We start from the raw sequence: 57,671 nt of genomic DNA, 5'->3' as shown, positions 1-57,671 counted from the left end.
GACGATGGTGGCGACTGCCGCGCTGGCAGGCCTGATGGCGGTGCCGTTGCACGCGCAAACCCCGCAGGAACCGCTGGATCTGACGCCGTATCTCAGGAACGACCAGTTCGAGCGCATCAAGATTTCGCCCTCGGGTGCGTATTACGCCATCACCATGCCGTTGGAAGATCGCACCGTGTTGGGTGTGGTGCGGCGCGAAGACAAGGTGGCCACGGCCAAGGTGACCGGCGGCGCCAATAGCGTGGTGGACGATTTCTGGTGGGCCAACGACGACCGCATTGTGGTGTCGATGGCGCAGCGGCTGGGCTCGCGCGATGAGCCGATGGCCATCGGCCAATTGCATGCGATCGATGCCGATGGCAAGAACGGGCGGCTCTTGGCCAGCCCCTACGGCACCAACGATGAGATCAACGGTGCGCAGTTGAAGATGGAGCTGGATCCGGGCACTTTCATGCTGGACACCTTGCCGGGCGATCCACGCAATATCCTGGTGTCGTCGATTCCGTTCGTCGGCGACCCGAACATCCGCATCGACAAGCTGGACATCTACACGCGCCGGCGCAGCACGGTGGCCACTTCACCGGTGCGCCGCGCCAGCTTTGTCACCGACCGGCAGGGGCGCATCCGGTTTGCGCACGGGGCGGATGTGGAAAACGCCAGCAAGCTGTATTACCGCGACAACGACCAAGCGCCGTGGAAGTTGATCAACGACTCGGCCACCAGCCACCATCGCGAATTTCCGCTTGGCTTTTCTGCCGATGGCACGCAGGCCTATCTGGAAGTGGAGCAGGCCACCGGCACCGACGTGGTGGTGGCGTGGGACCCGGCTACCGGCAAGTCGACGCCGCTGTTGCACGACGACACCGTCGACCCCTACCGGATCCTGCAGGATCTGGACGGCACCACGCCGATCGGTGTGAGCTACATGAGCGATCGGGTACGCAACCGCTTCTTCGATGAGAAAGCGCCGACTGCGCGGTTGTATCGCAGTCTGGAAAAAGCCTTTGGCGACAATGCGGTGTACATCACCTCGGCCACCAGCGATGGCCGCTTCGTGCTCGCCTATGTGTGGAGCGATCGCAATAACGGCGACTACTATCTGTTCGATACGGCGAGCAAGCGTGCGGACCGTGTGTTCAGCCGCCGCGAATGGTTTCCGCCCGATGGCGTGCCGGCCAGCAAACAGGTGAGTTTCAAGGCGCGCGATGGCCTGCAGCTGCATGGCTATCTGACCCAGCCGTTGAACGCCGAGCCCGGCAAGCCGTTGCCGCTGATCGTGATGCCGCATGGTGGGCCGTTCGGTATCTTCGACAAGTGGGCGTTCGATGACGAGACCCAGCTGCTGGCTGCGGCCGGCTATGCGGTGCTGCGCGTCAACTATCGCGGTTCGGCCAATTACGGGCGTGCGTTCACGCAGGCCGGCGCCAAGGAATGGGGCGGGCGCATGCAGGACGACCTCACCGACGCCACGCATTGGGCGATCACGCAGGGCGTGGCCGATGCATCGCGCATCTGCATGTACGGCGCCAGCTATGGCGGCTATGCGGCGTTGATGGGCGTGGCCAGGGAGCCAGGCTTGTACCGCTGCGCTGCCGGCTACGTCGGCGTGTACGACCTGGACATCCTGGCGCGCGACAATTCCAGTCGCGCGCGCTGGGCCAAGAACTGGACCGGCGATTGGCTGGGCGCACGCGAGACCTTGGCGGCACGCTCGCCGGTGACCCTGGCGCGCCAGATCAAGGTGCCGGTGTTTCTGGCCGCAGGCGGCAAGGACGAGCGCGCGCCGGTGGCGCATACCGAACGCATGGAGCGCGCATTGAAAGTGGCCGGTGTGCCGGTGGAGTCCCTGTATTTTCCCAACGAAGGCCATGGCTTCTATACCGAAGCGCATCGGCGTGAGTACTACACGCGCTTGCTGGCGTTCTTGAACAAGCAATTGGGCGGCCGCACGGCGAAGTAAGCGCTTGGTGGTTGCATCCGGTTTTGTCCGGATGCAACGTGTGGCCGAGCAGCGTAGTGGTGGTGTGGTGGTGCGGGATGTTCAGGCGCCGGACAACGCTATGCCGGGTTGGCAATGTCGCCTGATATGCCTTGCGTATTTATCGGTAAGGCATCGCGGCCAGGGCCGCTCCTACGCGACAGGGTGCCTGCGTCAGCGTGCGCAGGTCGCCGGCGCCTGGTGCGGCGCCGGCGACCGTGCTGCCTGTGCGCCGCTCAGTTCTTGGGCATCGGCTTCATCTGATACGCCGCCGGCGGCGTGGCGCCGAGCAGGTACTGCACGAAATAATCCCAGCGGCGGCGTGTGACATACGGGGTGAGATCGCCATAGCCATGTTTGGCGTCGGGCAGCATCAGCATGTCGAAGTTCTTGTTGGCCTTGATCAGCGCATCGGCCACCAGCAAGGTGAGATACGGCGGCACGTTGTCGTCCAGGGTGCCGTGCACCAGCATCAGCCGGCCCTTGAGATTGGCGGCGCGGCCGGCGTTGGCCTGGTCCTCGTAGTTGGACGTGCCATCCTTGTTGACGATGTGTTCGCCGTGATACTTCTCGGCCCAGTCGTCTTCGTAGCCGCGGTTGTCGTGGTTGCCGCTCTCCGACCAGGCCACCTTGAACAGGTGCGGGTAGCGCAGCATCGCGGCGGTGGAGGCGTTGCCGCCGCCGGAGTGGCCCCAGATGCCGATGCGGCTGGTATCGAACCAGGTATAGCGCTGGCCTAGTTCTTTGATCGTGGCCACCTGGTCGGGCAAGGTGTTGTCGCCCATGTTGGCGTACCAGGTGTCGTGGAAGGTCTTGCTACGCCACGGCGTGCCCATGCCGTCGATGGCGATCACGATGAAGCCCAGCTCCGCCAACGATTGATTGTCGCCGTGGCCGGCAAGGAAACTGCGGCCACGTACCGAGCCGGTCTGCGGGCCGGGATAGATGTAATCGATCACCGGGTATTTGCGCGCCGGGTCGAAGTTGCTGGGCTTGAACATCAGCCCGTACAACGTGGTCTTGCCGTCGCGCGCCTTGACCGTGATCGGCTCCGGCGGCACCCAGCCGGCGGCCTTGAGGCGGGTGATGTCAGCAGTGGCGATCGTGCTGACAGTGCGTCCGTCGCCGGCATTGCGCAACAGCGTGACCGGCGGGGTGACTGAGGTGGAATAGGTATCGACGAAGCGTGCGCCATCGGGCGACAACGCAATGCTGTGATCGGCCACTTCGGGTGTGAGCAGCACCGGCTCACCACCGTCCAGGCTCACCTTCCACAGCTGCTGGTAGTACGGGTCCACGCCCGGCGTGCGGCCCACACCGACGAACCACGCGGTGCGCGTCACCGGGTCCACGCGCAACAACTCGGTGACGTTGCCTTCGCCGGTGGTGATCGCGCGCTTGGGTTTACCGGTGCCCAGATCGTAGAGATACAGCTGGCCCCAATCGCTGCGTTCGGAGAACCATATCGCCTCATTGCTGCCGGGCAGGTACGTCCAGTTGGCGGCGACCTGGCCGCTTTCGTAATAGGTCTTGGCGGTTTCGTCGAAGGCGGTGCGCACTTCGCCAGTGGCGACATCGGCGATGCGCAACCAGGTCTGCTTGTGGAAGCGCGAGGTGGACGCGAAGGCCAGCGTCTTGCCGTCCGGCGCCCACTTCACATCGTCCCACAGGCCCGGCGAGCAGCTCACGTCGTCGCACAGGGTGGAGCGGTGCTGATCCGGAGGCAGTTTCAGCCGCAGCACGCTGCGCGTGGGCACATCGATGACCACGCGCTCGATCATGGTCACGTCCTTGTCGCCGGCCAGCGGGTATTTCCACGACTGCAGTTCCGGATGCCCGAGCTTGGTGCTGACCAGATACATGTCGCCGGTCTTGCGCTGGTCCTGCTGGAAGGTGGCGATCTTGCGCGAGTCCGGCGACCAGGCAACGATGGCGTTGTCGCTGTGCTGCCAGCCGGCGTTGTCGGTGGCGTAGCCGAAATTCTCCACACCATCGCGGGTGAGCTGGGTTTCCTGGCCGCTGGCCAGATCGCGTACCCACAGGTTCCAGTTGCGGATGAAGGCTTCGCTGCGCTTGTCCGGCGACGGCACGCCCGGCTCTGCCTTGTCCTTCGCATAGAGCTTGCTGCAGCGCGCACGCGTGTCGCAGACCACGGCGGTATCGCGGACGTTGAGGCGGTAGCGGCCATCGGCGGTGCGCTTGACCACCGGTGCGAACGTGTCGGCCTTGAGCGGTTTGTCGCCGGTCTTGAGCAGCGTATTGAGCGAGCCGATCAGCGTGGACTGCTTGAACAGCGGCGCGGTCTTGCCGGTGGCGGTATCCAGCTGCAGCAGCCGGTTGCCGGTGGCATCGTGATCGACATAGACCACATGCGTGGCGTCCAGCCAGTCGATGCGCGTGGCGGCATGGTCGACCAGCGGCTGCGCCAGATAACTGGTGAGGCGCTCGGCGCGAGCGTAGTCGGCCTCGGTCACGCTGGGGACCTGCGCGCTGGCCAGCGCGGGCAGCGCGGCCAGCGCCAGGGCGGTGAGCAGGTGGCGCATCGGCAACGGTGTGAGCATGTGGACCTCGTCGGAAGGGGCGCGCGTCGATGCGGTCGACGCAGCACCCTGATGCTACCTGGGCCGGCGGTGCGTGTGCCTCTGCCATAGGTCGTGCCATGGCCGTAGACCAAGCCGTTGCGACAGGCGCAACGTGCGCCGACATACAGGGTGTGCCGCGCGCGAGGGCGTGCGGCTACTTGCCCATGCAGCGTTTCCAACGCTCGTTCACCCGCTGCGCGAACCAGGCGGTGGTGAGCGTGCGGGTGATCTTCGGGCTTTCCAGGGTGATACCCGGCAATACGGCGCGCGGCAACGGTTTGCCGGTGCTGCGCTCGGCCAGCGCGAACACCTGGCGATACAGGTCGGTGTCCTCGAAATCGGCCGTATCGCCGGCTTCCAGCGCACGGCGGAGTTGCCGGTCGCTCATCGCCAGCTGGCTGCCCAGGGCGCGCGCGGCGCGTTCGGTGCCGCCGGGAGCCTCCAGGCTGGCGCCGGGTGTGAGCAGATCGCCGTCCAGCGCGAGCGCGATGCCGCTGGCCTTGCTCAGTGCGGCCTGGAAGGCGGCATTGCGGCTGGCGTACCAACCGGCGTTGAAATCGGCGAAGCGGTACAGCAGCGCGTCGTAACTGGCCGGATACCCGAGCAGATGTCTGGTGCCGAACCACAGCCCGCCGCGACGGCTGAAGACTTCATGGCGCATCGAGTCGCCCGGTGGATACGGGTAGCGCTCGGCATGCTGCTCGGCAAACGCGATGCTCACCTGCATCGGCCCGGCGGTGTGCACCGGATTGAGCCCGTCGAACAGGCGCGCGCCCAACGGCACGCTGCCGGTGAAATCCTCGAAGATCTTGCTCAACTCCTGCTCGGTGCGCGCGCTCGCAATGCGCGTGGCATAGCTGCGGCCATCGTGGGAGTCGATGCGCAGGGCGGCGTCGACCATGAAGCCGGGAATGTGGTGCGCACTGGCGCGGCGGTCGATCTCTGCGCGTGAAATCTTGCCCAGGTTGGGAACGACAGGGTTGGCCTGATAGGTCGACTCCTGCTCGGTCACCGCCAGCACCGCGCAGATGTGCTCGGGGCTGGTGTCCAGCGCCTGCGAGGACAGCGCCACGTACACATCGTTGGCCCAGCCGGCGCGATCGGTGAGGGTGGCCGGCAGGCGCCGGGCGATATCGGCCTTGACCGCATCCGGAGAGCGCTGCGGCGCACGCGGGGCCTGGGTGGCGCAGGCCGCCAGCAAGGCGACGGCAAGCAACGTGAGCAGGCGGGGCAAGCAGGATGTCACGGCGTCTCCAGATCTCGGGCGGCGGCTGCCGTGCGGCAGTTTACGTCGCTGCCGGACAGGTGCCAGCACACACCGGCACACACCGGCACACACGGGATGCCTGCAGCTCGCTGCGTCGGTCGCTCCGATTCAAGCCAGGTGCGATCAGGCCGATAACGAGCTCGATCAGGAACGTCGCGATCACGGTGCCTGGCATGCCTGCCGGTCATCATTGCAGAGGTTGCTGCATCGATGTCGCGTTCAAGCAGACGCCGACCTCGCCCAATTCCACCGCTGTCCACCCATGGGAGTGCCTGAAATGCCGCAGCAACCAGCAAGCCCGGTTCGGGTCGGAGGTGACGCCGTGGTCACGGTCCCGGCGCGTTGTGCCTTGTCGCCTTCATGAGTCGCCGATGAGCCTCCTTGCGGCACGCTGGCAACGGGTCTTCGCGGGGATCGCATTACTGCTGAGCAGCGCGGTGGTGTGGGCGCAGCCGCAGCCGTGGAAGGCGATCGAATCGGCCGCAATCGACGACCCCAAGGCCGCGTTGCAGACCGCACAGACCTTTTTGCAGCAGGCGCGCAGCGATGGCGACGCCGACGCGCAATTCTGGGCCTTGCTGGCACAGGCGCGCATCCTGATCTCGCTGGAAGACAACGATCATCGCCAGCTGGTGCTCAGCCAGGCGCGCACCGTGTTGGAGCAATTGCATGGCAACGCCGCGCAGGCGCAGCTGTGGCTGGATACCGTGCAGGCACTGAGCGATGTGCGCGAGAATCCCAACCGCGGCATGGTGACGCGTCTGGAAGACCTGCGTCAGCGGGCGCGGGCATTGGGTCGCAACGATCTGCTGTGCGAAGTGGAAGCGGTCGACATGTGGAGCATGCCGGCCTCCAGCAGCAGCGATGAGGCATGGAAGGCGGCGCAGGCCAGCTACCAGTGTGCGGTGCGCGAGCACACCTTGAGCCTGGAGCTGGACGCGTTGACCCAGCTGGGGTCGCTGGCCAGCCGTGTCGGCGGGCGCATGGCAGAAGACAGCGAAGCCGAAGATTATCTGCAGCATGCCCTGACGCGCCTGCACGGCCAGCCGGCACGCTTCCAGCGCAGCCTGATCGAATACGAGTACGGCACGTCGCTGGCCGCGCAGCAACCCGAGGCCGCCTTGCTGCACTTCAAGCGCGCGCTGGCGCTCAGCCGTGAGCTCGGCGATCAGGCCGGCGTGGCCGCAGCACTGACCAGCGCCAGCGAAGCGCTGAGCGAAACCGGCGATGCGAATGCGGCATTGGCAATGGCACGCGAGGCGCTGCCACTGATGCAGAAACAAGGCAACGTTGGCCGTATCGCCGCGTGTCATGCGGTGTTGCTGCAGGCATTGACGGTGTTGAAGGCAGACAGTCTGGGGGCCGAGATCGTCGCGGCCAGGGCGGCGGACGACCCGAACCTGACCTTGAGCCGGCGTGCGCAACTGCTCGATGCCATTGCCCAGGCGCTGGCAGCGCAAGGCCGCCATGCCGAGGCATACCAGGAACTGCAACGCGCCAACACGCTGCGCGCGCAAAGCCTGGACCGCCAACGCGTCACCGTGATGCTGCGCTTGCAGGCGCGCGACGAAGATGCCCGCCGTGGCGCCGAAACCGCCGAGCTGCGCCGCCGCAGCGAGACCGCGCAACTGGCCTTGCAGGCGCGCGAAGCCGGCCAACGCACGCTATGGATCGCGCTGTGTGCGGCCTGCCTGCTGTTGCTGGGCGCCTTGGTGGTGCTGGCCTTCGGTGCGCGCCATCGCCGTCAGCTGTCGCGGCTGGCGATGCGCGACGAACTCACCGGCCTGCCCAATCGCCGCGCCATTCGCTCCGAGGCGCAACAGCAGATCGAGCAAGCGTTGCGCTCGCAGATCCCGTGCATGCTGGCGTTGATCGATCTGGATCACTTCAAGCTGATCAACGATGTGCACGGCCACGCCACCGGCGATGCGGTGCTCAAGGCGCTCGCCAGCGCCTCGAAGCTGGCCTTGCGCACGCAGGATCGCCTGGGCCGCCTGGGCGGCGAAGAATTCCTGCTGGTATTGCCGGGCTGCAACGCGGAAGAAATTCCTGCGCTGTTTGCGCGCCTGCGCAGCGCCGTGGCGGCCATCCAGATTCCCGGCCTGCCGGCAGACCAGCCGGTGCGGTTCTGCATGGGCGCGGTCAGCGTTACCGCCGCCACCGGCCTGGACGTGCTGCTGAGCCAGGCCGATCTTGCGTTGTATGCAGCCAAGACTGCAGGGCGCGATCAATGGGCGGTGTGCTGAACGTGCGTGCGTCGATCGCGTATTTGCGGATCGCGTTCTTTAAATCGCTGGGGTCTGCAGTCGCGCTGCAGCATCGAGCAACGATGCCGCTCTAAGCCGCATGACGTTTTTCATCGCAGTGCGTTGTGCATCTGCGTGTGAGTTGACCAGTGCAGTGAAGTGAAGCGAGAAGGCTCGATCGCGCCTTGCGGACCACGTATCACGGTCCGCAAGGCGCCACCGGCGATACCGTCGTGCTTACTGGCTGACTTCCTGCATCGGCACCTTGTGCTCCTTGGAATAGGCGCGCTGCGCGGTATTCAGGGCTTCGATATCGACATTGAGCTGGGCCGACACGGTTTCCAGGTCCTTGGCCAGCGGTGCCAGCTCGGTATTGGTGTAGCCGTTGGGCAGTGCAGCAAAGCGCTCCAGCGCGGCCATCATCGCGTCGGCGCTCTTGAGGTAGGCCGACAACTTGCCGTCCAGGTCCTTGGCGTTATCCGGCACGCCCGAGGCAACGGCGGCATTGGCCTGCGCATTGGCGGCAAGCGCCTTGCGTTGGCTGCCCAGCGCGGTCTTGTAGCTGTCCAGCGGCTTGTGCGCGATGGCATCGTTCACCAGGCTCTGCCCGCGATCGCCGGACACCCACGGGTCGATGATGGTCACCGCGCCATTCCAGACCGAGATGTTGTGCAACAGGTACTCGCTGGAGGAGAGCTTGGAGGCGCCGGTGGTGGTGCCGCCGCCGCAGGCAGCAAGCAGCAGACTGAGAGAGACAAGCAGGAGTGTGGTGAACGTCTTCAAAGCGAAAGATCCTTGAGGGAAGACTGTTGCCGCCGTTGCATGGCGTCACAGCAAAAAATCCAAGGAAGCGTCCAGACAATCCGCGTGGCAGTGCTGCCGGCCATCTTCCTTGAGACGAATGCAGCGTGGAGCGTTCCATGTCACTCGATCGAGTGCGCTGCGCGGCGATTATAGCGGCTGCGACCAGGCTGCACGTGCATAGCGTCGTGTTGCAGTTGAAGGCCGCGTCCTGTCTGCGCGCGATCACGCCGACAGGCGCCGATGCAAAGTGCCAGCGGTAAACTGCGTCGCACGATTGCAGAGAGGCCTGCTTGAAAAAACGTCCCAAATCACCACCACCACCGACGCCGGTACCTGCCAATTCCCGCATCGTCGACTGGCTTGTCCGCGGGGTGGTCCTCGTGATCGCGGTGGCCTGTTGCGGGCGGCTATGGTTGTTGCTGCAGGCGGTGATCAGCGGGCGCTATGTCAGCGTCGTTCGTGGTCGGCCGGCCAGGACGTTTTATGCCGAGACCGACCCGCAGCGCTACTGGATCTCGATCGGCTGGGATGGCCTGTTGACCACTGCCTTGTTGGTGGTGGTGGGTGTGTTTGCGTATCTCGCATGGAAGGATTACCGGCGCGATCGTGCCGAGGCCATGCGGCGCGGCAGACGCTGATGGCAGGTCACGCACACCGACCATCTCCACTGGCCCTTGCCCGCTCACCGTCGCGGGACCTTACGCGGCATGGATGCCGCGTAAGAGCTTACAAGGACGTACTTGCAGCGTGTCCCGCGATGGTGAGGGGGCAAGGGCCTTGCAGCCAGGCCGCAGATCAGCGGCTGCACACACCTGGCAGTTCTGTTCGCGACTCTTGAACAGACTTCACGGTGTCCCACGCTTGCGCGAAGGTTTGGCTGCGTTGCGCTTCGGCCAGGTGTCGTAGCTGTAGACGAACTCTTTCTGGTCGGCACCGCCTGTCGGGTCGCAATGCCAGGAGCTGGCGACGATGCCGGCTTCCAGCACATCGTCGACCTCACGCACGGACTGCGATTCGAAGGCGCAGATCGCCCCGTAGAGTTTGACGTCCCAGTCCGGGCTTGCCGTTTGATGGGCATGCTGCACCAGCACAATGTCGCTGCCCTGGAAGTGGTGCACCTGTGCGCTGCGGTCGCGCGCGATGCTGAAATAGCACGGCGCACCGATGCCTAGGGGAAACACTTCGTCGTCGCGCAGCACTGCGCATTTTCCAGCGTGCTCGCCCAAGCGAATCGTGCGCCCGGCCAGTGTGGCGGTGGTGACAGGGTTGGAGAGCGTGACTTCAGACATGGGCTGCGCGGGCGGTGTCTGTGCCTGCGATTGCGTCTGTGCGCCTGCTGGCGTGCACAGCATCAGCACGAGTGGGGCCAAGCATAAAGCAGTGAGATGGAGGCGCATGCAACATCCTTGTCGAGGGCGGTGCAGTATCGCAGATTCATCCGCTATCGCTGTCTGCATGGCCCACGCGTTGAGGTGTCTCAATGATGGCGGGGGCGGTTGTACCTGATCGCGCAGACGACACTCAGCGCCGCGCAGGCAACGTCGCCAGCACACCATCCAAGGCGAGTTGCGTGCTGAAACCAGCCTTGCTCAGGCGCTTGCTCACTTCGTTGGGAACATCGCGCCCGCTGGTGAATTTGTTGGGCGCGCCGGTGTAATGGAACATGCGCCCGCCACGGCGCAGTACGCGTGCAAGCTGGTCGTAGAACACCTGCGAATACAGCTCGCCGGCAATGCCGAAGCGCGGCGGGTCGTGCAGGATGGCGTCGACCGAACCGTCGGCCAGTGCGATGACGTGCTGCGAAATATCGGCGTGTGTCAGCTGCAGACGTCCACCGCTGGCATCGTCGTCCGGATCCGGCGACCACGGATTGAGGGTGCGCAGCCACAGCACGTCGGCGTTCTTTTCGAACGAGTGCAGTTGCGCCACGTTGGCCTCCAGGCAGCAGGCGGCGAAATAGCCCAGGCCCCCACAGGTATCCAGCACGATCTTGCCGCGCGGATCCACCAGTGCCACCTTGCGGCGCGCATCGTCGAACGGCGACAGTTGTGCCGACGGCAACATCTTGATGCCGTCGATCTCGAAGGTGGGCGCGCCCCATTCGGTCGGCACCAGCTTGATCAACGCACCGTTGAAACGCGAGATCGGCGCAAAGTCGTCGCCGTCCCAGAAATACAGCGTGCGCTCCTTGAGCTTGCCCGGATACGGGTAGCCTCTGCCGCGCCACTGCCAGGTCTGCGCATCCAGCTGCGCAGTGCCGGTACTGCGGCCCAGGTCCAGCGACCCGGTCCATTGAGTCAGACCATTTCCGCGCGCCGCAAGCAGGGCTTGGGCGTCAGAGAGAATGAGTAGTGGGCCGGAGTAATGGGGCACGGGTGACAGGTCTGGATTCGGGCGCGTAGCGCGCGCGCCGGTGTCAAGGAAGGAATCGGCATCGTAACCGACCTATAGCGTGCCGGCATCCTGTTGCCTGCAAGTAACCCGGGAGTGCGCAAGCAGCGGCTGCGCGCAACGATTCCTCCAACGCATGGCGCACCGCATACTGTGCACTGCCCGCACCGACATCGCGTCGGATCGGCCAACCGTGGAGTGTCGGCAATGCTGAAGGGTGTGTTGTTGGGGTTCGCCTGCTATGCGGCCTATTCGATCAGCGATGCGTTCGTGAAGCTGCTCGAAGGCACGTTGCCGGTCTACGAAGTGCTGTTTCTCGGCGCGTTGCTGATGCTGGTGGCGGTGCCGTTCCTGAAGAAGCCCGACGACCGCCTGCGCGAGCTGGTGATGGCCAAGCAGCCCAGTCTGTGGCTGCTGCGTGCGCTTACCGGTGCGATCGGCAATCTGACCTCGGTGATTGCCTTTACCACCTTGCCGATGGCCGAGGCCTTTGCGCTGATCTTCTTGATGCCGATTTTCGTGACCGTGCTGTCGGTGGTGTTCCTCAAGGAAGAAGTGCATTGGCGGCGTTGGTCGGCGGTGATCGTGGGCTTCATCGGCGTGTTGATCGTGTTGCGCCCCGGCTTTCGCCATCTCACCCACGGGCATGTGGCGGCGATCGTCTGTGGCCTGGTGGGTGCGATCTCGGTGATCACCTTGCGCATGGCCGGCCATAGCGAGAAGCGGTTGACGCTCTATGGCGCCGGCGTGATCGGCCCGTTGGTGATGGGCGGGATCATGATGTCGCCGACCTTCGTCTGGCCCACGCTGTACCAGTGGTACTTGTTGGCAGGCTACGGCTTGCTCGCGGGTCTGGCGGCGATCTGCCTGATGTACGCCACGCGCATGGCGCCGGTGAGCGTGGTGGCGCCCACGCAATACAGCCAGATGTTGTGGGCGATCGCGTTCGGCTATCTGCTGTTTCACGACCATCTGGATTGGCCGATGGCGGTGGGTATTGCGTTGATTCTGGGCGCCGGTTTGTTCACGCTGGTACGCGAAGAACAGGTGTCGCGTTGGTGGCGACGGACCAAGATTGTTTGAGGTCGGCGCGGTGCGCCGCGGGAATGGGGAATCGGGAATGGGGAATCGGAAGGGCGCTGTTTCGACATGTCGCGATGCGCGTGATGCTGTTGCGATTCCCTATTCCCAGCTGAGCATTACGGTGACGTAGTGGATTCCGGGCGCGGTGCGCGCCAGGTTTCGACGATGCGCGCGTACTCGCCGCTGGCCTTGCTCAAATGCAGCCATTGGTCGACATAGGCCTTCCATGCGGGGTCGTCGCGCGGCAGCAGAAAGGCTTTTTCGCCGTATTGCAGCGCTTGCTCCGGTGCGATGGCGCATAGCGTGGGCAGGCGTGCCTGCTGGTACAGCGCCTCGGAGGCATCGGTGATCATCACGTCGGCACGCTGGTCCACCAGCTCCTGAAAGATGGTGGTGTTGTCGGCGAACAGGCGCAGGTTCGCGCGCGGCAATTCGCGCCTCGCGAAGGCTTCGTTGGTGCCGCCGGGCGGCTCGATCACGCGCACGTCGGGTCGATTGAGTTGCGCGATGCTGCGGTAACGGGTCTGGTCGGCGCAGCGCACCAGCGGGATCTTGCCGTCCACGTCCAGCACCGTGCTGAAGCTGGCCTGGCGTTGCCGCTGCAAGGTTACCGAGATGCCGCCGACTGCAATGTCGCAACGATCGGCGAGTAGATCGGGCATCAGTTGCGGCCAGCTGGTGCGTACGAATTGCACGCGTGCACCCAGGCTGGCGCCAAGCGACTGTGCCAGCGCGATGTCGCTGCCTTCGAAGTGCCCGTCTGCGCGCAGCAACGAATAAGGACGATAGTCGCCGGTGGTGCACACGCGCAGCACACCGGACCGCAGCACTGCATCCAGGCGTGAGGCAGGCTCGGCAGCATGCGCGCTGCCGCAGGTCAGCAGGAATGCGAGCAGAGCGCGATAACGCATGGTTTGGCCTCGAAGATGAGTCGTCATGATAACCATGGACTACACCGCTGGTTTCGGCGCGTTTTCAGCGAACGCACGTCAACAGCGTGTCAGCGCGGCGATGCTCAGGCTCACGGTGCACTAGCGTTGCGCGGCCTAGCGTTGGCGCACCACTGAACGCAACGGAGTCGTCCATGCATCTCAATCCATGTACTGCTCGCCCGATGACCATGTTCACCACAGGTGTGGCGGCGCATGGCACGCCCGATCCGGATACCAACGAAGAAGAAATTCCGTTGGAAGAGCAGGCGCCGCAGCAAGGCGGTTTGCGCGAGGAGGTGGGCGATCTGGAAGAGGATGACGATCAGGCACTGCCGGGCCGTGTAGGTGGTGGGCTTGCTGGGGGCTAGTAAGTGTTGGTTGCTGGGCAGCGTTTTGGGAGTTGATTAACACGTCAGGGGAACTGCACGTTGCCCGGTTCGAAATACACCGGCTTGTTGCCGTCTTCGGGCAGCGCGGGAATGGTATCGAGAATGGCTTTGCCGCGGATGTCGGTGATGCGGATGGACAGTGGTTGGTTGCCCAGTTGCTCACCGACGAAATGGTTGTAGTCCATCTTCTGCAACCTCTTCCAGGTGCTGCCTTGCTTCACTTCGAACTTGACCACCGGGTAGGCGTGGTTACGCACCTGGATCGCCGCCCACCAACGTGAGCTGCCTTCCTGGATGCGGTATTGCACGTTGCCGGTGATGGGTGCGCGCACGATTTTCCAGCTGATCGGGATGCGCCCCTGCACCATGTCGCCGATTGCAGCAAAGGCATTCGGTGATAAGTCCAGGCCGCCGGATGCGTCGTCCGGATAGAGATCGGTGACATAGACGACCGTCTTGCCCTTGGGGCCGGTCACTTCCAGATACGCGCCGGCAAGTGCGGCTTTGACCCCACCGAAGTTCATCTGGGTCGGGTTGAGTGCGGTGATGAATGCGTTGCTGGGAATCGGATCCAGCAGGACTGCACCGCCGGAATAGCCGGAGCCGGTGTAGGTCGCTGTGCCGCTGAAGGTGCTGTTCCAGGTGGTCGCCTTGCTCGCGTCGGCTTTACTCGCGCTTTTTGCGGATGCGCTGGCAGATGTAGCTGTCGCCAATCCCCACGCTTGATGCAGGATCTGCAGCTTGTCACTGCGCGGGCTGCCATCGCTGGCGAGCAGGCCGGCATTGTTGGCATTGCCTACTTCCCAGCTGCCCAGAAAGGCACTGCGCATGCCGGTGCTTGCCAGATAGCCGCTCAATGCCTGTTGCCATGCGGGATCGCGCGGGTCGCCATCGCCCAGGCCGCCGCCAATGCTGACCGGCAGCACCGCATGGTCGGCGGCAAACGTGCCGAAGTCGCGTTGCCAGCTCGCTGGCAGACCGCGTGGAAAGTCGGCCGCTGCGAAGGCATCTGCCGCATCGCGATCCGGCCCCGCCAGTTTGGGCATCAATACCAGTTGCTTTGCCGGAATACGCAGCGGCACGCAGGCAAGCGGCTGCAGATTGCTGCCGGGCGCCTTGCGCGCGGAGTCGCTGCAGAGCGCGTTGTTGCCGACACCTTCCACGCCCACCACCCAGCGTGGTGCCTGTTTGAGGACAGTGGCCGCCGCGCGTGAGGCGATGCGATTCCAGTCGGCGTCTGCGCTGTTTCCGGCCCAGGTGGCATTGCGGTAACCGCTGCTGCCCAGATCAATGCCGATCACACCGGTGGTGGTGCCGTAGCGGGCGGCGAGCGTGGTCAAGCCGTTCGTCCAGGCTTGTTGCTGCGCGCCCAGCTGCGGTGCGGAGTCATCGCACCCGCCATCGGCAAATGCCAGCAGGACCTGCATGCCGCGTTGGGTGCTGGCGCGCACGACCGCATCGAGCAGCTGCAACGAACTCAGGCCGCGCAGTGCGGGGTCGCCTGCGACATCGGCCGCAGCGACGGGCTCGGCTTGCAGCGTCGCCGTGCAGACCGGCACACGCAGCGCATTGATATCGGCTGCCTGCATCTGATCCAGCGTCTGTTGCAGCGTGCCGTTGCGCAGACCCGCTGCAACCAGCGCAGCGCGATCGAAGCCCGGCTAGGTCACGCCGCGCAGTTGCAGCGCCTGACCGCGTGCGTCGATCAGTTGCCCATGCGCATCGACCTGCACGGCCAATGCAGAGACCGGGGCCAGCAACGTCATGGCCAGCAATAGATGGGAGCGTGAGTACATGGGAGTGTCCTGAGGGTTGGGCCCGCGCAGGAGACCAGCAATCGCCACGTGCGGTCCGCGCAGTCAAGGAAGCGGGCAGGAGCGCGTGCTGCAGGCAGCGCAACGAGCGCGCTGGGACGCGGATCGCTGTTTGTACGAGATGCCGCACGGTTGCCATCTTGGTCGCGACAGTGCACGCCGCTGCCAACGCGTAGCCCTAGCTGCATGGCGCAACACGCGGCGCGCAACCCGTACTGTGCCCACCGCAGCATGGCGCTGTCCGCTCGGCATGCGCAGGCGTATTTGCCGGCCTACCCGGCGTCGCTGTTCAAACCGCTGGTGCGCGCTGCTGCGATCTCGTATTTTTGACGGCTTGTTCACTTGCCGGTGCCGTGCCCATGTCTGACCCGTCCGCGCCCGATCATCTGCAACGCAGTCTCTCCAATCGTCACCTGCAGCTGATCGCCATCGGTGGCGCGATCGGCACCGGGCTGTTCATGGGCTCGGGCAAGACCATCAGTCTGGCCGGGCCGTCGATCCTGTTTGTCTATCTGATCATCGGCGCGATGCTGTTCTTCGTGATGCGCGCGATGGGCGAGCTGCTGCTGTCCAACCTGGAGTACAAGTCGTTCATCGACTTCTCCACCGATCTGCTCGGGCCCTGGGCCGGGTTCTTCTGCGGCTGGACGTACTGGTTTTGCTGGATCATCACCGCCATCGCCGATGTCATCGCGATTGCGGCGTATGCGCAGTTCTGGTTTCCGGGATTGGCGCCGTGGATTCCGGCCATCGCCTGCGTGTTGTTGTTGCTGAGCTTGAACCTGGTGACGGTGAAGTTGTTCGGCGAGATGGAATTCTGGTTCGCGTTGATCAAGATCATCGCCATCGCTGCGTTGATCATCACCGGCGCCGGGCTGGTGGCGTGGGGCTTCCGCTCGCCCTCGGGCAATGTGGCCTCGCTATCGAATCTCTGGAACGACGGCGGCATGTTCCCGATGGGCATTGGTGGTTTCTTCGCCGGTTTCCAGATCGCGGTATTTGCCTTCGTCGGTATCGAGCTGGTCGGCACTACCGCGGCGGAAACTGCAGACCCGCGCCGCAATCTGCCCAAGGCGATCAACTCGATCCCGGTACGTATCCTGATTTTCTACGTGCTGGCGCTGATCGCGATCATGGCGGTCACGCCGTGGCGGCAGGTGGTGGCCGACAAGAGCCCGTTCGTGGAGTTGTTCGTGCTGGCCGGCGTGCCGGCGGCGGCGAGTTTGATCAACTTCGTGGTGCTGACCTCGGCCACCTCCTCGGCCAATAGCGGCATCTTCTCCACCAGCCGCATGCTCTACGGTCTGGCCGAAGAGCAACATGCGCCCAAGGGCTTCGCCAAGCTCTCGCGTGCGGCGGTGCCGGCACGCGGGTTGCTGTTCTCCTGCGTGTGTCTGTTGCTGGGCGCGATGCTGGTGTATCTGATTCCCAACCTGGTCACCGCGTTCACGCTTGTCACCACGTTGTCGGCGGTGCTTTTCATGTTCGTGTGGTCGCTGATCCTGTGCGCTTACATCGCGTATCGGCGCAAGCGCCCGGAGCAGCACGCGGCCTCGGCGTTCAAGATGCCCGGTGGCGTGTTGATGTGCTACGTCTGCCTGGCGTTTTTCGCCTTCGTCATCGTGCTGCTGACCTTGCAGGCCGACACGCGCCAGGCTTTGCTGGCCAGCCCGGTGTGGTTCCTGCTGCTGGCGATCGGCTATGCGGTGAAGCGGAAGCAGACGCGCACAGGCTGAGCGCACGCAAGACCGGCCGAAGACATCACCAAGGCCCCGCACTGCGGGGCCTTGGCGTCTGTGGCTGCACGGCGCCGCGATAAAGGCCACTGGCAGCTAAGCGCGTTTTGCGCGCGACGTTGACGCCGATCGGATGGAACGGGATGCTCGCCGCCATCCATTGCCACGGCCTGCCGCATGATCACGACGCACCCGATTGCCGGAACGCAGCACATGCAAGGTTCCTGGGTCGACCTGTGCCAACCCACTGCACAGGAGCTGGCGCAGGCTGCAGACAAGGTGGGGTTCGCGTTGCCGGATCGCGCGGCGATCGGCGAGATCGAATTCAGCAGCCGGGTGCGGCGCCAGGGCGAGGTGCTGTTTCTCAATGTGCCGCGCTTTCAGGACGACGATGGCCCGACCGCGCCGCTGGGCTTTGCGGTGTCGCCGACCATGTTGGTCACCTTGCGCGAGCAGCGCTTGGGCTCGCTGGAGGCGGTGGCCGCGCGGCTTGAACACGAGCCCTGCCACAGCGCCGACGATTTGTTGCTGCGCATGTTCGACCAGCTGGTGGGCCGCCTGGCAGACCGGCTGGAATCACTGGAAGCCGAGGTCACCGACACCACCCGGCAGGTCTTCGACGAGCCGCACAAGACCAAGGATCTGGAGCGCATGCTGCATCAGGTGGGCGGCATGGGCCGGCGCCTGGGCGGGCTGCACAATGCCGGTCAAGGCCTGCTGCGCCTGGTCACCTACCTGGATGACCAAGCACCGGACTGGTTTGGCGAGGATGCGGCCAAGCGCATCGGATTGCTGCACAAGGACCTGACCACCTTGAGCGAGTTCCAGCAGCACATGGACGACCGCATCGAGTTCCTGCTCGACAGCGTGCTGGGCATGATCAACATGGACCAGAACAACGTGATGAAGGTGATGGCAGTGGCCTCGGTGGTCGGCATCCCGCCCACGGTGCTGGTCGGCATCTGGGGCATGAATTTCGCCTACATGCCTGAACTCAAATGGCACGACGCCTATTTCTGGGCGTTGGGCGTGATCGTGCTGAGCATGGTGGTGCCGTTGGTGTGGTTCCGCAAGCGTGGGTGGGTGTGATGCATCAGAGCCGGAAACCCGTAGGAGCGCCCCTGGGCGCGATGCGGCGTTACCGGGAAGGCCCTCGCGCCCAGGGGCGCTCCTACGAGGTGCCGTCAGGGCAATCATCTGTTGCCTACAGTTGCGTGACTACGCAATGCCAAGCTAGGGCAGCTCGGTAGCTGTGCAGCTCGCGACAGAATGCAGGAAAATCGTAGGAGCGCACCAGGGCGCGATGCGGGGTTACCGGTAAGGCCCTCGCGCCCAGGGGCGCTCCTACAGGACGGCCTGGATCAGCCCTTGGCCTGGAAGCTGGCTTCTTCATACGGCTGCACCACCACCCAGCCTTCGCCGGCGAAGCGCATTTGCAGGCTTTCGCCCGAGCCGCGGCCGAACAGGGTGCCGATCGACACGTCGGTGACCAGCTCCGGGGTCAGCGTGCCCGACCAGGCCACGGTGGCGTTGGGGTCGGTGAACACCGGGCCGCTGCCAGCGGTGACCGGCAGGGTCAGTGGCTCGTAGTGCGAGGTGATCGCCACGATGCCGTGGCCGCTCAGGCGCACGTTGAACAGGCCACCGGACAGCATGCCGGCCACTTTGCGCATCATGGTGATCTTGTGCTCGACACCGGATTCGAACGCCAGCACGTCATTGCCGTTGACGAAGATCGCCTCGCCATTCAAACGCAGCAGCGTCACCAGCTTGCCGAGGTCGGCCAGATACACCCGGCCCTGGCCTTCGGCCTTCATCAGCTGCATGCCTTCGCCGCTGACCGCCTTTTTCAGCAGGTTGCCCAGACCCTGTTCCAGCAATCCCTCGCGGGTGAACTTGACGTTGCCGGTGCGCGCGACCATGGCGCCGGCCTTGGACCACACCATGCCGTTGAGGCGCACTTCCAGCAGGTGCGGGTTTTCCAGTTCGAACGGATCGGGGCTGACGTCCTTTTCCTTGGAATGGGCGAGAAATTCGTTGAGCGTGCGTACGGCCATGGGTCCATCCCTGTGCGTGAAAGAGTGCGCATGATACGCGGCGGGCCGGTGTCTTCGAAGCGTGCTGATGTGCGAGCCACTTTGCGTCTGCAGAGATGGCGCGCCGATCGGCACGAAGGCGCGTCGCAAATAAAACAACTGCTCGGCCTGCGCAATGCTTCTGAGATCAGCGTCGGATTCACGACACTGCTGCCGGGCTAGATTGCTCCTACAGATAACGTCTTTACGTTGTTCAAGGGGTTGGCCGATGCGCGTTGTTCGTGGCAATCGAGTGGAAGGGAGCTGGTCCGGAATGTCGCTGCGCGGTGGCGCGATCGCATCGCTGCTTGCCATCGTCGCCAGTGTAATTGGCGTGCACAGCGCACCCGCGCAAGCGGCAGTGGGACCGGGCGTGGTGACCGGCGACACCATCGTGCACGATCCTTCGATGCTCAAGCTCGGCGATGGGCGTTACTACATCTATGCCACCACCGGCGTGGTCACCAGTACCGACCGGACCAGATTCAGCAATGCGGGTGCGATCTTCAGCACCACACCGAGTTGGGTGCGCAACTACAACGCAGACAATCAGGTGTGGGCGCCGGATGTGTCCTTCCACGGCGGCAAGTACCTGATGTATTACACCGCGTCCAAATTCGCCACCAACACCTCGGCGATTGGCTTTGCCAGCAGCAGCACCGGCAAGCCTGGATCATGGAAGGATCAAGGCATTGTCTACACGTCAAAGAGCAGCGACGACTACAACGCCATCGACGGCAATCTGGTGGTGGATGGCGGCGGCAAATGGTGGTTGGCGTTCGGTTCGTTCTGGTCGGGGATCAAGCTGATCCAGCTCGATCCCGGCAACGGCAAGCAGCTGTCCAGCAATACGGCGCGTTACAGCCTGGCGAGCCGGCCGTATCCGGGTGCGGTGGAGGCGCCTTTCATCCAGCAGGCCAATGGCTGGTACTACCTGTTCGTGTCGTTCGATGCCTGCTGCAAGGGCGCCAGCAGCACCTACAAGATTGCAGTGGGGCGTGCGCGCTCGGTGACCGGGCCATATCTGGATCGCGCCGGTGTGGACATGCGCAACGGTGGCGGCACGGTGATCCAGTCCGGGTTGGGCAGCATGCATGGGCCGGGCGGGCAATCGGTGTTTCGCGATGGCGATGGCGACATTCTGGTCTACCACTACTACGACGATCGCGGCGATGCGCGTCTGGGCATCAATCGGCTGAGTTACGACGGCAGTGCGTGGCCGGTGGTGCAGTAGCAGCGATCACTGCAGCGCGCGGGTGGGCTCTGCAATGACGCAACGATCAGGCGATGCCTGTTGCAGTGATCTGCCAGCGCTGCCGACAGCCGGAAATGCGATGCCGCCAGCGAGGCCGAGCAATGCCCGGGATCAACGATTGCACCCTCAGCGCGTCGCCGCTTCGGGCTTGCGCGCGCGTTTGGCCGGCGCCGCCTTGGTCGCTGTGTCCGGGTATAGATTCAACAGCATCAAGGTGACGCCGTTGGTCCAGCCGAAGCCGTCCTGCAGCGCGTATTCGCCACCGCCGCCGCCGGCTGCATCGGCTTCCAGACCGTATTTTTCGACCAGCTTGTGCTCGCGCGCGAACAGCGCCTGCACCTGGGTGAGAAAGCGCTCGCCGATGGTGCGTGCCAGCGCGTCTTCGCCGTAACGGCGCAGGCCGTCCACCGCCACCCATTGCAGCGGCGCCCAGCCATTGGGCTCGTCCCATTGCTGGCCGGTCTTCACTGCGGTGGTGGCCAGGCCGCCGGGACGCAGCAGACGCGCACGCACGCTGCTGGCGGTGCGCTTGGCGTGGTCGTCCGACGACAGGCCGGCAAACAGCGGATACAGCGCCGCCGCAGTGACCTGGTCGCTCAGCTTGCGCGTCTGCCAGTCGTAGTCGGCGTAATAGCCGGCCTTGTTCCACAGATGCGCATCGATGGCCTGCTTGCGTTGCAGTGCCAGCGCCGCGTAGTCCTGCGTGCACTCGGCACCCGGCTGCGCGCAGGCCTGGGCCAGGGTGCGCTCCAGGTGATACAGCAGGCTGTTCAGATCGATCGGGATGATGGCGGTGGTGCGGATGGTGCGCAGGTTCTGGCCATCGGCCAGCCAGCGGCTGGTGTAGTCCCAGCCGCTTTCGGCACCGGCGCGCAGGTCGCGGTAGACCTCGGCGGCAGGGCGGTCGCTCGCTTCGGCGGCGGTGCGGGTGTCGTGCAGCCAGGCTTCCGGGCGCGGGGTGTCGCGCTCGTCCCAGTAGCGGTTGAGCAGGCTGCCGTCGGCCAGGCGCACCACGTGGCGGGCGGCCTGGCCGGGCTGCAGATCCTCGCTGCCCTGCATCCAGTAGGCGTATTCCTTCTGCAGCTGCGGCAGGTAGCGCTGATACACCGCCTCGCCTTCCACGCCGGCCTGCAGTTCCACCATGTAGGAGAAGAACGGCGGCTGCGAGCGGCTCAGGTAGTAGCTGCGATTGCCGTTGGGGATGTGCCCGTAGGTGTCGATCAGGTAGGCGAAGTTGTCCAGCATCTGGCGGCTGAGCGTGGTCTCGCCGCTCTTCACCAGGCCGAGCATGGTGAAGTAGGAATCCCAGTAATACACCTCGCGGAAGCGCCCGCCGGGCACCACGTACGGATGCGGCAGCGCCAGCAGGCTGCTGTACGGCGGCACGTGGGTCTGGCTGCGCACCAGCTTGGGCCACAGGTCGTCGATGTGTTCGCGCAGCGCAGTGTCCTGGCGGATCGCGTCGGTCTGCACCGGCGGCGACTCTTCGAAATTGGCGTCCACGAATTTGCGCAGGTCGAAACCGGGGTGATCGTGCTGCGCCAGATAGTCGGCGTTGATCAGTGCCGGGTCGCGCAGCGGCAGAAAGTCGACGAAATGCTTCTGGTCGTCGAACAGCTCGCCGCGCTGCACCGCCTGGAACAGTTCCGGATAGGCCAGGTCGGGCGTGGGCGGTGTGGCCGCCGGGGCATTGACGACCGGAGTGTCCATCGGCGCGGCAGTCAGTGTGCACGGCGCAACGAACATGCTCAGCGACAGGCCAAGCAGCGACGTGCAGCACGGGGGCGCGGCAGAACTCATGGCATCTCCAGAACGGGCAGTGGCGTAAGGCATGGTAAACGACCGAAGTGGCGGGCGGGACCGGACGATGGTGTCGGCGGGCCGACAGGCTTCGCACGGAGACGACAAGATTCAGCAAGATGATCCGGCGCGGTGTCGCAGGTTGTTGCGCCAATTCAGGCCTATCGGCGCGAATTGAGGCAGCTTGAGCAGGTGCGGTTCGGCGTAGTCAGTCTGTTCACTGCAAGATGCGCACCAGCCGTAGCGGGCTGAGCTGCGATTGCGAGCGGTGGCCGGGTTGCGCGGCGGGCGATTGAGAGTGGCTGACAAAACGTCATGAGCAGTCGCCAGGTAGGTGCGGGCGGCGCGGGGGAAATGGAGTGTACGAGTGGTACATGCCCCGGGCACCGGCCGCGCCCGCCTGGCGGCTACGTATTGGTTTTGATAGCCGCTCTAATCCGCTGCATCCGCGGGTGGATGGCAATCCGGACCACCGCTTGCGTTGATTCGGTTGACCGGGCGTGTTGTTGGACGCGCCGCCGCCCGCAGGTGGAACGTGGTCTCACACGCTTCATCAACAGGCACTAGCGCTTGCGTTCGGTTCCAAGCAAGCGTTGCAGCCGCAATGCGTTGGGCACCGCCAGCCCGGCGGCAGTGTTGTCGAAGATCACCCAGCGTTCGGCCTGCGGATGCGTGCCGTCGTGCGGGGTATGACGCATCGCGTCGGCCAATGCCTGCAGCGCGTTGTCGTCGTAGCTGCTGTAGTAAATGCGCTGTGCGCCATGCCAGCGCCAGTAGTACGGCCCGGCGGTAGGGCTTGGTGTGGCGGCTTCGGGAACCGGCGACGGGTCGGCGGCGCAGCGTGCGATGCGGTGGCGCGTCAGCAGCGCCTGTGCCTGCGGCAGAAACCAGCTGGCGTGGCGAGGCTCGCACACCACGCCGCCATCCCAGCGCCGCCGCAGCATCGCGAAAAAGCTGGCTGCCACGCGCGCATCGAAGGCGGCGCTGGGCGGCAACTGCAGCAGCAGGCAGCCCAGTCGCGTGCCCAGCGCGCCGGCCTGGGCCAGAAACGCATCCAGCAACGGACCGGCCGCATGCAGGCGCGCGTCGTGGCTGATGCTGCGCGGCAGCTTGACCGAAAAACGGAAATCCTCCGGCACGCTGTCGGCCCAGCGCGCATAAGTGCCGGCGCGGTGCGGGCGATGGAACGAGGAGTTGATTTCCACCGCATCAAAACGCGTGGCGTAACGCTGCAACACGCTGGCGCCGTCGCCAAACGCCGCGCGGTCGGCGGCCGGAATCGACCAGCCTGCACAGCCACAGCGCACACGCGGCACGGCGATGGACGAACGAGACGACATGACGGGGGAGCGATGCGATCGGGCAGCACTCTATGCATGCGCGCGCGTCAGCATTGCGTGTGCAGTGCGATCACGGCCGACTCACCCGCGACTTCGATACTGGGCGCATGCCAGAAGGCCCGTCCCTTGTCATCCTGCGCGAACAAACCGAGGCCTTTGTCGGTCGCAAGATCCTGCGTGTCTCCGGCAAGAGCAAGCAGGACATCGCGCGCCTGGATCAACAGAAAGTGCTGGCATTACGCAGCTGGGGCAAGCATTTTTTGATCGAGTGCGCGCAGTTCAGCGTGCGCATCCATTTTCTGTTGTTCGGCAGTTATCGCATCGACGAAGACAAGCCCAATGCGGTGCCGCGTTTGCGTCTGGAATTTTCCAAGGGCCAGCGGCTGAACTTCTACGCCTGCTCGGTGCAGTTTATCGATCGCCCCTTGGACGAGGTGTACGACTGGACGGCGGATGTCATGCATCCGCTGTGGGATGGCGCACAGGCGCGGCGCAAGTTGCGTGCCGCGCCATCCATGCTTGCCGCCGATGCATTGCTGGATCAGAGCATCTTTGCCGGCGTCGGCAACATCATCAAGAACGAGGTGCTGCACCGCATCCGGGTGCATCCGGAGAGCGCAGTGGGCGCGTTGCCAGCGCGTAAACTTGGCGAGCTGGTCACCCAGGCGCGCGACTACAGTTTCGATTTCTACACCTGGAAAAAGGCCTTCGTGCTGAAAAAGAATTACCAGGTGCATACCAAAACCAGCTGCCCGCGCGATGGCGCCCCGCTGCAGTATCGCAAGCACCTGGGCAAGGCCGGGCGGCGTGCGTTTTTCTGCGAAGTCTGCCAACGGCTTTACCCGGGCGAGGATGTGTGACGATGCGCTCAACGTGAATGGCGGCTGGCTCTTTCTGCCCAGACAACGAATTTCAAACGCGCGCAGGCGCCGCGCCCGCTAGATTTGCGCGTCCTGCACCGGGTTCACGGTGTGGCGTGCGCATCTCTCATCTCATCGGTCTCCCGCATTGTGACTACCCGCAGGAAGGAAACGCTTGTCCCGCATGTCGCCGCAGTCGCATGCACGGGCGCCATGCTGTTCTTTCTTGCCTGTCTGTTGCTGTATATGCCGCCGCCGCGCGAAACCCTGCGACACGACGACAGTTTGCAGGTGTATTTCGTGCCGCGCCCGCAGTTGATGCTGCCGGCACCGGTGGAGCCGCCGCAACCACGTGAGCGCACACCGCGCGCTGCGCCTGCCGCCGCATCGACATCGGCCGCCCGCAGTGCGCCGCCGCCGACACGGACCCCACCACCGCAGCGCCAGGTGGCCGCCGCCAACGCGCCTGCCAACGAATCGATGGCGGCCCAGCTCTATACCCGCGAAGGCCGTCTGCGCATGCCGCAAACGGCGCAAATAGATCCGATGGCGCAAAACGGTGCCGCCGTGCCGCCGGGCATGAGCGATGAGCGTGCGCAGGCCAAGGCGCGCAATGTCATGGAGCGGGTCAACCCGGTGCAATACCAGGACACCCGCTTCGCCAAGGACTGGAAGAGCGACGGCACGCTCGGCGATGTGGCGATGCAGGAAATGAATCGCGGCATGAAAAAATTCAACGACATGCTCAACGGGCCGCAGACGCAGGTGGCCAAGGCGCGACCGCCGCCGGATGTGCGCTTCAACCCCGCATTGGCCGGCAATCAGGCCGAGATGGGCAGCGAAGCGACCGGCGATGCCTACAAGGCCGCACCGATCGCGCACGAGACACCGCCCGATCTCAAGGGCGAAGCCAGCCGCCGCATCCGTGAGGCGCTGGCGGCGCTGGAGCAACGCAGTGCGCGTTGCGACGCGTCAAAACGCAAGACGCTGTTGTCGCCGGTGCGCACGCATCTGGGCGATCTTGAGCGCGCCGAGCACGCCTTGAACAACGGCGCCGACCCGGTAATGGCCGCGCAAATGCTGCCGCGCCAGGCCGACAGCGCCTACGATCTGGCCCGCCGCGCGCTGTGGTACGCCGATCGCCAGTTGAAGCAGTGTGCGACTGGGTGACGGGTTGGTTAGTGTGCAGCTGACCAAGAGCGGCTAACAGAACCTCTCTGATGCTGTATCAGTAGCGGCAGCGTGTCGGCCACACGCGCACCGTTGATGCGTGAGGACGAGCAGGTCGAGTTCGCAGTGTCCGCACCGCTTGCGGGACACGCAGTGTCGGTGGCGGCATCCATGCCGCCACACGGTCCCGCGATCGGTGAGGACACCGCACCAGGAAGTTGGTCGGTTGCTGGATATAAACCTGCCAGTTGCTCGGCTTGCGATGAGAAGATTTTCGGACGCAACGTTGTCCGAACAACGCACTAATGCACTGCTCGCAATCATGCACACCGACATTCTTGACTGGTCCTTGCCCGCCCACCGTCGCGGGACCTTACGCGGCATGGATGCCGCGTAAGAGCCTACACGGACGTACTTGCGGCGTGTCCCGCGACGGTGGGCGGGCAAGGGCCTTGCAGCCAAGCCGCAGATCATCCGCTCTAGAAACCGACGCATCCACACCGTTCAATCACCTTCCAGCCGCTCTAAACCGACGAGTGAGTGATGTGTTTTGGTTGGAGCCAGCCAGGGTTTGCAGGAGCTTGCACACCAGGCGCCGCACGATCGCTTGGCAACCGCACCCTCATCCGGCGCTGCGCGCCACCTTCTCCCGATGGGAGAAGGGACCAGCCGCTCTTGCCCTTATGCCTGCATGCGCCCAACTGCCCAGCCCAGCCCAGCCCAGCCCAGCCCAGCCCAGCCGCCCAGCCGCCCAGCCGCCCAGCCGCGTATGGCCGTCAGGAGTCGAATCACGGCGACGCCCGCCTCACAACAGCCCAATCCGAGCTCTACATAACGCCAATCCCAGCGCTACATAGGGCCAATCCGAGCGCTACAGCAGGCTATGAGTCTGTCCACGCAATACTTTTACTGAGCCGTACTCTTATCTGAGTCGCCCTACGCCAGACTCTGCCGATAGCGGTCTTTTTCGATACTCAGCGCCACTTCCGCACGCAGGAATACCTGGCCGATCGGTTCATCGCCACGGGTTGCCTGCGCCTCGCCGATCAGCACGGTGAGCCCGAGCGCGTGTTGTTGCTGGGCGATGTCACGCAGGCCCTGCAGCTTCTGTTCGGCATCGGGGCCGCGCAGCACGGCGATGAACTCCGCGCTTTCGGTGACGCGGTCTACGCTGTCCCCGCTGGCTTGTACATGCGCGGCCAGGGCCTGATCGAGTTGTTGCAAGGCGCGGCCCAGCAGCCGTTCGCTCTGTTTTTCGACCAGCGCTGCCAGCTCCTGCACTTCCAGAATGACCAGGTAGTAGCCGGTCTCGGCGTTGGCCTGGATGGCAACCTGCGCCACCGGCTGCAAAATCGCCTCGCGCTCGAGCTGCAATTCGCGCTTGCGCTCGTCCAGCAGGCGCATGGTGACGCGCGCCAAGGCCTGCAGGCCGGTGCGTTGAATCTCGGTGAGCGTGCGCGGCTCGGTGTCGAGCACGCAGACGGTGCCCAATGCCACGCCGTCGGAGGTGACCAGCGGCATGCCGGCGTAGAACCGCGCACCGGTTTCGCCGGTGACCACCGACACATCGGCAAAACGCGTGTCCTTGGTCAGGTCGTGCACTTCCATCAGGTGCTCGGGGCTACGGATGGCGTGATCGCACACTGCCTGGCTGCGATCGGTCTGCTGCATGCCCAGACCCAGTTGGGCCTTGAACCACTGGCGGTCGCGGTCGACCAGCGACATCAGTGCGATCGGCGTGCCGCACAACGAAGCCGCCACCTGCACGACGTCTTGATAGGTGTCCTCGGGCAGGCTGTCTACGATGCGGTAGCCATCCAGAACCTGTTGGCGAGAGGCTTCGTCAGCCATGGGCATTTCTTTCATTGAATAAGCCAGACAAGCGCGAGCGAGAAGATGCCACGATACCGGCGTTGCCGATAACGCGGCGTGGATATTGGCCAGGTGCGTTGGCGTGACCTGACAACGCGCATGGGAAGGTGCAGCAACGTGGTTGCCGCGCACGGCCCGCGGCTGCGCGATGGGCAGGTGCATCTGTTCAACAATCTGCACCTGGGCGACAGGTCCGATGCGGATGATCCGCGCAACCACTACGCGCACGGCGAGCCACCAGCGGGCATGGATGCGGCAAGTTTGCCTGCCGCCGCCGAACGCCAATGCTTGCATGGCGGCGCGGATGTCACCTGAAGCGGCGGGCTGCGCCCTTGCAGCCTCCTCTGATCGGCCTGCACGCAGTCACGTGCAGGCGTCCTGTCCGTGCGTCTGGAGACATCCCACCGCCGCACAACCCGACCGCGCCGCTTGGCAGCAGCGCAGCCGGTGGGTCAATCGCCCTCAGCGCTTGACCGGCTTGCCGTCCACGTCTAGCACCTGCACCTCGCCCAGCTTGAGCGCACGCACCGGAGCTTCGATCTTCTTCAGATCGCCCACGATCACCCAGGTCATCGCCTTGGGCGCGATGATTTCCTTGATGGCTTTCTGCGCTGCCGGCTGGTCGATCGCTTCCAGGCGCGGCTTGAGCGTCTGCACGTAATCGTCCGGGCGGTCGAACTGCACGATGCCTTCGATCGCACCCAGTACCGCGCCGGTGGTTTCGAAGCTGCCGGGCAGGGCGCGGATGCGCTGGTTCTTGATCTTCTCGATCTCCTCGGTGGTCAGCGGCTTGTCGCCGATGATCGCGGTGGCTTCCTTGAGAATCTCGTTGGCCGACTCGGCGGTCTTGTCGGTCTGCACCGGTGCCGAAAACAGATACGGCCGCTGGCCCTGCGCATCCAGCATGCGGGTGCCGGCACCGTAGGCCCAACGCTTGTTCTCGCGCAGGTTCATGTTCAGGCGCGAGGTGAAGGTGCCGCCGAAGGCGCCATTGGCCACGCCGATGGCCAGGTTGTCCGGCGCCTTGGTGGACGGTGCAAGCAGGCCGGCCAGGATCACCGACTGCGGCGCGTCCGGGCGATTGATCAGATACACGCGTGGCTTGGGCTGCGCAGCGACGTTGGCCAGGTTCTTCTTCGGCAACGGCGTGGCAGGGGCCTTCCAGTCGCCGAAGGCGGCATCGAGCTGCGGAATGATCTGCGCCAGCGTGGTGTCGCCGGCCACCAGGATGCGCAGGTTGTCCGGACGCAGCCACTGGCTGTGGAAGGCCTGCAGGTCCTGGGCGTTGAGGCTCTTGATCGCCGCCTCGGTGCCGCTGCCGGTGAGCGGGATGCCGTAGGGATGATTCTGGCCGAACAACAACGGCGGCAGTGCCCGCAGCGCCAGGCTGTTGGGCTGGGTCTTTTCCTGTGCGATGCCGGCCAGCCACTGGCTGCGGATGCGCTCGATGTCGGCGGCCTTGAAGGCCGGGTTGCGCACGATGTCGGAGAACAATTGCAGCGAGGGCTGCAATTGATCATTGAGCGCGTCCAGCGAGGCGCTGCAGCTGTCCAGATCGCAGCCGACCGCGGTGATCGCGCCCAGGCGCTGGCGGCGCTGCGCCACTTCCACCGAATCCAGCGCGGCGGTGCTCTCGTTCATCAGCGCGGCGCTGAAGCTGGCGGTGCCCAGCTTCTTGCCCTGGTCGGCCGCATAACCGGCATCGAACAGCAACTCCACCTGGGTCACCGGGATGGTGTGACGCTCGGCCAGGATCACCTCGATGCCGTTCTTCAACTTGCCGCGCTGCAACTGCGGGAAGCGCAGATCGGGGAACTGGCTGGTCTCCGGCACGCCCTTGCTGCGGTCCAGCGCGGCGGCGGTGATCTTGTACTTGCCGGCGGCCGGCAGCTTGGGTGCCGGCTTGCCGGGTTCGTTGCCACGTGCGACCACCGCCTTGTCTTCGGCGGCGGGGTCGAAGTCCTTGCCGGCCGGCAGCACGGTGAGCAGATAGTCGCCCTTGCCGAACCAGCTGGCAGCGGCCTGCTTGACGCTGTCCACGCTGGCGGCCTGGCCGCGTTGCAGATCCTGCTTGTAGGCGCCCGGGTCGCCGCGGTAGACCTGGCCCTCGGCCAGGATCACCGCCTTGCCGCCGAAGCCGCCGACCTTTTCCAGCCCGCGCACGAAGCCGGCGCGGTAGGCCACCTGTGCGCGCTGCAGTTCGTCGGCGGTGGGACCCTGGGCGATGAATTTCTTGAGTTCCTCGTCGATGATCGCCTCGACCTTGGCCGGGTCCACACCGTCCTTCACATCGGCCTGGATCTGTACCTGGCTGGACAAGGCGAAGGCCTGGATCGACGCCGACACGTCGTCGACCAGATTGTCCTGATAGACCAGGCGCTGATACAGCCGCGAGGTCTTGCCACCGCCGAGCACGGCGGTGGCCAGGTCCAGCTGGATCATTGCATCGGTGCCCAGTTGCGGCGCGACCCAGGTGCGATAGATGCGCGGTTGCGAGACGTGGTCGTGCTGCACGCCACGCTTCTGCGCGGCCAGCGGGGTCACCCACGGCTGCTGACGTGCCACCGGCTTGCCGGACGGGATGTCGCCGAAGTACTGCAGCGCTTTGGCGCGCGCCTGCGCCACGGTGATGTCGCCGGCCAGCACCAGGGTGGTATTGGCGGCGCCATAGTTGTCGTTGAACCATTGTTTGACGTCGGCCAGCGAGGCCGCGTCCAGATCTTCCATCGAGCCGATGGCGTCGTGCTGATACGGGTGGTTGGCCGGGAACAGGTTGGACAGGATGTTCTGGTCCACGCGGCCATACGGGCGGTTCTCGCCCTGGCGCTTTTCGTTCTGCACCACGCCGCGCTGGGTGTCGAGTTCTTCCTGGCCGATCGCGCCGAGCAGATGGCCCATGCGGTCCGATTCCAGCCACAACGCGGTATCCAGCGCGGTGGTCGGCACGGTTTCGAAATAATTGGTACGGTCGAACCATGTGGTGCCGTTCATGTCGGTGGTGCCGACCTTCTCGAACGGGGCGAAATAGCTGCCCTTGTTGTTCTCCGAGCCGGAGAACATCAGGTGCTCGAACAGATGCGCAAAGCCGGTCTTGCCGGCCGGCTCGTCGCCGGAGCCGATGTGATACCAGATGCTCACCGCCACCACCGGCGCCTTGTGGTCCTCGTGCACCACCACGGTCAGGCCGTTGGGCAGGGTGAAGCGGGTGTAGCCGATCTCGGGAATGGCGCTGCTGGCCGCGGGCTTGGACAGGCTGGCCGGGGCGGCTTCGACGGCGGGGGCAACGGTACCGGCAGCGACGCCGAGTACACCGGCGATCAACAGGGACAGCGGACGCAGCATGTGACACTCCAGAACAGGACAATCGGCCGAGGGTAGTGGCTGGTTGGCGGCGCCGCAAATGCTGTTTGGCAGTGTCGCTGCGGCTGCCGTGCCCCAAGACAGGCCGCAGATCTGAAATGCGGTGTAAGCGGACCCGGCCGCGCTCGACTCAAGTTGATCCTCGCCTCGCCGTTACTTGGGGCGACCTACCTTGACCAGACGCTACCTGCCGATCACGCCATGACCGTCCTGTTGCCGCCCGTGCCGATGCCCGCCAACGACGCCTTGCGCGTGGAGGCCGTGCGTCGGTTGGGGGTGCTGGACACCGAGCCCGAAGCCGAATTCGACGACATCGCCTGGTTGGCCGCGCACGTCAGCGGCGCGCCGATGGCACTGGTGTCGTTGCTGGATGCCGACCGCCAGTGGTTCAAGGCGCGTTGCGGCACCGATCTGGAAGGCACCCCGCGCAGCGTGTCGTTCTGTTCTTACGCGGTGATGGGTACCGAGCTGCTGGAGGTGCCCGATGCCGAGGCCGATCCACGCTTCGCACTGAATCCGCTGGTCACCGCCGCGCCGGGCATTCGCTCCTATGTGGGCGTGCCGCTGATCGGCCGCGAGGGCTATGCGTACGGCACCTTGTGCACGCTCAGCACCAAATCGCGGGTCCTCGACGAAAACCAGAAACAGGCGCTGATCCGGCTGGCACGCCAGGCCGCCAATCAACTTGAGGCGCGCCGCGACCGTTTGGCCGCGCAGGCGCAGCGGCAGACCCTGAGCCGCTTGCTGGAAGCCATGCCCGACGGCGTGGTTTCCTGCGATAGCGAGGGGTTGTTGCGCGAGTTCAATCATGCCGCGCGGCAATGGCATGGCACCGATCCGCGCCTGTTGCCGCCGGTGCAATGGGCGCAGCATTTCGACCTTTACGCTGCCGACGGCAGTACCTTGCTGCCTACCGAAGCCATTCCCCTGGTGCGTGCCTGGCGCGGTGAGCACGTGCGCAATGCCGAGATGGTGATCCGTGCCACCGGCCAGAGCGCGCGCAGCGTGTTGTGCAATGCCGACCCGGTGGTCAGCGATCAGGGCGCCGCATTGGGTGCGGTGTGCGTGATGCACGACATCACCCAGTTGCGCGACGCCTCGGCTGCGCTGGCGGGCGAGCGCGCGCGCTTGCAGTCGCTGGTGGATGCCTCGCAGGACGTGGCGATCATCGCCTTCGACCCGAACGGGCGCATCGAATTGTTCAATCCCGGCGCCGAGCGCCTGCTGGGCTACGCAGCGGACGAAGTGCTGGGCCGCTGCCCTGCGCAGTTCCATCTGCCGGCCGAGCTCGAACGGCACATGGCCACGCTTGCGTTGTCGCCGCCGTCGTACATCAAGCTGGCCGCCGCTGCCGCAGGCGATGTGCTCGAAGAAGAAATCTGGACCCTGGTGCGCAAGGACGGCGGGCTGCGGCGGGTACGGCTGTGCTTCAACGTCATCCACGACGCCCAGCAAGGACTGGCCGGCTATCTGGCGATGGCCATCGACGTCACTGCCGAGCTGCAGGCGCAGGCGGCCGCGCAGCTGGCGGCCGAGCACTTCAGGGGCGCGTTCGAAACCGCTCCGCAGGGCATGGCGATCGTCTCGCGGGACGGCGCCTGGCGCGACGTCAATCCATCGCTGTGCAGCATCCTGGGGTATCCGCGCGAGCAGTTGCTGCGCACCACCTTCCAGACCATCACCCATCCCGACGACCTGGAGATGGATCTGTGCTTTGTGCAGGAATTGATCGACGGCAAACGCGACAGTTACAGCATGGCCAAGCGCTACATCAGCCAGCAGGGCGCGGTGATCTGGGCGCAGTTGTCGGTGTCGCTGGTGCGCGACAGCAGCGGTGCACCGGTGCATTTCGTCTCGCAGATCCAGGACGTCACCGAACGCCATGTCGCCGCCGAACGCCTGGCCGAAAGCGAGGCGCGTCTGCGCGCGATCAGCGATGCCACACCGACGCTGGTCAGCCAGTTCGATGCCGAGCAGCGTTGCCTGTTCGCCAATGAAGCGCATCGCCACTGGCTCGGCGTGGAGCCGTCCAGCCTGGTCGGCCGCCATCTCACCCAGGTACTGGGCGATGACCTCAGTAACCCGGCGCGCGCTGCGCTGGCGCAGGTGATCGCCGGGCAACGCGCCAGCTTCGAACACGTGTTACGTGGCGGCGCGACACCGCGCGATGTGGAAATCACCTTGGTGCCCGCGACGCAGAGCGCATCGACGCAGGCGCAAGGGTTCTTCCTGATGGCGCACGATGTCACCGCGCACAAGACGCTGCATCGCCTGATGCACGAACGCGCCACCCGCGATGCCTTGACCGGCCTGCCGAATCGCCACGCCTGGTCCGAAGCGCTGCAGATCGCGGTGACCCAGGCGCAGCAACAACAGCGCGCGGTCGCCGTGATGTTCCTGGACCTGGACGGCTTCAAACGCATCAACGACGTGCACGGTCACCGCGCCGGCGACGCGGTACTGGTGGCCTTCGGCCGCTGCCTGCAGCAAGCGGCCGGCAGCCGTTATCTGGTGGCGCGCCTGGCCGGCGACGAATTCGTGGTGTTGCTGGACGACCTGCAAGACCCGCAGACCGAATGCGCGGCAGTGGCAGAACGGATTCGCACCGCTGCCGCAGCGGGCGCCGTGTTCGGCGAACAACACCTGCCGATCCACTCCAGCATCGGCGTCGCCTGGCAACACGGCCAACACGCCGACGCCGCCAGCCTGATGCACGCCGCAGACGAAGCGATGTACGCCGCAAAACGCGCCCGCTGCGGCAACGACACACCTACTGCCGGGCGCGATACCGCGCGGTAGTTAAGCGCGCCGCTCCCTTCTCCCACCGGGAGAAGGTGCCCAAAGGGCGGATGAGGGTACGGCCTACCCATAAAACCGCGTCAATCAGGAGCACTCCCTTCTCCCGCCGGGAGAAGGTGCACGCAGGGCGGATGAGGATACGGTTTACCCATAAAACCGCGTCAATCAGGAGCACTCCCTTCTCCCACCGGGAGAAGGTGCCCGAAGGGCGGATGAGGGTACGGTTTACCCACAAAGCTGCGTCAATCAGAAGTGCGCATTGCACTTCTGGATTTTGTGAGTAGCGATGCAATCGCATCCATCAATATTCACTCCCTTCGATGAATCTCACCACCTCGGTCGTCTTGAGAGGTGATAAAGGGTATGGATGCGTCGATTGCAGAGCGGGCGATCTGTGGCCTGGCTGCAGGGCCCTTGCCCGCCCACCATCGCGGGACACGCTGCAAGTACGTCCATGTAAGCTCTTACGCGGCATCCATGCCGCGTAAGGTCCCGCGACGGTGGGCAGGCAAGGACCCGTCGAGATGGTCGGTGTGCATGGTTTTAAAAAGCTACCGATCAACTCTCTGGTGCGGTGTCCTCGCCGCTTGCGGGACCGTGTGGCGGCCTGGATGCCGCCACCGAGCCCCCAGGGATGGGTTCACGGCGTGTCCCACGAGCGGTGAGGGCACCGCGCCCTCGACAAGCTAAGCTTTTGACTTGAGCCTCGGATCGCGTCTCGACGACGCTACGTTTCGAAGTCCTGGTTGCTTTATGCGTTGTGTCTCAATGCACTTGGACAGGCCCGCGCTTGCGGCGCGGTCGTTCCCAGGCACGCGCGCCAGTGACGCGCAAGCCGCGCCCTCTTGCCCCGCAGGGCGAGTGGCTATGCATCCATCCATCAAGCCGCCTGCACGACCGAACGCCGTTGCATTGCAGCTTGCTCTGGCACCAACCGGAACACCGCCACCGCGCGCGTCAGATCCGCGGCCTGATCTTCCATGCTGCGTGCGGCCGCCGTGGCTTCTTCCACCAGCGCGGCGTTCTGCTGGGTCATCTCGTCCAACTGCATTACCGTGGTGCTGACCTGCTCGATGCCGGCGCTTTGCTCGGTGCTGGCGGCGGTGATCTCGGCCATGATGTCGGTCACGCGCTTCACCGAGCTGACCACCTCGGTCATGGTGCTGCCGGCTTGTTGCACCAGGTTCGAGCCTTGCGCGACTTTTTCCACCGAGTCGGAGATCAGCTGTTTGATCTCCTTGGCTGCACCCGCCGAGCGCTGCGCCAGGGCGCGGACTTCGGTGGCCACCACCGCAAAACCACGGCCCTGCTCGCCGGCGCGTGCCGCTTCCACCGCCGCGTTCAAGGCCAGGATATTGGTCTGGAACGCGATGCCGTCGATGACGCCGATGATGTCGGAAATACGCGCCGACGATTGCGTGATTGCCTGCATGGTGCTGACCACTTCCTGCACCACGCGGCCGCCGCTTTCGGCGACATCGCCGGTGCCCTTGACCAACTGGTTGGCCTGGCGCGCGTTGTCGGCATTCTGGCGCACGGTGGAGGTCAGTTCTTCCATCGATGCGGCGGTTTCTTCCAGATTCGCCGCCTGATGCTCGGTGCGCGTGGACAGGTCGGCATTGCCGCTGGCGATTTCGCCGGCCGCCGTGTTGATCATCTCGGCCGAGTGTTGGATGCCCTGCACGATGCTGGTCAGCTGGATCGCGGTGCGGTTGGCCGCATCGGCCAGCCGGCCGAACGCGCCTTCGTAATGCGATTCCACACGCTGCGACAGATCGCCATCGGCAATGGCGGCCATGATGCGGCCCACATCGTCCAGACCTGCATCGGCCTGCTGCATCAAACGGTTCAACGCCTGCACCATTTCCGCAAACGCAAACTGGTAGCGCGATTGCTCGCCACGTGCAGAGAAATCGCCACGCGCGGCCGCGTCGGCCAGGCGCGCGATGTCGCTGTTGATCGCCGACAGGTTGCTCTTCACCGTGTCCAACGCTTCGTGCAGCGCCGCGCGCTGGCCGGGCAGGCGACGCATATCGCGGCGCAGATCGCCACGGCCGTAGTCGCTCATCACATCCATCGCTTCGTTGATGGCATCCAGATGCTCGAACACCACCGTGTTGACACCGTGCGCCAGCGTGCCGTAATCGCCGGGGAAATCTTCCGGGATGCGGTGTGCGATGTTCTCGCCCTGCTGCAGTCGGATCATGGTCTGCATCTCGCCGTTGAAGCGCTGCAGCTGGTTCTGCATCTGCTGCATGCTGTGCATCAGCTGGCCGGTTTCATCGCGCGATTCGACCCGGATATCGTTGTCGAAGCGGCCGGAGGCGATCGCCTCGGCGGTGCGCGATGCGGCACGCAGCGGCGCGGCCATGGCCGAGGCGATCAACCAGCACAGGCCGATCACCATCGCCACCAAGGCGCCGCCGATCAGCGTCAAGGTGCGCGTGAAGCCCCAGGCCTGCACCTGGATGTCTTCGGCGTACACACCCATCACCAAGACCCAGTTCCAGGCCGGAAAGGTCTTGGCATAGCTGATCTTGGGCAGCTGTTCTTTTTTACCCGGCTTGGGTGCGTTGTAATAGCTGAAGCCGTCGCCACGCTCGATCGCAGTCTTGATGTCGCGATACACGTACTGCCCGGCATCGCTCTTGTAATCGCTCATGTCGGTGCCGACGGCGCGCTTGGGATGCATCAGGATGCGCATCTGCGGATCGACGATGAAAAAGTAATCCACGCCATCGTTGGTGCGCATGTCGGCAAGCGTTGTACTTGCCGCTGCCTTGGCCTGTTCGACCGTCAACTCGCCGGCTTTGACCTTGTCGGCATAGTGCTGCATCACGGTGAGACCCATCTCGACCTCGGTCTTGACGCTGAGCTTGCGCGCCTCCACCAGATCCAGATATTGCAGGCGCGCCGCAGCCACCGCGAGCAGGATCACACCCACGGTCAGTAGCGCGCAGAGCAGGACGAACTTGCGGGTGAGTGGGAGATTGGCAACGTGACGACGCAATAGCGACACAACAGGCATGGCAACGACATCCAAAACGCGCGCAGGGCGCTATGACATGGATATCGGCTGATTCACATCCGGGTTGAATGCTGATTGCGGCAGCGTCTGCTTGAGCGGGGCAGATCATGCACCAATGCGATAGCTGCCGATACAACGTAGGANGCGCCCGAGGGCGCTCCTACGAGGTCATGCAGGTGGCGGGCATGGATCCATCGATCGATACCCGTCACCTGCATCCTTACATTGCAAACTGCCCGCAGCGTGTAGCACAACGGCGGACACGCGCGGCGTGCCCGCCTCACCGCACTCAGCTGGCCGCGCAGAAACCGAATTCAGCGGTTGCACCCGCTGCCAGGGTGCGATTGAAGTCCACGCCGCTGGCCTTGAGCGTGCTGCCGCTCTGCGACCAGGTGACATTCCAGGCGTTGTTGACGGTGCCGCTGACAGGCAGCGAGATCGACCAGGTGCCGCTACCGGTGCCGGTGTTGGTGACCTGCACGCGATTGCAGGAGCCGCCGCTCCAGCTGCTGTCCACGATCACCTTGGTGCTGAAGCTGCCCGTGGGGGTCGGAGTCGGAGTCGGAGTCGGAGTCGGAGTGGGCGTCGGCGTTGGCGTTGGCGTGGGAGTCGGTGTGGGGGTAGGCGTCGGCGTCGGCGTGGTGCTGCTGACCGTGCCCCACAGCGTGCGCAACAGGGGCATCTTGTCTTCGCGCACGCTGGTCCAGTCGTCGCGCAGGATGCCGCCGGTGTCGCCGCTGTTGGGATTCCACGACCAGTAGAAACCTTCGTTGATGCCCTTGCTGCGCAGGTACTTCATCAGTGCGTCCTGCCACACCTTGTCGCGCGCATCGCCTTCGCCGTACTTGCCGCCGAATTCGCCCAGCAGCAGCGCGTGGGTGCCGGCAAACTGGCCGAAGTGACGCTCCCAGATCGCGGGCATGTTGTTGGGGAAGTTGCTGTCGTTGAAGTACGACTGCACGAACACGTCCGGTCCGTACACATGCGGCGCCAGCAGCAAACGGTTGGCCGGGATGTTCAACGGTGTGCAGGCCAGCGGTTGCAGATTGCCGCCCCAGAAGATGCCGCCGTTGGTCGAGCACACCGGATTGTCGGTGATGCCTTCCACCGCAATGATCCACTTTGGCGCCACGGCCAGCACCGCAGCCGACCCGCGCTCGGCGGCCTTGTTCCAGTCGGTGGCCGCGTTGCCGGTGCCCCAGGTGGCGGCGCCGTGCGGTTCGTTCTTCAGATCCACACCGATCACGCTCGGCACGTTCTTGTAGCGGTTGGCGACAAAGCGCAAGTCGTCCAGCCACTGCGCTTCGGAATACGAACTGGTGTACCAGAGCTCGGAAATGGCGCCGCAATCGGGTGTGTGGTGATCCAGCAGCACGTAGATGCCGCGGGCGTTGAATTCGTTGATCACCTTGTCGAGGATCTGCAGCGAGGTCAGGCCCTGCAGATCGGGGTTGCGGCCATAGTCGATGCTGCTGGGCGTGGTGGTGGCACGCAGCGTGGCCGGGCAGAACGGCAGGCGCACGGCGTTGAAGCCCAGGCCCTGGATCTGGATGATCATGTCCTTCCAGTTGCGCGCCCACAGACCATGCATGACATGGTTGCCGGTCTCGAAACCGAACACGTTGACGCCCTTGAGCTGGACCACCTTGCCGGTGTCGTCGACAACCTTGTTGTTGCTGATGGAGTAGCTGAAGGCCGGTGAGGCGGCCAGCGCCAACGCCGTAGCCAGTGCGAGCGTGCTTGCAGCCCTGAAAATGGACATGGTGATCTCCCTGGAAGACCGACCCGACACCCGGGTGCGGTGAGGGGGGCATCTTGGTCTGCGGTCGTGTTATGTGGCGTGACCCCAGCCACAGAAAAGCGCATTGCCGCACCGATCACGTGCAGGCTGCGGGCGGGGATGCTTTCCCGCACACTATTGCCGCTGCGCAGTGTCCGCAGGCTGTCCCTTCTGTCCCCGGAGTGTCTTCCCAATGTCCTTCTTGCGTGCCGAACTGGCGCAATGGCGCGCCTCACCCGCGCGCGAACTCATGGCCGGTGCGGTCGCAACATTTGCCCTGATTCCCGAAGTGATCGCGTTCGCGTTCGTGGCCGGCGTCGACCCGCAGGTCGGCCTGTTCGCCTCGTTCGTCATCGGGATCGTGATTGCGTTTTGTGGCGGGCGCCCGGCGATGATTTCTGCTGCGGCCGGCTCGGTGGCGCTGGTGGCCGCACCGCTGGTGGCCACGCACGGGTTGCCGTATCTGCTGGCAGCCGGGTTGCTCGCCGGTGCGGTGCAGATCCTGTTCGGCTTGCTGCGGCTGGGCGTGCTGATGCGCTTTGTCAGTAGCTCGGTGCGCACCGGTTTCGTCAACGCGTTGGCGGTGCTGATCTTCGCCGCGCAGCTGCCGCATCTGCACGGCGCCAACCTGACCACCTGGGCGATGTTGGGCGTGGGCCTGGCGATCATCTACGGCCTGCCGCGGCTGCGCCTGCCGGGTGTCTCGGCGATTCCCTCGCCGTTGCTGTGCATCCTGCTGCTGACCGTTGCAAGCACGGCCTTGCATCTGCCGCTGAAGACCGTGGCCGATCTGGGCAAGCTGCCGAACGCGCTGCCGTTCCTGCAATGGCCGTCGGTGCCGTTGACGCTGGAAACCTTGCGCATCATCGCCTTGCCGGCCTTGGCCATCGCGATGGTAGGCCTTCTCGAATCGCTGATGACTGCGCGCGTGGTCGACGAACTCACCGACACACCCAGCGACAAGAACCGCGAATGCACCGGGCTGGGCATCGCCAATGCGGCGGCCAGCCTGTTCGGCGGCATTGCCGGCTGCGGCATGATCGGGCAGACCGTGGGCAACGTGAAATACGGCGGGCGTGGGCGCTTGTCGACGTTGTTTGCCGGCGTGTTCCTGCTGATCCTGATGGTGGCGCTCAAGCCGTGGGTCTCGCAGGTGCCGGTGGTGGCGTTGGTGGCGATCATGGTGATGGTCTCGGCCGAGACCTTCGACTGGCGCTCGTTGCGCACCGTGGTGACCCATCCGCGCACCTCCAGCGTGGTGATGCTGGCCACCGTGGCGGTGACCCTGCTCACGCACAACCTGGCCGCAGGCGTGGCGGTGGGTGTGGTGTTGAGCGGGGTGTTCTTCACCTTCAAGGTGGCCGGGCTGCTGCAGATCGCCCATAGCGACGACAATGGCGTGCGCACCTACAGCGTGCGCGGGCAGGTGTTCTTCGCCTCGGCCGACGTGTTCATCGATGCCTTCGACGCACGCCAGGTCCCCGGCCGCACGGTGCTGATCGACGTAAGCCGCGCGCATTTCTGGGATATCACCGCGGTGGCGGCGCTGGACAAGGTGGTGCAGCGGCTGCGTCACCATGGCCTGGAGGTGCAGGTCACAGGCTTGAACGCCAGCAGCCGGCGGCTGATGCAGGCGCACGCGCTGGGCGAAGACGCACTGGAATCTTCGCTGCCCTGAGCACGGCAGGGCGGGTGGGCGCATTCGGCCTGGCCGCACATAGCCGACACGCAGGCGGCCGACACGCACCCGGCTCCCGGGCTGGCTGGCCGCAGGCTGAGCGTGGCCGGGCAGCGACCTCAAGTTCGCCTGAATAGCGCCGATGAACCGACATCAAAGATTGCCGGTGATCGTCGTGATGCCAGTGCGTTCCAGCCCGAGATGTCTGCCTGCGTGCCGCCAGCGGTGCTGCGGGCGGGCGTCCGCGCACGGGATGGCGCGGCGATGACCAACGAACCGCTGCTGGAACGGATGGTGGACCTGACCGCCATTCGCGATGCCGATCTGCTCGATCTGAGCCTGCTGCGCACCGTGCGCGAGGTCTGTGCAGCTGAAGAACTCTCACTGCTGCGCATCGCTCCGGACGGCCGCACCATGGCCGAAACCCGGCTGCGCGAGGACGGCCGGCTGTCGTTGACGGTGGCCGAGATCCGCGACGCGCAACTGCGTGCGCAGCTCGCCGACGCACGCGGGGCGGGCGATGTGGTGCAGCTGGAGGAAGACGGCCGTGCACTGCTGGTCTACCCGATGATGGAAGCGCGCGGCATCCGCACGTGCCTGCGCGTGGGTGGTTCGCGCGTTCCCGGCACCGCCGAGCAGGCGATGCTGCAGGGCTTTGCGCGTTTTTTCCAGAATTACCGCAGCCTGCTCGACGATGCCCAGCGCGACGCGCTGACCGGGCTGCGTAACCGCAAGACCTTCGACGATGTGATCCTGCGCTTGTTCGCAGGCGCTGCGGCGGATGCGTCGGCAGGCGAAAGCGTGTGGCTGGGGATCGTGGACATTGATCACTTCAAGCGCGTCAACGACAGCTTCGGCCATCTGTACGGTGACGAGGTGTTGCTGCTGGTTGCCCAGCTGATGCAGCGCGCGTTCCGTCAGGACGACCTGCTGTTCCGCTTCGGCGGCGAGGAGTTCGTGATCGTGCTGCGCGGGGTGGACCGCGATACGGCGGTGAGCCTGTTCGAGCGCTTCCGGCTGGCGGTGGCCGAGTACGCCTTCCCGCAGGTGGGCAAGGTCACGCTCAGCACCGGCATCGTCGAATTGACCCATGGCCGCTTGATCAGCCAGATGATGGACGAGGCCGACAAGGCGCTGTACTGGGCCAAGCAGCACGGTCGCAACCGGGCCGAGGTCTACGCCGAGTTGATCGCCAGCGGGCAGATGCAGCATCTCACCCAGCAAGTGGGCAGTGTCGATCTGTTCTGAGTTGCGTCGTCCATGGATGGCAACGCAGTACCGCGCTGCGTGATGCAGCCGCGTTGGCAATGCACACACCCGGTCAAACGCCGCAGTGGCTACACTCCAGGGCTGTCTGGACAACACCTGGGTGCTGCAGTGAAGCGAGCTGTGATGAAGCAAGTTGTGACGAAGCGAGCCGTGATCGAGCGACTTGCGATGGGAATGCTGGCCATGGCGGTCTCGACTGCAGTCATGGCAGCGACCCCCACCTTCGATGGCGCGCGCATCTCGCGCGACGTCAAGGAACTGGCCTCCGATGCCTACGAAGGCCGCGGCCCGGCTACCGCCGGTGAAGAAAAAACCATTGCCTATTTGAGCAAGCAGTTCGCTGCGGCCGGTTTGCAGCCGGGTGGCGATCTCACCGATGGCAAGCGCGCATGGACCCAGGCGGTGCCGCTACGCCGCGCCGATATCGTCGGTACACCGACCATCGCTTTGCAGAATGCCGGCAAGCCGCAAACCCTGACCCAGGGCAAGCAGATCGCCATCCGCGCTGCGCTGGATGGGTCATCCACCGTCGACATCGCCAACGCACCGCTGGTGTTCGTCGGCTACGGGGTCAAGGCGCCGGAGCGCGACTGGGACGACTTCAAGGGCGTGGATCTGAAAGGCAAGATCGCGGTGGTGCTGATCAACGATCCGGATTTCGAAACCGGCAATGGCGCCTTCGACGGTGCCGGCATGACCTACTACGGCCGCTGGACCTACAAGTACGAAGAAGGCGCGCGCCAGGGCGCACTCGGCGTGCTGGTGGTGCACGAAACCGCGCCGGCCTCTTACGGCTGGGACACGGTGGCCAGCTCCAACACCAACACCATGTTCGATGTGGTGCGCGACAACCCGCGCGCCGCGCATCCCACCCTGGAAGGCTGGATCCAGCGCGATCTGGCCAGCGAGTTGTTCAAGCATGCCGGGCTGGATTTCGACACCTTGAAGAAGCAGGCGCAGACGCGCGGCTTCAAGCCGGTCGAACTCAAGGGCCAGGGCCTGAGCGCCAGCTACCAGGTCAAGTCCGACGTGATCACCTCGCACAACGTGGTCGCGCGCCTGGAAGGCAGCAAACGCCCCGACGAGACGCTGATCTACAGCGCGCATTGGGACCACATCGGCGTGGGCAAGCCGGACGCACGCGGCGACACCATCTTCAACGGTGCGCTGGATAACGCCAGCGGCACTGCGGCGTTGCTGGAACTGGCACGCGGTTTTGCCGCCGGGCCCAAGCCGGAGCGCTCGGTGGTATTCCTGGCGGTGACCGCCGAAGAAAAGGGCTTGCTGGGTTCGGAGTTCTACGCCTCCAAACCGCTGTACCCGCTGGACACCACGGTGGCGGTGATCAACATGGATGGCATGACCCCGTTCGTGCCCGCGCGCGATTTCGGCATCTACGGCACCGCCAAGCTGGAGTTGCTCGACCAGCTCAAGAGCGTGGTCGGCCAGTGGAAGCTGCGCTACACGCCCGATCCCAAGCCGCAGGCGGGGTATTTCTTCCGCTCCGATCATTTCTCTTTCGCCAAGCGCGGCGTACCGGCGTTGTCGTACGCCTCCGGGCAGGACTGGGAAGTGGGCGGCGTGGCCGCAGGCAAGGCCGCATCCGACGACTACACCGCCAAGCGCTATCACCAGCAGGGCGACGAGTGGAAGCCGGACTGGACCTTCGCCGGTGCCGCGCGCGATCTGGGCGTGCTGTATGCGCTGGGCCAGCAGCTGGCCGATTCGCGCCAGTGGCCCAACTGGAGCAACGACTCGGAGTTCCGCGCCACCCGCGATGCCAGCGAGGCCGCACGCAAGTAAGAGGGGGTGCGACGGACAGCTTTCATCCCATTGCCGACCAATCTAGAGCGATAGGGCTGCGGCTTGGCTGCAGGGCCCTTGCCCGCCCACCCTCGCGGGACACGCTGCAAGTACGTCCATGTAAGCTCTTACGCGGCATTCATGCCGCGTAAGGTCCCGCGACGGTGGGCGGGCAAGGACCAATTGAGATGGTCGGTGTGCGTGGTTTCAACAAAGCAACCGACTAACTTTCTGGTGCGGTGTCCTCGCCGATTGCGGGACCGTGTGGCGGCATGGATGCCGCCACCGAGCCTCCACGGATGGATTCACGGCGTGTCCCGCGAGCGGCGAGGGCACCGCGCACTCGACCAACCAAGCTTTTGATCGCACCTAAACGACGCAACGACTCGAAATCCTGGTTGTCTTGAAGTGATGAGCTTGCGCGGAACGCACCGTTCGTTGCCTGCATTGAAGTTGGTGCAGGACCCACATCGCTGATTCGGATAGACCATGACGCGCACGCTGCCTTCAGTTCCGGTCAGCGTCATCGGCGCGATCGCCAGCGTCATCACGCCGGCGATGCAACCGATTGCACTTCCTGGCACATCACTTGCAGTCGTCTTACACGACAGTGTGGTTCGCCGCCCGTGACAGCGCGCGCGTCAGGCTGCAATCTGTTGGGGTTGTGTTCGGTCGCTGCGGCGTAGTCTGCCGCGCTGTCCTCGTCGGGTGGGGCGAAGACGACAGAAAGCGGCCTTCGCTTCCTTAACGATCGATTCTTTAGGATGAGCCGCGACGTGAAGTTGCAGCCAGGAGAGCTTGTGCATCGGAGTGGTCTTAGAGCTGCCAAACCTGCGACGTGGTCGCACACCGTCGGGCTCGCCCACGACACGGTGCGTGTGGCAACGGCATTTTACATAGCGGGGATGGATCTCCCGTTTCAGCTCGCGCTGTCGCCTTCGCGCGACGGGCAGCCTTGATGGACGGCATTGTGACTTCTTCTCCCGCACCTACCGAATTTCCTTCCATGTCCGCCCTCGACGCCGGCCAGCCCACGCTGCCGCCCGAAGCGCCGCTGGCGATGCCCGAACAAGACCTGCGCAAAGGCAGCCTGCAGGTGCCGCATCAGCGCACTGCGCCGGTGGGTATCGGCGTGCGGCGTTTCTATCTGATCGGCGGCACCTTCGCCACCACTGCCGTGGCGGTGTGGGTGATGCTCAGCGTGCTGTGGCCCGGCGGCATCAGCGTGCTGGAAGGCTGTCTGCTCGGGCTGTTCATACTGTTGTTTGCCTGGATCGCGATGTCCTTCGCCAGCGCGGTGGCCGGCTTTGTCACCGTGGTGGCGCGCGCCGGACGCAAGCTCGGCATCGACCCGGATGCACCGCTGCCGACATTGCACACGCGCACTGCGTTGCTGATGCCCACCTACAACGAAGACCCGCGCCGGCTGCTGGCCGGCCTGCAGGCGATCTACGAATCGGTGGCAGAGACCGGCCAGCTGGAACATTTCGACTTCTTCGTACTCAGCGACACCACCCGCGAACACATCGGCGCTGCCGAAGAACTGGTCTACAACGAGCTGTGCGATCGCGTCGACGGACATGGGCGCATCTTTTACCGCCGCCGTGCCGACAACGCCGCGCGCAAGGCCGGTAACGTGGCCGACTGGGTGCGTCGTTTCGGCGGCAGCTACCCGCAGATGCTGATCCTGGACGCCGACAGTGTGATGACCGGCGACACCATCGTGCGGCTGGTCGCCGGCATGGAAAACAACCCGGATGTGGGGCTGATCCAGACCCTGCCGGCGGTGGTCAACGGGCAGACCCTGTTTGCCCGCATGCAGCAGTTCGGTGGCCGCGTGTACGGGCCGATCATCGCGTTTGGTGTGGCCTGGTGGCATGGCGCCGAGAGCAATTACTGGGGCCACAACGCCATCATCCGCACCCAGGCCTTCGCCGATCACGCCGGCCTGCCGGCGCTGCGCGGGCGCAAGCCGTTCGGCGGGCATGTGCTCAGCCACGATTTTGTCGAAGCGGCGCTGATGCGGCGGGGCGGCTGGGCCATGCACATGGTGCCGTACCTGCAGGGCAGCTACGAAGAAGGCCCGCCCACGCTGACCGACCTGCTGATCCGCGACCGTCGCTGGTGCCAGGGCAACCTGCAGCATGCCAAGGTCGTCGGCGCCAAGGGGCTGCACTGGATCAGCCGCATGCACATGATGATCGGCATCGGGCATTACTTCACCGCGCCGATGTGGGGCATGTTGATGCTGATCGGCATCGGCATTCCGCTGGCCGGGGCCGGCATCGACCTGGCCCAGGGCCTGCCGTTCTCGCCTGCGCGCTATTGGCACGGCAGCAGCGAAGGCAACGCGATCTGGATTTTCGCCTGCACCATGTTCGTGCTGCTGGCGCCCAAGCTGCTGGGCTATATCGCACTGCTGCTCAACCCGCGCGAACTGCGTGCCTGCGGCGGGGCGTTTCGCGCCATGCTGAGCATCCTGCTGGAAACCGTGTTGGCGGCCCTGATGGCGCCGGTGGTGATGTATCTGCAGTCGCGCGGCGTGTTCGAAGTGCTGGCCGGCAAGGATTCGGGTTGGGATGCGCAGGTGCGCGACGACGGCAAGCTGGCGTGGCCGGCGCTGCTGCGCAGCTACGGCGGGCTGACCATCTTCGGCCTGTTCATGGGCTCGATGGCCTACGTGGTCTCGCCGTCGCTGGCGGCCTGGATGGCGCCGGTGATTATCGGTATGGCCTTGTCCATTCCGGTGGTGGCGCTGACCTCGTTGCGCCGCACCGGCCTGGGTCTGCGGCGGGCCGGCATCTTCTGCATTCCCGAAGAACTCGACCCGCCCAAGGTGCTGGTGCGTGCGGCCGAACTGCGCCGCGCCGCCGCGCTGGAGCCCTCGCTGATCTGAGCGCGGCACGTTGCGCGCGGCCTGCCGCGCATGCAGGTCGTGCCTGGCAGGCCGCTCAAGGCACGCCCGGACCGATCGCCACGCGTGGCTTGCCCGCTGCGTGATCGGGCCGGCCGATTTCGCAAGGCATAATGCCCAGCCCGCAAGCGGAGCTGGACGATGTTGGAAGTGATCGAACGCGAGACCGGACCGAACCCGCAGTGGACCGTGCTGTGGCTGCACGGCCTGGGTGCCGATGGCAGCGACTTCGCCCCGATGGTGCCGGAACTGGTGCGCCCGCATTGGCCGGCGCTGCGCTTCGTGTTCCCGCACGCGCCAATCCGCCCGATCACCATCAACAACGGCGTGCGCATGCGCGGTTGGTACGACATCGTCGGCATGGATTTCGCACATCGTGCCGACAAGGCCGGCATTGCCGAATCGGTGGCCCAGATCGAGGCATTGATCGCCCATGAGCAGACCCGCGGCATCGCCCCCGAGCGCATCCTGCTGGCCGGCTTCTCGCAGGGTGGCGCAGTGACCCTGGCGGTCGGTCTGCAGCGCAGCGTTGCGCTGGCCGGGCTGATCGCCCTGTCGACCTATCTGCCCGACCCGACAGCCGCCGCCAGCCAGTTGCAGCCGGCTGCCACCCGCCAACCGGTGTTCATGGCGCATGGCAGCGCCGACCCGGTGGTGCCGTTCGGTGCCGGCGAACAGAGCGCACAGACCTTGCGCACGCTCGGCTTTGAACTGGAATGGCACACCTACCCGATGGGACATCAGGTCTGCCTGGAAGAGATCGAGGCGCTGCGCAACTGGATGCAGGCGCGCTTCACCGCCGCCTGAGTGCATGGCCCCGCGCGCGCCACAGATCGCCTGGATGCCGGACCTGTGCCGGCTGCCACGATTGGGCGCGATGCTGGGGCTGGCCGAACTGGTGGTGCTGGTGGTGACGCTGGTGCCCGATGTCGGCGCGGCGCGCAGCATCACGCTGTCGCGTTTCGTGTCGGCCAGCGGTCTGGCGTTGTGGTTGGCGCTGGCCGTCACCGTGCTGCTATGCGTCTTGCGGCCCAGCCTGTCGCGGCTGCCGCCCAAGCTGGGCGGCTTGACTGCGTTATCGATCGCCGCCGTCGTGGCGATGCTCGGCGCCGGCATCGTGCACGGCCTGTATGCGGTACTCGGGCAGGCGCCGTTGGGGCCGTTGGTGGGCTTCTGGCGGTTCACCCTCGGCAGTGCGGCCACGGTGGTGCTGATCACCGCGCTGGCGCTGCGCTATTTCTATGTCAGCGACCGCTGGGAAGCGCAGGTGCAGGCCAATGCGCGCGCGCAGGCCGATGCCTTGCAGGCGCGCATCCGCCCGCATTTTCTGTTCAACAGCATGAATCTGATCGCCAGCCTGTTGCGGCGCGACCCGGTGGTGGCCGAGCAGGCAGTGCTGGATCTGTCGGATCTGTTCCGCGCCGCGCTCGGTGCCGGCGAAGGCCTGTCCACCTTGCGCGCCGAATGCGAACTGGCCGAGCGCTATCTGGCGATCGAATCGCTGCGCCTGGGCGACCGCCTGCAGGTGCGCTGGCATCGCCAGGAACCCTTGCCGTGGGAATTGCCGATGCCGCGCCTGGTGCTGCAACCGCTGGTGGAAAATGCGGTATTGCACGGGATTTCGCGCCTGCCCGAGGGCGGCACGCTGTACCTGTCGTTGCGCCAGCGCGGCAACCAGTTGCAGATCCGCATCGTCAATCCGGCCCCGCAACCGGGTACGCAGTTGCCGCTGCTTGCCGGCGCCGGGCACGCCCAGGCCAGCATCTCGCACCGGCTGGCGTTTCAGTTCGGGGCCGGGGCACGGATGGCGGCCAGCTGGGCTGAAGGCTACTATGCCTGTGAGATCACATTGCCGCTGCCGTGAGGGGAAAGTCACGGCAGCGAGGGGGAGTCCATGACGGCCACGCAAGTGCGGGTGCTGATCGCCGATGACGAGCCGCTGGCGCGCGAGCGCCTGCGCATGCTGCTGGGCGAACATCCGCACGTCGAGGTGATCGGCGAGGCCGAAAACGGCCAGCAGGTGCTACAGCAATGCCAGCACCTGCATCCGGACCTGGTGCTGCTGGACATCGCCATGCCCGGCGTCGACGGCCTGGAAACCGCGCGCCTGCTGCGCCAAGGTCAGCAACCGCCGGCGGTGGTGTTCTGCACCGCCTACGACCAGCACGCACTGTCGGCCTTCGACGCCGCCGCACTGGATTACCTGATGAAGCCGGTGCGCCCGGAGCGCCTGGCCGCCGCACTGGACAAGGTGGCGACCTTTCTGGCCGGGCGCGCGCCCAGCGCCACCCCGCCACCGCTACGCACGCATTTGTGTGCCCGTCTGCGCGGCAGTCTGCGGCTGATTGCCATCGGCGACATCCGCTACCTACAGGCCGAAGAGAAGTACGTCATCGTCCACCACACCCGTGGCGAGGACCTGATCGAAGAGTCGCTCATATCGCTGGAAGACGAATTCGCCGACCGCCTGGTGCGCATCCATCGCAACTGCCTGGTCGCGCGCGCCGAGCTGGTGGAACTGCGCCGCAGCGGCGATGGCCAGGTGCACGCAGTGCTGCGCAATGTGCCGCAACCCCTGGAAGTGAGCCGCCGCTGCGTGGCCAGCCTGCGCGAGCAATTGCGTTAGGGCGCGTCATGCCGGGTGTGATGAGATCCGTTGGCCGTCAGCGGCGCGGGTGCCGCGTGGTGCGCGCTTGCGCTCCAGGTAGGCGTTACGCGCCCGGTCCGGGATAATGGCGGGATGACCACGCTCCGCATCGCCACCCGCAAGAGCCCGCTCGCCCTTTGGCAGAGCGAACACGTCGCCACCGCGCTGCGCCAGCACCATCCCGGGCTGGAGGTCGTGCTGGTGCCGATGAGCACCCGCGGCGACGAAGTGCTGGACCGCTCGCTGGCCGCGATCGGCGGCAAGGGCCTGTTCCTGAAGGAACTGGAGCTGGCGATGCTGCGCGGCGAGGCCGATTGCGCGGTGCATTCGCTCAAGGACGTGCCAATGGAACTGGACGCGCCGTTCGTGCTGCCGGCGATCATGGAGCGTGGCGATGCGGCCGATGCGCTGGTGTCCAACCTTTATGCCACCGTGCAGGCGTTGCCGCTGGGCGCGCGCGTGGGCACCTCGTCGCTGCGGCGCCAGGCGCAGTTGCGCGCCGCACGCCCGGATCTGGAACTGATCGACCTGCGCGGCAACGTCAACACCCGCCTGGCCAAACTCGACAACGGCGGTTACGACGCCATCGTGCTGGCCTGCGCCGGTTTGCAGCGGCTCGGGTTCGATGCGCGCATCACCGCACGGCTGGACGTGCCGGAGTGGTTGCCGGCACCTGCCCAGGGCGCAGTGGCGGTGGAATGCCGTGGCGACGATGCGCACATCCACGGCCTGCTGGCGGTGCTGGATGCCGGCCGCACCCGCGCCTGCGTAGAAGCCGAGCGGGCGATGAATCGTGCGTTGCATGGCAGCTGCCATGTGCCGGTAGCCGCCTTCGCGCGCTGGGAAGGCGACGGATTATTTCTGCAGGGCATGGTCGGCAGCGCTAGCGACGGACGCCTGATCCACGCCGAGGCGCACGGCAGTGCCGAGGACACCGAATCACTCGGCCGCCTGGTCGCACAAGGCCTGTTCGACAAGGGCGCCGCGCAATTGTTGGCGGAGCTGTGACGCAGCCGGCAACCTGCGACGCAGGCGTTGATCTGTAACGCGACAGGCTTCGACGCCGGCCCCGATACGCAAACGCCCAAGCTCACCGCCTCGATGCTGCATACACCCGGTAATCGCGTTTCGTAGGAGCGGACCTGGCCGCGACAGGGCATTACCGATAAAGCCCCATCGCGGCCAAGGCCGCTCCTACTTGAACGTGTAGACCAGGTTGACCGTGGTCAGCGTGTCGGTCTTCTTGTCGCCTTCGCTGACCTCGCTGTTGTGGCGCATCTGCCACGCGGCCTTGAGCGCAAAGTGCGAGTTCATGCTGACCTGCACGCCGAAATCGTTCTGCGCATAGGTGTTGTATTCGCCCGATTCCACCAGCAGCGTGTTGATCAGATCGGTGTTGTCGGTGACGGTGTATTTGAGGTCGAACAGGCCGCGCCCGATCAGGCCGGTCTCGTTGCGATCTTCGTCGCTGTTGTGCGCGCGGCGGATACCCGGGCCCACCTGTGCATCCAGATAAAAACGGTCGGCGTTGATCAGCCGCGTGCCGTAACCGATACCGAAGGTGGCCAGACGGTCGTAGGTGGCGAAGTCGTCGTGTTCGTAACGGCCGGTGGCGGTGAGCTGGCGGTGTTCGCCCAGCTGCAACGCACTGCCCACGCTGCCGGTGTAGCGTTCGGCGGTGGTCTGGCGCTCGCGTTCGGTGCTGCCGTCGTCGTTGGTATTTGTGTATTCCGAGCTGGAGCGCAGCGCGGTGGCGTCCAGGCTGTGGATCCAGTCGCCGTCGGTATAGCGCAAGCGGACCCGGCCATTGAGGCTGTCGGTGGTGCTGTTGCCGTGGGCGGCGGCGTAGCCGAGCTCGCCACTACTCCCGCTCCACGGCGACGGCATCACAGCGGCAGCGGGGTCCACCGGCGCCGGTGCAACTGCCTGGGCCCAGACAGTAGGCGTGATCAACAACAGCTGCAGCAGGGCAGACAACGGGGCACGGCGGGGCATGGGCGGCTCGCTTTGGAAGGCAGGGGCGAAAGAGGTGGAAGCGATTTCATGATAACGGACTGGGCGGCTACGTCATGACTAGGTGAACGCCGCGCTTTATTGGCGGTTCGGTCGGTAGTCGCCGATGGCACCCGATCGGCCTTATCGGGCCAAGCCGGCGCATCCCGATCAGGCGCACGGCGATCGAGCGTGCCACTATCGCGAGTGTCACTTGCAGGAGCGATGCAACACCGCAGCAAGGCCGGCCCTGCGCGGGTCTGCGCATGCAGCCGGCCGGCCATCGTCGCTTCTGCCCATCCGCGCTCACCCTGCCGCGCAAAGACTCGGACATAATCCACGCATGGACCGCTACGAACGCATCAACTCCCTGCATCGCTTGCTCAAGTCGGCGCGCTACCCGGTGACGGTGGCGCGGCTGCAGGATGAGCTGAGCTGTTCCCGCGCAACCGTGTATCGCGATCTGGCCTTTCTGCGCGATGCGCTGATGGCGCCGGTGGAGGGCGATGGCGAATCCGGCTTCCGCTATCTGTCCGGCGAAAGCGACCGCTTCGAGTTGCCCGGCCTGTGGTTGAGTTCGGAAGAATTGCACGCGCTGCTGGCCTCGCAGCAATTGCTCGCGCGTACCGGCGGCGGGGTGTTGTCGTCGATGCTGGCGCCGCTGCAGCAACGCATCGAAGGGCTGCTGGCCGCCCAGGCCGGTGTCTCGCAATGGCCGGTGGATCGGGTGCGGGTGATTCCGCACCGCGGGCGCAAGCTGGATGAGGCGAGCTTCCGCACCGTGGCCTCTGGCGTGCTGGAGCGCAAGCAGCTGAGCTTCGACTACCGCGCACGCTCCACCGACGAATCGACCAAGCGCATCGTCTCCCCGCAGCGCATCACCCATTACCGCGACAACTGGTATCTGGACGCCTGGGATCACGGCCGCGACGGCGTACGCAGTTTTGCGGTGGACCGCATCAATCACGCGCGCCTGCTCGAAACCGTGCCGCGCGATGTGCCCGACAGCGAGCTGGACGAGCAGTTGGCGGCCAGCTACGGCATTTTTTCGGGTGCGCCAAAAGGCTGGGCGACGATCGCCTTCAGTGCCAAGGCCGCGCGCTGGGTCGCCGACGAGCACTGGCATTCCAAGCAGCAGGGGCGCTTTTTGCCCGACGGCCGTTACGAGCTCAAAGTGCCGTACAGCAACTCACGCGAACTGCTGATGGACGTGCTGCACTACGGCTCGGATGCGGAAATCGTCGAGCCGGTGTCGTTGCGCGAACAGGCCAAGGCGCTGCTGTCGCTGGCGCTGAGCAATTACGACTGAGCGTGGCGCGCAGGACGTAACGCGCACTCGTCAAGCGGCTGCGGACGGCGTGCAGAAACCACCGCCCTACGCGTGCACTCAGCGCTTGTTCGGCACTTCAAAGCCCAGGCGGTCCACCTGCTCGCGCAACTGCGGCACGCGCTTGAGCTTGTCGGTGTAGATCGAATAATCGTCGCGCATCTTGTCGACCAGCTTGCGGTACTGGTCGCGGCTCATGTCCGGCTTGCGCGCGAAGATCCAGGCCAGGTCGCGGCCGGGGTAGGAGATCAACATCCAGGAACCGTCCGGTGCGATTTCCAGGATGCGTTGCTTGGCCGGGATGACCTTGTAGAACCACACCCGCCAGTCGCGGTTGCCACTCTCCGCGTCTACCGAGGCGCGTGCGCTGACTTCTTTTTCCGGCTCGCCGAAACCGTCGCGATACAGATAGCGCACCGCCACCTTGCCGTCTTCGACCAGGGTGTACTCGTCGCGGCTGGTGACATGACCGCGTTCCACCGGGTTGGGCATGCGCGCAATCACGTACCAGGTGCCCATGATCTTGGACAGATCGACCGCTGGTTCGTCGGTTGGTGTGTCCTTGGCATGCGCCACCGGCAGGCCGAGGACGAGCAGGAAAGCGAGGGCGATCGAAACGGTCAGGCGCATCGCAACATCACGAAAGGGGCGGTTGGGTCAGCACACTACCTCATGCAGGGGGCAAGTTCGCGTCAACGGTCGTGTCTGGCGTCGGTGGCTGCGTTTTGCCCGCCTGAGCGGGGGGCGCAGGTGCCTGGATTGGTGGCGGCAATCGCATCCGTCTCCGCCGCGCCGCGCCCAGGTCGCAGTCGGTGAGATGGACGCAGGCAATCCTGCCGGCCTGTTGTGATCCTTACCTGCCACGGAGTGCCGCCATGTCGCATCGTCCTACCGCTCGTTCCGAACGTCCCGACCCGCGCGTGCTGCGCCCGGTCCGGCAGATTGCCCTGGCCGGGCTGGCCCTGGTGCTGGTGTGGCCGGCCGCGCGCGGCCACAGCGAGTGGATCGGCTGGCTGCCGCTGTGGCTGGTCGGCATGCCGATGCTGGCCTGGTGGAGCCTGCACCGGTTCGCGTTGCCGACCCTGCTGCGGCCCGGCACGCGGCGCGCGGCGCCACGTCGGCGCGGGCCACAGGCGCAGCGCCGACGCAACGCTTCGCGAACCGCGCCAGAGGCGCGCGCGGCCTGACCTTCGGCAGGGTCGGGCGGGCGGAGGGCTGTGCTACGGTCCGGCCGTCCGCTCGTTCTCCCGGAAAATTCATGTCCAAACTCGCCTCGATCTGCCTGGTTGCCGGCCTGATCACCGCTGGCGCCGTCTCTGCAGAGGAAACCGCCGTGTCCAACGATCCCTACGCCTGGCTGGAAGATGTCACCGGCGCCAAACCGCTGGAGTGGGTGAAGGCGCAAAACGCCAAGACCGAAGCGCGGCTGGCCGCTACGCCGGCGTTCACGCAGATGGAAACCAGCATCCGCGAAGTGCTGGATTCGGACGCCAAGATTCCCGGCGTCCAGAAGATCGGCCCGTACTACTACAACTTCTGGAAGGACAAGCAGCACGAGCGCGGGCTGTGGCGGCGCACCACGCTGGACGAATACCGCAAGCCGGCGCCCAAGTGGGAAACCGTGCTGGATCTGGATGCGCTCAACAAGGCCGAAGGCGAGAACTGGGTCTGGCACGGCGCCGACTGCCTGCGCCCGGAGTACCAGCGTTGCCTGATTGCGCTGTCGCGCGGCGGTGCCGATGCCGATGTCACCCGCGAGTTCGATCTGGCTGGCAAGCAGTGGGTCAAGGACGGCTTCTTCCGACCGGAAGCCAAGGGCGGGCTGGGCTGGGTCGATAAAGACACCGTCTACGTCTACACCGATTTCGGCCCCGGCGCGCTGACCAGCTCCGGCTACCCGCGCATCGCCAAGCAGTGGAAGCGCGGCACCCCGTTGAGCGCAGCCACGGTGGTGTACGAAGGCAAGCCGACCGATATGTACATCGCCGCGATGCACGACGACACGCCTGGATTCGAGCGCGATTTCGTCAGCCGCACGCTGGCCTTCTACAACGAAGAGCTGTATTTCAAGGGTGCCGACGGCAAGCTGGTCAAGGTGGATGCGCCCAACTCGGCCAGCAAGGCGGTCAAGCGCGAATGGCTGACGCTGGAACTGCGCGACCCGTGGACGGTGGGCGGCAAGACCTACAAGGCCGGCTCGTTGCTGGCGACGCGGTTTGACGACTTCATGGCGGGCAAGCGCAACTTCGATGTGCTGTTCGAGCCCACCGACACCACCTCGTTGGCCGGCATCGCCTGGACCAAGTCGCACCTGGTGTTGAACGTGCTGGAGGACGTCAAGAATCGCCTGAGCGTGGTCACCCCCTCGCAGGATGGCTGGAAGAAGAGCGCCTTCGTCGGTGCGCCGGCGTTTGGTACCGTCGATGTCAGCGCGGTGGACAGCGACGACAGCGACGCGCTGTGGTTGACCGTCACCGATTATCTGACCCCGACCACGTTGTCGTGGGTGGAGGTGGGCAGCGCGCCGCAACCGCTCAAGACCATGCCGGCGTTCTTCGATGCCGGCAAGGACAGCATCGAACAGCACTTTGCCACCAGCAAGGACGGCGCCCGCGTGCCGTATTTCCTGGTGCGTCCCAAGGACCTGAAGCTCGACGGCAGTGCACCGACGCTGCTGTACGGCTACGGCGGTTTCGAGATTTCGATGACGCCGAATTATTCCGGCTCAATGGGCCGCGCCTGGCTGGAAAAGGGCGGCGTCTACGTGGTGGCCAACATCCGTGGCGGTGGCGAATACGGCCCGCGCTGGCACCAGGCCGCGCTCAAGCAGAACCGCCACAAGGCCTACGAAGACATGGCTGCGGTGGCCAAGGACCTGGTCACGCGCAAGATCACCTCGACCAAGCATCTGGGCGTGCAGGGCGGCAGCAACGGCGGCCTGATGACCGGCAACATGCTCACGCAGTATCCGGAGCTGTTCGGTGCGGTGGTGGTGCAGGTGCCACTGCTGGACATGAAGCGCTATAGCCATCTGCTGGCCGGCGCGTCGTGGATGGCCGAATACGGCAACCCGGATACCGACGACTGGAAGTTCATCCAGACCTTCTCGCCGTATCACCTGTTCGACCCGAAAAAGACCTATCCGCCGGTGATCTTCCTGACGTCCACCCGCGATGACCGGGTGCATCCGGGCCACGCGCGCAAGATGGCAGCCAAGATGATCGAGGCCGGCAAGGACGTGACCTACTACGAAAACATCGAAGGTGGACACGGCGGTGCGGCCAACAATGCGCAGGCGGCGCATATGGCGGCGCTGGCGTACAGCTTCCTGTGGGAGCGGTTGGCGGATTGAGTCGTCGACCGGAAGTGGTTCTGTCAATCGAGTTACGTTCGTTTCGCCAGGAAAACTTCATCTCATCAGGGATTCAAAAAGGACGGACATCTGATCGCCAGCATCCAGATCGGCGCTCACCCAGACTGTTAGCGGATACCTCTTAGGATGTTTGATCCCAGGCTTTGATGGTGCATTATTTTCCATCGAATGGAAGGAAGCACGATGGGCCAGGTTCTGCATGGGAGCGCCAGCACGACAGAGGCGATCCGTCGAGCGATACAACATAGTCAAGAGAGCCTGAGAACGCTTTCCAAGCGCTACGGCATCAATCAAAAGACGGTGGCGAAGTGGAAGAAGCGCAGTTCGGTTGCGGATCTGCCAACTGGGCCGACGCACCCGCGCTCCACGGTGTTGTCCATTGAGGATGAGGCGGCGATCGTCGCCTTCCGCAGGCACACATTGCTGCCGCTGGACGACTGTCTCTACGCATTGCAGCCGAGCATCCCGCATCTGACGCGCTCATCATTGCACCGCTGTCTGCAGCGCCATGGTACCTCGCGCTTACCCGACATCAAAGGCGACAAACCTGCCAAACAGCAATTCAAGCACTATCCGATTGGCTACTTCCACATCGACATCGCAGAGCTGCAGACGGCCCAGGGCAAGCTCTATCTGTTCGTGGCCATCGACAGAACGTCCAAGTTTGCGCTCACCGAGCTTCATCCCTCGACCAACAAGCTGGTTGCAGCGCAGTTCCTGCGCAATGTGATTCAGGCGGTGCCCTACACCCTGCATACGGTTCTGACGGATAACGGCATCCAGTTCACCAACCGCAGTTCCGACCGCTACGCCTTCGTGCATCTCTTCAGTCGCGTCTGCGAGGAGCACGGCATCGAACATCGCTTGACCAAGGTTAAGCATCCCTGGACCAACGGGCAGGTCGAGCGGATGAACCGGACCATCAAGGAAGCCACTGTCAAACGCTTCCACTACGACGATCACGCACAACTGCAACAGCATTTGGCCAACTTCATCGACGCCTACAACTACGCTCGCAGACTCAAAGCCCTGAAGGGTCTGACACCGTACGAATTCATCTGCAAACAGTGGGCATCCGAGCCCGAGCGGTTCAATGTGAACCCGATCCATCTAATGCCGGGACTGAACATCTAAGGTTTTTTCAGAAAAATTGCTTTAAAACTAACTTTATCTTTCACGCCATTATCAGTTCTAAAAAAATCTTTTGTATCTTTGAATTCAATAGCTTCTCCATGGAATGGCTCCCTTATGCTCAAGTAAAATTTCCCCCTGTGCTCCCTCACGCCATCGAGCATTAAAACATGCCCGCCTTTAGAGAATATGCAAGAACCCATTTCGTTGATCTTTTTTCCAAGATCGCGCAGCGCATCCCTTCGGGTCTCATGCAAACCTCCCATTAGGCTTTTTTTATAGCTAACGTTTTCGTATTCAAGCAAAACAGGCTCCATCCCGGTGTTTGCACTTAACGATGATGCAATCTCGGGCATATCCCTCCGCCTACCCTTATCCATGGGGCCGCTGTTGCCATCAACTGAGATTTTATGATGGTCCAACCTCATCATTAATTCGCATGCAAAGGAACAGTCACGAAAAGTAGGTTGCAGCACCATAAATTTGCCATTAGGAATCGGATATGCGTCGAACGACCCAATGCGTATCGGGCTGACAGCATAGCCATTTACCATGAATGCCTGCTGATGGTCATTTGTCGCCTCCACACCACCGAAGCGTCGAGTTACCGAATCCGAGGGCGCACTGTAAATTAATCCCTCTGCGATTTGACCTAGGTAATGTGACTTTGGGACGCCTTCAAAGGTCGGATAGCGCCGGACAAGGCCATCCGAACAACGCACCATGAGTTCAGAACTCCAATCACGTGGGCCGTCTCGGACATCCCAGTGCGGGCCGAGAGTGTCGATGATACCTACGACGTTCGGAACATTTTTATATGTGTCCGAAGTTTCCTTTGCTTTAATGGTTTTGAACGTCTCATCACTAGCTACCGGCGATTTAGGGGGTAATCTAGGGCCTGTTAACACTAATGGCCCGAGCGATTAAACTATTGAGCATGGAGATCACGCCAGCACAATTTTCTCTGATCGAACAC

General features: G+C 64.6%; 41 protein-coding genes, 1 other RNA gene and 1 pseudogene (1 of these 43 running past the window's edge). 25 read left to right on the top strand and 18 right to left on the bottom strand.

Annotated features, from left to right (window positions below):
• On the top strand, window positions 1–1,960 hold the 3' portion of the coding sequence (locus tag XcyCFBP4188_RS16500) for an alpha/beta hydrolase family protein (protein WP_233397329.1). It extends 11 nt beyond the left edge of the window; the window shows 1,960 of its 1,971 coding nt (coding positions 12–1,971); the start codon falls outside the window, past its left edge; the stop codon is at window positions 1,958–1,960.
• A 254-nt stretch (window positions 1,961–2,214) separates the two neighbouring features.
• Here XcyCFBP4188_RS16500 and XcyCFBP4188_RS16495 read toward each other — a convergent pair whose 3' ends face one another.
• Both XcyCFBP4188_RS16495 and XcyCFBP4188_RS16490 read right to left on the bottom strand, forming a co-directional pair.
• Window positions 2,215–4,539, bottom strand: coding sequence for a S9 family peptidase (locus XcyCFBP4188_RS16495; RefSeq protein ID WP_104592456.1), 2,325 nt, complete (start codon window positions 4,537–4,539; stop codon window positions 2,215–2,217).
• Window positions 4,540–4,714: 175 nt separating this feature from the next.
• Window positions 4,715–5,806 (bottom strand): DUF1615 domain-containing protein, encoded by a 1,092-nt coding sequence (locus XcyCFBP4188_RS16490; RefSeq protein ID WP_104592455.1) that lies wholly within the window; start codon window positions 5,804–5,806, stop codon window positions 4,715–4,717.
• 392 nt (window positions 5,807–6,198) lie between these two features.
• On the opposite strand from XcyCFBP4188_RS16490, the gene XcyCFBP4188_RS16485 reads away from it, so the two are divergent.
• Window positions 6,199–8,073, top strand: coding sequence for a GGDEF domain-containing protein (locus XcyCFBP4188_RS16485; protein ID WP_104592454.1), 1,875 nt, complete (start codon window positions 6,199–6,201; stop codon window positions 8,071–8,073).
• A 237-nt stretch (window positions 8,074–8,310) separates the two neighbouring features.
• Here the strand turns inward: XcyCFBP4188_RS16485 and XcyCFBP4188_RS16480 are convergent, their stop codons facing one another.
• Window positions 8,311–8,856 carry a hypothetical protein gene (locus XcyCFBP4188_RS16480; protein ID WP_006452317.1) on the bottom strand — a complete coding sequence of 182 codons (546 nt, stop codon included), beginning with the start codon at window positions 8,854–8,856 and terminating at the stop codon, window positions 8,311–8,313.
• 311 nt (window positions 8,857–9,167) lie between these two features.
• Between XcyCFBP4188_RS16480 and XcyCFBP4188_RS16475 the strand changes: the two genes are divergently transcribed.
• Window positions 9,168–9,515 carry a hypothetical protein gene (locus XcyCFBP4188_RS16475; RefSeq protein WP_180334422.1) on the top strand — a complete coding sequence of 116 codons (348 nt, stop codon included), beginning with the start codon at window positions 9,168–9,170 and terminating at the stop codon, window positions 9,513–9,515.
• Between the two features lie 207 nt (window positions 9,516–9,722).
• Here the strand turns inward: XcyCFBP4188_RS16475 and XcyCFBP4188_RS16470 are convergent, their stop codons facing one another.
• Together XcyCFBP4188_RS16470 and XcyCFBP4188_RS16465 are read right to left on the bottom strand one after the other, a co-directional pair.
• The gene (locus tag XcyCFBP4188_RS16470) at window positions 9,723–10,274 is read right to left on the bottom strand and encodes a hypothetical protein (protein WP_006448615.1); all 552 of its coding nucleotides are present in this window, start codon (window positions 10,272–10,274) and stop codon (window positions 9,723–9,725) included.
• 124 nt (window positions 10,275–10,398) lie between these two features.
• Window positions 10,399–11,250 (bottom strand): class I SAM-dependent methyltransferase, encoded by an 852-nt coding sequence (locus XcyCFBP4188_RS16465; protein WP_006448614.1) that lies wholly within the window; start codon window positions 11,248–11,250, stop codon window positions 10,399–10,401.
• Window positions 11,251–11,475: 225 nt separating this feature from the next.
• On the opposite strand from XcyCFBP4188_RS16465, the gene XcyCFBP4188_RS16460 reads away from it, so the two are divergent.
• Window positions 11,476–12,351, top strand: a complete 876-nt coding sequence (locus XcyCFBP4188_RS16460; RefSeq protein ID WP_006448613.1) for a DMT family transporter — start codon at window positions 11,476–11,478, stop codon at window positions 12,349–12,351.
• Window positions 12,352–12,467: 116 nt separating this feature from the next.
• On the opposite strand, the gene XcyCFBP4188_RS16455 is transcribed toward XcyCFBP4188_RS16460, so the two are convergent.
• Window positions 12,468–13,262: a transporter substrate-binding domain-containing protein gene (locus tag XcyCFBP4188_RS16455; RefSeq protein ID WP_104592452.1), complete on the bottom strand. Its 795-nt coding sequence runs from the start codon at window positions 13,260–13,262 to the stop codon at window positions 12,468–12,470.
• A gap of 173 nt (window positions 13,263–13,435) precedes the next feature.
• Here XcyCFBP4188_RS16455 and XcyCFBP4188_RS16450 point away from each other — a divergent pair, with 173 nt between their 5' ends.
• The gene (locus tag XcyCFBP4188_RS16450) at window positions 13,436–13,651 is read left to right on the top strand and encodes a hypothetical protein (protein ID WP_043907154.1); all 216 of its coding nucleotides are present in this window, start codon (window positions 13,436–13,438) and stop codon (window positions 13,649–13,651) included.
• A 44-nt stretch (window positions 13,652–13,695) separates the two neighbouring features.
• Here the strand turns inward: XcyCFBP4188_RS16450 and XcyCFBP4188_RS16445 are convergent.
• Window positions 13,696–15,468 (bottom strand): annotated as a pseudogene (locus tag XcyCFBP4188_RS16445) (expansin EXLX1 family cellulose-binding protein).
• 377 nt (window positions 15,469–15,845) lie between these two features.
• On the opposite strand from XcyCFBP4188_RS16445, the gene cycA reads away from it, so the two are divergent.
• Both cycA and XcyCFBP4188_RS16435 read left to right on the top strand, forming a co-directional pair.
• Window positions 15,846–17,222, top strand: coding sequence for a D-serine/D-alanine/glycine transporter (cycA, locus tag XcyCFBP4188_RS16440; RefSeq protein WP_006448608.1), 1,377 nt, complete (start codon window positions 15,846–15,848; stop codon window positions 17,220–17,222).
• A 177-nt stretch (window positions 17,223–17,399) separates the two neighbouring features.
• On the top strand, window positions 17,400–18,311 hold the full coding sequence (locus XcyCFBP4188_RS16435) for a CorA family divalent cation transporter (protein WP_006448607.1): 912 nt from the start codon (window positions 17,400–17,402) through the stop codon (window positions 18,309–18,311).
• 272 nt (window positions 18,312–18,583) lie between these two features.
• Here the strand turns inward: XcyCFBP4188_RS16435 and XcyCFBP4188_RS16430 are convergent, their stop codons facing one another.
• On the bottom strand, window positions 18,584–19,279 hold the full coding sequence (locus XcyCFBP4188_RS16430; protein ID WP_006448601.1) for an AIM24 family protein: 696 nt from the start codon (window positions 19,277–19,279) through the stop codon (window positions 18,584–18,586).
• A 292-nt stretch (window positions 19,280–19,571) separates the two neighbouring features.
• Between XcyCFBP4188_RS16430 and XcyCFBP4188_RS16425 the strand changes: the two genes are divergently transcribed.
• The gene (locus XcyCFBP4188_RS16425) at window positions 19,572–20,531 is read left to right on the top strand and encodes an arabinan endo-1,5-alpha-L-arabinosidase (RefSeq protein WP_046932947.1); all 960 of its coding nucleotides are present in this window, start codon (window positions 19,572–19,574) and stop codon (window positions 20,529–20,531) included.
• Between the two features lie 147 nt (window positions 20,532–20,678).
• Here the strand turns inward: XcyCFBP4188_RS16425 and treA are convergent, their stop codons facing one another.
• The 3 genes from treA to XcyCFBP4188_RS16410 form a co-directional block, all read right to left on the bottom strand.
• Window positions 20,679–22,352, bottom strand: a complete 1,674-nt coding sequence (gene treA, locus XcyCFBP4188_RS16420) for an alpha,alpha-trehalase TreA (RefSeq protein ID WP_074058329.1) — start codon at window positions 22,350–22,352, stop codon at window positions 20,679–20,681.
• A 300-nt stretch (window positions 22,353–22,652) separates the two neighbouring features.
• A non-coding RNA gene (locus tag XcyCFBP4188_RS16415) (sX9 sRNA) lies at window positions 22,653–22,728 on the bottom strand.
• A gap of 187 nt (window positions 22,729–22,915) precedes the next feature.
• Window positions 22,916–23,692, bottom strand: coding sequence for a DUF72 domain-containing protein (locus XcyCFBP4188_RS16410; RefSeq protein WP_006448594.1), 777 nt, complete (start codon window positions 23,690–23,692; stop codon window positions 22,916–22,918).
• Between the two features lie 107 nt (window positions 23,693–23,799).
• Between XcyCFBP4188_RS16410 and XcyCFBP4188_RS16405 the strand changes: the two genes are divergently transcribed.
• Both XcyCFBP4188_RS16405 and XcyCFBP4188_RS16400 read left to right on the top strand, forming a co-directional pair.
• A complete protein-coding gene (locus tag XcyCFBP4188_RS16405) occupies window positions 23,800–24,552 on the top strand; it encodes a DNA-formamidopyrimidine glycosylase family protein (RefSeq protein WP_006448592.1) in 753 nt (250 codons plus the stop codon).
• Between the two features lie 150 nt (window positions 24,553–24,702).
• The gene (locus XcyCFBP4188_RS16400; RefSeq protein ID WP_043907151.1) at window positions 24,703–25,722 is read left to right on the top strand and encodes a hypothetical protein; all 1,020 of its coding nucleotides are present in this window, start codon (window positions 24,703–24,705) and stop codon (window positions 25,720–25,722) included.
• Window positions 25,723–26,658: 936 nt separating this feature from the next.
• On the opposite strand, the gene XcyCFBP4188_RS16390 is transcribed toward XcyCFBP4188_RS16400, so the two are convergent.
• On the bottom strand, window positions 26,659–27,588 hold the full coding sequence (locus XcyCFBP4188_RS16390) for a GAF domain-containing protein (protein ID WP_043911417.1): 930 nt from the start codon (window positions 27,586–27,588) through the stop codon (window positions 26,659–26,661).
• 123 nt (window positions 27,589–27,711) lie between these two features.
• Here XcyCFBP4188_RS16390 and XcyCFBP4188_RS23220 point away from each other — a divergent pair, with 123 nt between their 5' ends.
• A complete protein-coding gene (locus XcyCFBP4188_RS23220; protein WP_174705855.1) occupies window positions 27,712–27,909 on the top strand; it encodes a hypothetical protein in 198 nt (65 codons plus the stop codon).
• 147 nt (window positions 27,910–28,056) lie between these two features.
• Here XcyCFBP4188_RS23220 and XcyCFBP4188_RS16380 read toward each other — a convergent pair whose 3' ends face one another.
• Window positions 28,057–30,936, bottom strand: coding sequence for a M16 family metallopeptidase (locus XcyCFBP4188_RS16380; protein ID WP_104592451.1), 2,880 nt, complete (start codon window positions 30,934–30,936; stop codon window positions 28,057–28,059).
• A 111-nt stretch (window positions 30,937–31,047) separates the two neighbouring features.
• Between XcyCFBP4188_RS16380 and XcyCFBP4188_RS16375 the strand changes: the two genes are divergently transcribed.
• Window positions 31,048–33,753 (top strand): PAS domain S-box protein, encoded by a 2,706-nt coding sequence (locus XcyCFBP4188_RS16375; RefSeq protein WP_104592450.1) that lies wholly within the window; start codon window positions 31,048–31,050, stop codon window positions 33,751–33,753.
• A gap of 880 nt (window positions 33,754–34,633) precedes the next feature.
• Here XcyCFBP4188_RS16375 and XcyCFBP4188_RS16365 read toward each other — a convergent pair.
• On the bottom strand, window positions 34,634–36,763 hold the full coding sequence (locus XcyCFBP4188_RS16365; RefSeq protein WP_174705856.1) for a methyl-accepting chemotaxis protein: 2,130 nt from the start codon (window positions 36,761–36,763) through the stop codon (window positions 34,634–34,636).
• A 307-nt stretch (window positions 36,764–37,070) separates the two neighbouring features.
• The gene (locus XcyCFBP4188_RS16360) at window positions 37,071–38,543 is read right to left on the bottom strand and encodes a cellulase family glycosylhydrolase (protein ID WP_104592449.1); all 1,473 of its coding nucleotides are present in this window, start codon (window positions 38,541–38,543) and stop codon (window positions 37,071–37,073) included.
• Window positions 38,544–38,754: 211 nt separating this feature from the next.
• Here XcyCFBP4188_RS16360 and XcyCFBP4188_RS16355 point away from each other — a divergent pair, with 211 nt between their 5' ends.
• The 9 genes from XcyCFBP4188_RS16355 to hemC all read left to right on the top strand — a co-directional run bounded on the left by XcyCFBP4188_RS16355 (window position 38,755) and on the right by hemC (window position 49,880).
• On the top strand, window positions 38,755–40,239 hold the full coding sequence (locus tag XcyCFBP4188_RS16355; RefSeq protein WP_006452889.1) for a SulP family inorganic anion transporter: 1,485 nt from the start codon (window positions 38,755–38,757) through the stop codon (window positions 40,237–40,239).
• A gap of 264 nt (window positions 40,240–40,503) precedes the next feature.
• The gene (locus tag XcyCFBP4188_RS16350; protein WP_043911058.1) at window positions 40,504–41,487 is read left to right on the top strand and encodes a GGDEF domain-containing protein; all 984 of its coding nucleotides are present in this window, start codon (window positions 40,504–40,506) and stop codon (window positions 41,485–41,487) included.
• Between the two features lie 174 nt (window positions 41,488–41,661).
• A complete protein-coding gene (locus XcyCFBP4188_RS16345; RefSeq protein WP_104592465.1) occupies window positions 41,662–43,311 on the top strand; it encodes a M28 family metallopeptidase in 1,650 nt (549 codons plus the stop codon).
• A 489-nt stretch (window positions 43,312–43,800) separates the two neighbouring features.
• Window positions 43,801–43,941, top strand: a complete 141-nt coding sequence (locus XcyCFBP4188_RS22895) for a hypothetical protein (RefSeq protein WP_155767036.1) — start codon at window positions 43,801–43,803, stop codon at window positions 43,939–43,941.
• A gap of 328 nt (window positions 43,942–44,269) precedes the next feature.
• Window positions 44,270–46,207 (top strand): glucans biosynthesis glucosyltransferase MdoH, encoded by a 1,938-nt coding sequence (mdoH, locus tag XcyCFBP4188_RS16330; RefSeq protein ID WP_046932864.1) that lies wholly within the window; start codon window positions 44,270–44,272, stop codon window positions 46,205–46,207.
• A 159-nt stretch (window positions 46,208–46,366) separates the two neighbouring features.
• Window positions 46,367–47,032 carry an alpha/beta hydrolase gene (locus tag XcyCFBP4188_RS16325; RefSeq protein ID WP_006451602.1) on the top strand — a complete coding sequence of 222 codons (666 nt, stop codon included), beginning with the start codon at window positions 46,367–46,369 and terminating at the stop codon, window positions 47,030–47,032.
• A gap of 4 nt (window positions 47,033–47,036) precedes the next feature.
• Complete coding sequence (locus XcyCFBP4188_RS16320; RefSeq protein ID WP_006451603.1) at window positions 47,037–48,089, top strand: sensor histidine kinase; 1,053 nt, start codon at window positions 47,037–47,039, stop codon at window positions 48,087–48,089.
• A 30-nt stretch (window positions 48,090–48,119) separates the two neighbouring features.
• Window positions 48,120–48,851: a LytR/AlgR family response regulator transcription factor gene (locus tag XcyCFBP4188_RS16315; protein ID WP_104592448.1), complete on the top strand. Its 732-nt coding sequence runs from the start codon at window positions 48,120–48,122 to the stop codon at window positions 48,849–48,851.
• Between the two features lie 114 nt (window positions 48,852–48,965).
• Complete coding sequence (gene hemC, locus XcyCFBP4188_RS16310) at window positions 48,966–49,880, top strand: hydroxymethylbilane synthase (protein WP_006451605.1); 915 nt, start codon at window positions 48,966–48,968, stop codon at window positions 49,878–49,880.
• A 186-nt stretch (window positions 49,881–50,066) separates the two neighbouring features.
• Here the strand turns inward: hemC and XcyCFBP4188_RS16305 are convergent, their stop codons facing one another.
• Window positions 50,067–50,867 (bottom strand): DUF481 domain-containing protein, encoded by an 801-nt coding sequence (locus XcyCFBP4188_RS16305; protein ID WP_104592447.1) that lies wholly within the window; start codon window positions 50,865–50,867, stop codon window positions 50,067–50,069.
• Between the two features lie 340 nt (window positions 50,868–51,207).
• On the opposite strand from XcyCFBP4188_RS16305, the gene XcyCFBP4188_RS16300 reads away from it, so the two are divergent.
• Window positions 51,208–52,173 (top strand): helix-turn-helix transcriptional regulator, encoded by a 966-nt coding sequence (locus XcyCFBP4188_RS16300; RefSeq protein ID WP_006451607.1) that lies wholly within the window; start codon window positions 51,208–51,210, stop codon window positions 52,171–52,173.
• Window positions 52,174–52,251: 78 nt separating this feature from the next.
• On the opposite strand, the gene XcyCFBP4188_RS16295 is transcribed toward XcyCFBP4188_RS16300, so the two are convergent.
• Window positions 52,252–52,821 carry a lipocalin family protein gene (locus tag XcyCFBP4188_RS16295; RefSeq protein ID WP_006451608.1) on the bottom strand — a complete coding sequence of 190 codons (570 nt, stop codon included), beginning with the start codon at window positions 52,819–52,821 and terminating at the stop codon, window positions 52,252–52,254.
• Window positions 52,822–53,066: 245 nt separating this feature from the next.
• Between XcyCFBP4188_RS16295 and XcyCFBP4188_RS16290 the strand changes: the two genes are divergently transcribed.
• The 3 genes from XcyCFBP4188_RS16290 to XcyCFBP4188_RS16280 all read left to right on the top strand — a co-directional run bounded on the left by XcyCFBP4188_RS16290 (window position 53,067) and on the right by XcyCFBP4188_RS16280 (window position 56,698).
• Window positions 53,067–53,378 carry a hypothetical protein gene (locus XcyCFBP4188_RS16290; RefSeq protein WP_046932863.1) on the top strand — a complete coding sequence of 104 codons (312 nt, stop codon included), beginning with the start codon at window positions 53,067–53,069 and terminating at the stop codon, window positions 53,376–53,378.
• Between the two features lie 71 nt (window positions 53,379–53,449).
• On the top strand, window positions 53,450–55,543 hold the full coding sequence (locus tag XcyCFBP4188_RS16285; RefSeq protein WP_043907444.1) for a prolyl oligopeptidase family serine peptidase: 2,094 nt from the start codon (window positions 53,450–53,452) through the stop codon (window positions 55,541–55,543).
• A 204-nt stretch (window positions 55,544–55,747) separates the two neighbouring features.
• A complete protein-coding gene (locus tag XcyCFBP4188_RS16280; RefSeq protein WP_104592446.1) occupies window positions 55,748–56,698 on the top strand; it encodes an IS481 family transposase in 951 nt (316 codons plus the stop codon).
• Here the strand turns inward: XcyCFBP4188_RS16280 and XcyCFBP4188_RS22660 are convergent.
• Entirely contained in the window at window positions 56,695–57,420 is a 726-nt protein-coding gene (locus tag XcyCFBP4188_RS22660; protein WP_139051532.1) for a hypothetical protein, read from the bottom strand. The two genes, XcyCFBP4188_RS16280 and XcyCFBP4188_RS22660, sit on opposite strands and share 4 nt — an antisense overlap.
• Window positions 57,421–57,671 lie beyond the last annotated feature (251 nt).

The organism is Xanthomonas hortorum pv. cynarae (assembly GCF_002939985.1).
GTDB classification, from domain to species: Bacteria; Pseudomonadota; Gammaproteobacteria; order Xanthomonadales; family Xanthomonadaceae; genus Xanthomonas; species Xanthomonas hortorum_D.
The sequence above is the reverse complement of the archived record's forward strand: the minus strand, read 5'-3'. Positions and strand labels throughout refer to the sequence as shown.

Excerpts from the sequence above, each read along its gene's own strand:
- XcyCFBP4188_RS16285 (WP_043907444.1), top strand. The coding sequence starts at position 53,450 with ATGTCCAAACTCGCCTCGATCTGCCTGGTTGCCGGCCTGATCACCGCT.
- XcyCFBP4188_RS16380 (WP_104592451.1), bottom strand. The coding sequence starts at position 30,936 with ATGCTGCGTCCGCTGTCCCTGTTGATCGCCGGTGTACTCGGCGTCGCT.
- XcyCFBP4188_RS16315 (WP_104592448.1), top strand. The coding sequence starts at position 48,120 with ATGACGGCCACGCAAGTGCGGGTGCTGATCGCCGATGACGAGCCGCTG.
- XcyCFBP4188_RS16360 (WP_104592449.1), bottom strand. The coding sequence starts at position 38,543 with ATGTCCATTTTCAGGGCTGCAAGCACGCTCGCACTGGCTACGGCGTTG.
- mdoH (WP_046932864.1), top strand. The coding sequence starts at position 44,270 with ATGGACGGCATTGTGACTTCTTCTCCCGCACCTACCGAATTTCCTTCC.
- XcyCFBP4188_RS16295 (WP_006451608.1), bottom strand. The coding sequence starts at position 52,821 with ATGCGCCTGACCGTTTCGATCGCCCTCGCTTTCCTGCTCGTCCTCGGC.
- XcyCFBP4188_RS16455 (WP_104592452.1), bottom strand. The coding sequence starts at position 13,262 with ATGCGTTATCGCGCTCTGCTCGCATTCCTGCTGACCTGCGGCAGCGCG.
- XcyCFBP4188_RS16470 (WP_006448615.1), bottom strand. The coding sequence starts at position 10,274 with ATGCGCCTCCATCTCACTGCTTTATGCTTGGCCCCACTCGTGCTGATG.
- XcyCFBP4188_RS16305 (WP_104592447.1), bottom strand. The coding sequence starts at position 50,867 with ATGCCCCGCCGTGCCCCGTTGTCTGCCCTGCTGCAGCTGTTGTTGATC.
- XcyCFBP4188_RS16460 (WP_006448613.1), top strand. The coding sequence starts at position 11,476 with ATGCTGAAGGGTGTGTTGTTGGGGTTCGCCTGCTATGCGGCCTATTCG.
- XcyCFBP4188_RS16495 (WP_104592456.1), bottom strand. The coding sequence starts at position 4,539 with ATGCTCACACCGTTGCCGATGCGCCACCTGCTCACCGCCCTGGCGCTG.
- cycA (WP_006448608.1), top strand. The coding sequence starts at position 15,846 with ATGTCTGACCCGTCCGCGCCCGATCATCTGCAACGCAGTCTCTCCAAT.
- XcyCFBP4188_RS16485 (WP_104592454.1), top strand. The coding sequence starts at position 6,199 with ATGAGCCTCCTTGCGGCACGCTGGCAACGGGTCTTCGCGGGGATCGCA.
- XcyCFBP4188_RS22660 (WP_139051532.1), bottom strand. The coding sequence starts at position 57,420 with ATGGTGCGTTGTTCGGATGGCCTTGTCCGGCGCTATCCGACCTTTGAA.
- XcyCFBP4188_RS16410 (WP_006448594.1), bottom strand. The coding sequence starts at position 23,692 with ATGTCGTCTCGTTCGTCCATCGCCGTGCCGCGTGTGCGCTGTGGCTGT.
- XcyCFBP4188_RS16405 (WP_006448592.1), top strand. The coding sequence starts at position 23,800 with ATGCCAGAAGGCCCGTCCCTTGTCATCCTGCGCGAACAAACCGAGGCC.
- XcyCFBP4188_RS16290 (WP_046932863.1), top strand. The coding sequence starts at position 53,067 with ATGTCGCATCGTCCTACCGCTCGTTCCGAACGTCCCGACCCGCGCGTG.
- XcyCFBP4188_RS16300 (WP_006451607.1), top strand. The coding sequence starts at position 51,208 with ATGGACCGCTACGAACGCATCAACTCCCTGCATCGCTTGCTCAAGTCG.
- XcyCFBP4188_RS16280 (WP_104592446.1), top strand. The coding sequence starts at position 55,748 with ATGGGCCAGGTTCTGCATGGGAGCGCCAGCACGACAGAGGCGATCCGT.
- XcyCFBP4188_RS16390 (WP_043911417.1), bottom strand. The coding sequence starts at position 27,588 with ATGAAAGAAATGCCCATGGCTGACGAAGCCTCTCGCCAACAGGTTCTG.
- XcyCFBP4188_RS22895 (WP_155767036.1), top strand. The coding sequence starts at position 43,801 with ATGACGCGCACGCTGCCTTCAGTTCCGGTCAGCGTCATCGGCGCGATC.
- XcyCFBP4188_RS16320 (WP_006451603.1), top strand. The coding sequence starts at position 47,037 with ATGGCCCCGCGCGCGCCACAGATCGCCTGGATGCCGGACCTGTGCCGG.
- XcyCFBP4188_RS16325 (WP_006451602.1), top strand. The coding sequence starts at position 46,367 with ATGTTGGAAGTGATCGAACGCGAGACCGGACCGAACCCGCAGTGGACC.
- treA (WP_074058329.1), bottom strand. The coding sequence starts at position 22,352 with ATGAGTTCTGCCGCGCCCCCGTGCTGCACGTCGCTGCTTGGCCTGTCG.
- XcyCFBP4188_RS16355 (WP_006452889.1), top strand. The coding sequence starts at position 38,755 with ATGTCCTTCTTGCGTGCCGAACTGGCGCAATGGCGCGCCTCACCCGCG.
- XcyCFBP4188_RS16350 (WP_043911058.1), top strand. The coding sequence starts at position 40,504 with ATGACCAACGAACCGCTGCTGGAACGGATGGTGGACCTGACCGCCATT.
- XcyCFBP4188_RS16435 (WP_006448607.1), top strand. The coding sequence starts at position 17,400 with ATGATCACGACGCACCCGATTGCCGGAACGCAGCACATGCAAGGTTCC.
- XcyCFBP4188_RS16450 (WP_043907154.1), top strand. The coding sequence starts at position 13,436 with ATGCATCTCAATCCATGTACTGCTCGCCCGATGACCATGTTCACCACA.
- XcyCFBP4188_RS16430 (WP_006448601.1), bottom strand. The coding sequence starts at position 19,279 with ATGGCCGTACGCACGCTCAACGAATTTCTCGCCCATTCCAAGGAAAAG.
- XcyCFBP4188_RS16425 (WP_046932947.1), top strand. The coding sequence starts at position 19,572 with ATGTCGCTGCGCGGTGGCGCGATCGCATCGCTGCTTGCCATCGTCGCC.
- hemC (WP_006451605.1), top strand. The coding sequence starts at position 48,966 with ATGACCACGCTCCGCATCGCCACCCGCAAGAGCCCGCTCGCCCTTTGG.